The sequence below is a fragment of the Vibrio sp. 1402 genome, assembly GCF_033340275.1.
In genome coordinates this window covers 1-50,402 of the sequence record NZ_JAWOWE010000019.1, presented here as the reverse complement: position 1 = coordinate 50,402, position 50,402 = coordinate 1, and the positions used below count along the sequence as shown (strand labels likewise).

The window sequence follows — 50,402 nt, the reverse complement described above, 5'->3', positions numbered from 1 at the left end:
TGGTGATTTCTCCAATTGATTTTCCGGTGTAGCGGTTTCCGACGTCTCGGAAAACCAAGTAGTTCTCTCAAAGTTACCTCTATTAACGACACCAAATTCAGAAGCTTTAGAAAAAAGTTTAAAAAAATAACATTGCGAGATTTAGCTAATAAAATTGAAGAAAAGTAAGAAAAAGTGCTCAAGTTTCCACAAATCGAGCCGAGAGGGATAAATTGTATAGAAAACCAGCAAAAGGAAACAATTGAAGATAAGTTCGCAGACGATAGACGTGAAAATTAGAAAAGAAAAAGCCCCTTTTCCTTTGAGAGAACTGGGGCTAGGTTGGTCGCCAGAGCCTATGTGGAGATCAAGAGAAATGAACACATTTCCGGCATACCGAGTGCAACTTTACATTGAAAATGATTGGCAGGTGAGAGATGAGAGAGCCGCTCATTCTATTGTAAAGTTGCTTGCCAAAAGCCTGCATTCCCATCCACGTCTGAATGTATTGAGTACAGGCTAAGTAAACTACTGCAATAGTGACATTGCAGAGTTTGGCAACTGTTTCGCTTGAGCAAGAATCGATGTACCTGCCTGTTGCAAAATTTGTGCTTTGGTCATTTGCGTGGTTTCTTTCGCAAAATCTGTATCTTTAATTCGGCTGTTCGAGGCGTCAACGTTTTCTTGGATATTCGCCAAGTTGTTGATGCTGTGACTCAAACGGTTTTGCTTCGCACCTAAGTCTGCACGTTGCGAGTCTACGTATTTCAGTGCCGAATCCAGCACAGAAATCGCGTTTTGAGAACCTTGTACCGTGGTCATATCAATATCTTGTACTGACGTTCTGATAGGTTCATCATTCAGGCCAAGCTCAGATGCTAATCCACCAGAAATAGAAATCTCACCCTGAACGTTTGGATGCGCGACAAAAACTTGCAACTTGCCATCTTCACTTACAGACGCATTAATCATATCAGACTGACCATTAATGTAAGTGGCAAGCTCTTCGATGTCGTCGCCCGCTTTGGCATTAATGTTGATTTCTAGATCATCAACATTGCCGTCTTCGTCTTCACCCATACCTGGTAGCGTGATCTTCAAGTCAGATTTAGCTGGGTCAACGCTCCAGTTTTTATCTTTACCGTTCTCAGATAAGAAGGTCACACCGCCCATGCGAGTATCGTCCGCACGAATGCTGGTGAGTCCCATGATCATGGCTTCACCTGAGCTCGCACCAATCTGGAATGCTGCTTCACCGAATGAGCCATTCAATAGACGACGACCACCAAATGAAGTGGTTTCTGCAATACGGTTTAGCTCGTCAATCAATGCCATTGACTCTTCGTTGATCGCCTGACGCTCAGCTGGAGAGTTAGTACCGTTCGATGATTGAATCGCAAGGTCACGCATTCGTTGCATGACAGAGGTTGCCTCATTCATCGCACCTTCAGCGGTTTGTGCAATCGAGATACCATCGTTCGCGTTACGCATTGCGACATCTAGGCCACGAGACTGTGCAGTTAAGCGGTTAGAGATCTGTAGACCTGCCGCATCATCTTTTGCACTGTTAATCTTATGTCCTGAAGATAAGCGCTCCATCGACGTGTTTAATTCATCAGTCGCTTTGTTTAGGTAACGCTGCGCGGTCATCGCGGAGACGTTAGTACTAACTGTTACAGCCATTTTGCTCTCCTGTTGAGTTCGCAAGCTTTTGCGAAGCGGCCAGCTTTACTCTCATTTGGATAAGCACTGACCGTAAAAGTTACTTGCTAAATCTGCCTTAAACGCAGGGTTTAGAATCTCTAAATCTGTTCTGATATTTTCAATACAATTTGTGTGCCAACTTGCGTAAATTATTTAACTACTTTTAAAAGAATCAAATAAACAATAAGTTAGCTTTATCATTAAGCTATTTCCGGTTTGTCAGACTCACCTTAGCCCAAGGGTATTGAACGCTGCCCTGTTGCCGCCCGACTTGCCTCCCGCATCATTGCCGCTTTGGGTAAAATCGTGCCGCATGACATCTCAGACTCTCAGGTTACGTCGACTTATCGCGCTTAAGGCTTTGCACATAAGGCATCAAAATCAGACAATGTGTATGAGTGTCATACTAGATGTAGTTAAACAACGTTAGATCTTTGGTCTTACCGAATGCTTGTTGCGATGCCTGTAACGCTCGCGAGTTTTCACTGAACTCGATCACGGCTTTAGAGTAATCCAAGTCCTCAAAGTTGCTCTTCGCTTTTGCCAGAGACAAATTAAAGTCTTCATGATTTTGCTCTTGGATATCCAGCGTACTCAATCGAGCACCGGCATCTGTACGCGCTTTATTCAAATGGATAAAAGCAGCGTGGAATTCTTCTGTCATTTGGTGCAATTTGGCGGTCGCCGACGTATCCGAAACCGATTTGTCTGACCATGCCATTGCATCCTTGAAGGTATCGAAAATGCTGAACTCTGCCCGCTTTTCGATCTCAATGCTGTCACCAGGCGTAATTTGGCCTTTTACGTGCACTTTCAGGCCTTTGTATTCAATCCCTTTCTCTGGAGAAAACTCATCGGCATCCACTACTTTGCCGTTACGCTCTAATTGGTAACCAAATTTGCCGTTATTCATATCGACAAATGTCACGCGATACGCCGCATCATCATTCGCGTCAACGTTAGTGGCTTTGTTTAGCAACAGCTCAGAGCCGTTTTGTAGATCGTAATTCGGCTGATAATCGCCAAATGGGTTTGGTATCTCCATAAACAGCTTGCTGCCAGGATCGTTCATTGGCATCTCAAGCATGCTAGAGACTTTCATTTTGCGCTGATAATCGTCTCCAGCGTACTGAACACTACCGTCTTTATCGCGATAGAATGGTTGACTTTTTGGCTTAGTGCCTGCAAACACGTAGTTACCAGATTCATCTTGCGAGTTCACTAAGTTAAGGAAGTTGTTCGCAATCTCTTCTAACTCACGCTTCTTTGCTTGTCGGTCTTCAGCAGAAAAGGCACCGTTAATCATCTCCATCGTTAAGCGCTTCGACTCGTCGGCAAAATTCTCCGCATTGGCGATATTAACTTCGTGGTTTTCTAGACGATTACGCACCAACACTATCGAGCTAAGATATTGTTGTAGCTGTTCTTGTTGCTGACTAATGTTTTGGATGTAATGCGCAGCGAGGGGGTCGTCACTAGGTTTCAGTAACTTTTTCCCTGAAGCAAGCTGCTCTTGGTTGTGGTGAACCTTATTCTCTTGACGACGCAGATCATTTTGTACGGACTGATAGTTATGGAAACTAGAAATTCGGGTTAGCACTTATCTCTTCTCCTTACCTCAGTTGTAAAATGGTATTGAAGGTATCATTCGCCGCTTGCATCACGCGTGATGAAGCCATGTACGCTTGTTGAAACTTCATCATGTTGGCCGCTTCTTCATCGAGGTTAACACCAGAAATAGAAGCAACGCGCTCTTGCGCCGCTTCATGCTCTAAACGAGCGACGGAGGCTAAACGGTTTGCTGTAGAAGACTTCAGTCCAACTTCGGTATTGAGGTTATGATAAACATCGATCAAGGTACTGGATTTTCCATCCATCATCTTGTCTGTTTGGATCTTCTGCATTTTTCTCAAGTTGCCGTTACCACCTTCAGAAGGCACCAAGTTTGCGGTGAATTTATCATTCATCAGTGCGCCTTCGCTCAACTCAAACACGGTTGCATCGCCGTTTTTATACAGCGGATGGCTTTTCGGCACTGAGATTTCAATCATCGGGTTATCTTTATCTAACGGGTATGAGTATTTGTCCGATAGTAAATTACCCTTGTTATCCGTGATCTTTAACCACGGCTTATCATGCTTCTCGTCGGCTGGGTGTACGGTAACCTCAAACTCTTTAACATCCCCCGCCTCACGAATTTTAAACTTGGCGTTACCTTGGGCAAAAGTGGTTGAGGCTTCATAACTTTGTGCGGCAATAGCTTTTGCATCATTGGTTTCCATCTTTATGATGGCTGCACCACTTCTCGTTGGGCGTAGCAATACGCGCTCACCGGCGGCAAGGCCTTCACCAATTTGCACTTTCATACCATCCAGAACAAACGACGAATCCGAACGGTCGATGTTCAACGACATTTGCTCACCTTTCGGTGTTGTCACGCTGTATTGGTCGCCATCATAACGCAGCGAATATTCACCACCTTTGATCGCGGAAATATCCTCGATGTAAACCGCAACATCAGCTTGAGAGTCAGGCGCAGCAAAAACTCGAGATTTTGCCACCAGCTCAGAGTTCACATCGGTAAATACGTCTTTACCTATCTTACCGTTGAGATCCAGACCTTGAGATTGCAGCTGATTAATTTTGTAGGAGAAGCCCGTTGCTAAACGGCCCATTTCATCTTGCAGTTGTGGGATGTGTTTGTCGCGCATTTCAAGTAAAGCGCCGATTTTGCCATCCATATCATCAGACTTGATCGCTTTAATGCCATTCCCTTCCACCATTGCTAATCGTCTTTGATGAACATCCGGATAGCCATCGATCATTTTGAGCTGGCTTGCTTCCGTGCCAGAAACAAGAGTGTGTCCATTGCCGATATGAACATTAAACCCTTCCGCATTTTTGCGTGGGGTTACGGTAACTTTGGTGTACTCTGACAGCTCAGTAACCAGCTTTTCATGCTGATCCATCAGGTCATTATGTGGGCCGGGGGTGCGCATCATCAGTCGATGAATATCGCGAATTTCCAACGCAAGTTGGTTAACGCGCTCAATGCCCATATCCAATTTTTTATTGGTGACATCAGATTGCAGTCGAACGGTTTCGTGGAAATCATTTAATGTATCAGAGAAGATTTTCGCCTTTTCCAATACCACTTTTCGTGCCCCTAAATCGTTCGGGGTATCTGCCATGGTTTTTACCGCATCGAACCACTCATTCAGGTTCTCGGGAATTTTCTTCGATGCTACGGAGCTCAACATGCTAGAGAGCATATCAAGATTGTCTTGGGTATCCGTTTTGTTGGCATTGTTGGTCGACGACAGGTTCAGTTCATTCACGGCAAACTGATCCCACGAGCGGCGAACATTTTCCACATGCACACCCATGCCGTAGGTAGAACCACCAAACATGCGCGGATCATTCGTGCCTTGGATAACAGACTGACGGCTATAACCCTCTGTATTAACATTAGAAATGTTATGACCAGTGGTGTTTAATTGTCTCTGAGCAGTAAGCACACTTTGAGTACCTACATTCAGAAGATCTGACGCCATACATGCCCCCGAAAACGAAATATAAATCGGCAAAACCGATCACCTAGACACATCAAAAGCAAAAGATGTGCCAAGTGATAGAAAGGCGTAGATATTCAGATAAAGTGAAGGCTTGCACTATGGCAAGCCTTCGAGAACGTCATAAATTGGCGCAGAGACATTACATACTTTCGATTTTATCCTTCACCTGCAGGACTTTATCTGCGTAGTTCGGATCGGTCGCGTAACCCGCACTGTGGATACCGCGAATAAACGACTCTGAATTCCCGCGTTGCTGCAATGCTGTCTCGTAACGTGGGTTGTCATTCAAAAATCGTACAAAGTCATTAAAGCTGTCTTCGTAACTTGAGTAGGAGCGAAACGCCGCCGTCTCTTTCACTGGCGTGTTATCGTGGAACTCTAAAGTTTGCGTCGTCACTTTGTCACCCTGCCAGCTTCGATCTGCTTTGATATTAAATAAGTTGTTGCTGCTGCCACGCGCGTTCTTCACGACCTTTTGTCCCCACCCCGTTTCCAAAGCGGCTTGCGCAAGTAGCAAAGATGGCTCGACACCTAGGGCTTTCGCAGCTTTCTCCGCGTATGGCTTCATCGAGTTAACAAAGGATTCTGGTGAATCGAATCGAGTGGGTTCATTGCTTGGTCGAGATAGTTGACCAGATTCAATCAAGCGCTGTTCAATCTCGCGCGCTTTTTTCGGGTCAACACGACGATATTCCGCAGCATTGTTTGCCGCATCACGCATAGCCGTTTCTTTTTTGTCGTTCCCTTGCCCAGCCGTTAATTGCTTAACAATCATATCGGCCAGTCCCATTGAACCAGACGAACTCAATTCACTCGCCATCTGTTCATCCAACATTTGTCGGTAGAACTTCTCGTTTTGGCTGTTCATCATGTTGGACTCAAAGCCCTCATTGGCTTCACGCATGGATTTCAACATCATGGAGGTGAAGATCGATTCGAACTGACGAGCAGCCGCATGCAATGCTTCTTGCTCGCCATCTTTTCCCTCTTTCACTGCTTTTTGACGCAGAGTGTCCAGAGAACTGATGTCATGGATAAAACCAATGTCGTTAGGATTGTTCATTATACCTACCTCCTAACCATTAAATGATGATCAACTGGCCTTCAATGGCACCAGCTTGCTTCAATGCTTGTAAAATTGCCATCAAGTCCGAAGGCGCAGCCCCGACTTGGTTCACGGCACGGACCAAATCATCCAACGTTAAGCCTGGTTCGAACTTAAACATTTTTCCTTGCTCTTCGCTGACTTCGATATCCGAGTCTGGTACGACTACGGTTTGCCCACCAGAAAAGCCGTTAGGTTGGCTAACATTCAGGTTTTCTTTGATCGCAACCGTCATGCCGCCATGCGTTACTGCTGCTGGTTTAAGACGTACATGCTTACCAACTACAATAGTGCCCGTTCGTGAGTTAACGATGATTTTGGCTGCACCATCTGCCGGGTCGAATTCTAGGTTTTCGATTGCCGATAAGAACGCAACACGCTGACTGACGTCACGAGGAGCACGCACGCGCACTGATGTCGCGTCAACAGCGCTCGCCATTTGTGGGCCAAGGAAGTTGTTTACAGCATCCGCCATACGTTGAGCCGTTGTGAAGTCTGACTCAAGCAAGTTGAACGTGATGTAATCACCACGACCAAATGGGTTTGGAATTTCTCGCTCTACTGTCGCACCACTAGAGATAAGACCAACGGTTGGATTGTTACCTACGATTTTAGAACCGTCAGCGCCTTCAGCACTGAAGCCGCTCACCACTAAGTTACCTTGAGCAACCGCGTAAACTTGACCGTCGAGACCTTTGAGGAACGTTTGTAGTAGCGTACCACCACGCAAACTTTTAGCACTTCCGATGGAAGAGACAGTCACGTCCACTTGCTGACCCGGTTTAGAGAAAGGCGGCAACTCTGCCGTAACCATGACTGCGGCAACGTTTTTAATTTTTGGCTTTGTGCCCGGCGGCATCTGAATGCCGAAGTTTTGCAGCATGGCGGCGAAACTTTGCTCTGTAAACGGGTTCGCTTCACCCGTACCAGGTAAGCCTGAAACCAAACCATAACCCACGAGTTGGTTGCTTCGTACACCTGCCACTTGCGCGACGTCTTTGATACGTGCGGCTTGGGCTACGGTAGAAAACAGAGCAACGCTCATCAGTACTAAAAGGAGTTTTTTCATGCTTACTTATCTCTTGCAGTCAAATTGCCGTCAGAACGGCGTGTTATAGCGCTACATTAAAGAATCGTGCCAAGAAGCCTGGCTCTTGCATATCTTGTTGAAAACCAGTCCCTGAGTATTGAATTCTTGCGTTAGAAACACGATTTGATGCAATGGTGTTGTCGAAATTAATATCATCCGGACGAATAGTGCCACTTAAACGTATGTACTCATCACCTGTATTTAGCGTCATCCACTTCTCACCGCGGATCACGAGGTTCCCGTTTGCCAGTACTTCAATCACCTCAACAGTGATGTAACCACTGATGCTGTTGCTCTGCTTTGCAGAAGAGTCACCTGCAAATGAGTTGGAATTGTTTAAGTCATAAGAGAAATTATATTTTCCGCCAATTTGCAGCTCTTCTCCGCCCACTTGAAGCGGGTCCATTTGCGCTTCATTGGTTTTCGATAAATCGGCATTTGCGCTTTTCGTCGCACTGGTTGTCTCATCCAGTGTTACGGTAATAATGTCGCCAATACCACGTGGTTTAGAATCGTCATAGAGATCGGTAATGTGCTCGGCGCTAAACAACGAACCTGTTGCAGCAGCATAATGCTCAGGTTTGTTTTTCGGATGAATTGGAGCCCAAGCAGGGTCGCCAGCAACCGGATCGCTTCTACCACGTAAAGTATCTACAATACCGCTGCTCTCTTCTTTCGATTTATCGCCTTCTACTGCGTCGACCACAGTGGTTGCTTGTGTCACTTCATCCGTTTCAATCGGTTCCAACATGGCACAGCCCGACATCGTAGCAATCAAAGCGAGTAGGCAAATACGTTTCATCGTGAGCTCCTCAAATCTTGCTCTTAATCGTTACAATTGCTGGTTAACGAAGCTCATCATTTTATCGACTGACGAGATCACTTTTGAGTTCATTTCGTAAACGCGCTGGGCTTCGATCATGTTGACCAACTCTTCCGTTACATTCACGTTGGACGCTTCCAGCATGGATTGACGAATTTCACCCAAACCGTCCAAACCAGGAACACCCTCTTGTGGATCGCCACTGGCACCCGTTGGTAAGTAAAGGTTCTGACCAATTGGCTCTAGGCCGCCCGGGTTAACAAAATCTGTAATGGTTAGCTGACCAACGACTTGGTTGTCTTGCTGACCTCGGACGCGAACCGACACTTCACCATCCGTACCGACAGTAATAGAAATCGCATCTTCTGGAATCACAATTTCAGGCTCTACAGGGTAGCCAGAACCCGACGTGACTAACGTGCCTTCACCATTTAGCGTGAACTGACCGTTACGGGTATAACCGATGTTGCCGTCCGGCAATGTCACTTGAAAAAAGCCGTCGCCTTCCACCATCATGTCCAGTGCGTTGGTCGTTGTCTGTGCATTGCCGTGCGTGTGCACTTTTTGCGTCGCAACCACTTTAGAACCCGCACCTAGCATCAAGCCACTTGGCAGTTCCGTGTTCTGAGATGACTGGCCGCCAGGCTGGTTGATGTTCTGATAGAACAGATCTTCGAATACTGCACGGCTCTTTTTGTAGCCGACAGTAGAGGCGTTCGCCAAGTTGTTCGAAATCGTGGCAATGTTGGTTTGTTGGGCGTCTAGACCTGTTTTACTTACCCATAGTGCTGGATGCATAGTGAACCTCTAACTCTGTTAACTCATACGAAGCAGTGAATCTGAAGATTTATCCATTTCTTCAGCTGTGCTCATCATCTTGACTTGCATTTCAAACTGACGTTGTAAGTCAATCAATGCGGTCATTTCACCTACGGCATTCACGTTACTGCCTTCTATCGCTCCCGTCTGGAGGCTAACAGTCGCGTCTGCTTCGTAAGGTTGGTTTGGAGTTTTATGGCGAAATAAGCCATTGGTGTCTTTAAACAAGCTTTGATCATTAGGCTTAACAAGCTTAATGCGATCAACCGCTTGGAATTCTTCTGCCGGGGCACCTTGAGGAAGTACAGAGATGGTGCCATCCCGACCGATTTCAATTTTGGAGAGAGGAATAGGCAAAGTAATCGGCGCGTCGTTTTCACCCAGCACCAAATGACCACTTGCGTTGGTAAGCATGCCATTTTGATCGACTTTTAGGTTGCCGTTACGGGTCAACCCTTCTTTCCCTGTGTGATCGAGTACCGATATCCAACCGCTGCCTTCAATCGTCACATCCAGATCACGCCCTGTTGTAATCACGCTACCTTGAGCAAAGTTATGCCCTGGACGCTCTGTCATGCTGAACACACGTGAAGGATGGCCTTCACCATAAGCCTGCATTGAGCGAGCCTGTGCTAAATCAGCCCGAAATCCGGTCGTGCTTACGTTAGCCAAGTTATTAGCGCGCAATTGTAGTGCCTGCATATTTTGCTTGGCGCCACTCATTGCGAGAAACAGTGCGCGATCCATAAATTACTCCAAAAAATCTCTCTGTACACGGAGTAAAAGCAATAGTTATGCCAAAACAAAAATAGGCTTATCAATCAATACTTTGAATTAACAATCAACAATTAAAAGAGGTCAATAGGGGCAGAAAACTGTAACGAGAGGCAAGGTTTTGATCCATACGGCGGCAACAGCGGCAAATCGTAGATCAAAGCATGCTTAGCCTGAGTGAGGTGTATTCAGGCTAAGCATCAGATGAATGTCATGATGAAAGTGAACAAAGCGGTAATTACTAAGAAGCAATCACACGCCATTGCTTACTCAAGCAGAGTATCGAATGACCCAGCTAGTGCTCTAGCGGATCTGTAAGATATTCTGTTGTAGTTGGTTGTGTACTTCGAGCGAACGTGAGTTTGCTTGGAAGTTACGCTGAGCAGAGATCAGGTCCACCAACTCCTGCGTCATATCAATGTTTGACTGTTCCAGCATACCGTTATTGATGGTGCCGAAAGAGCCTTTATTTGATTCACCCCAGATCTTGTCACCAGAGAACTGCGTTGAATCCCATTGAGTGCCGCCTTTCTTATCCAGACCTTGCTCGTTTGGAACACGTACGAGAGCAACACGACCCAATGTAACGTTTTCACCGTTTGAGTAAGTTCCCAATACGCTGCCGTTTTCATCGAAGTCAACTTTGGTTAGGAAGCCCGTTGTTGCACCGTCTTCGTCAAACTTAGTCAGTTCGAACGGAGCCGCAAACTGTGTTGCTGAGCCTAAGCCGAAGTTAAGCGTCTGCGCAGGATCGGCACCATTCATATCGACTGGTGTCGTGTTCGTCGCCGGATCACCCAGAGCCACAGAAGTGATTGGCTGACCATTGTTCAAGCTCGCCAACGTACCATCGTTGTTGAACTTCATGGTATGCCCCACATGACCTGTTGGCGTTTGCGCATCACCAGCCGCAACATTTAAAGGCTTTTCACCTTCTTTATCTGTCACGGTGTAGTAAGTGTTCCATGTATTTGGCTGAGTCTGATCTTTCAAGTAATACGTCGTTAGCTTGTAAGACTGACCCATCGAGTCATAAATTGTCGAAGAGGTTGAACGGTTGTATGTATCTGGGTCTGAAAAATCAAACTGCGTTGGATCTTTCAAATCGCCGTTCGCTGGCAAGTTCACACCCACTTCAATGTTTGCTGTTTGTTTTGGCTTACCAAATTCAGCAGGAATATTGATGGGTTGTGGCTCGTATGAAGAAACCTCACCAGAGCTTGGGTCCACTTGGTAACCTAACAAGAACTCGTCGTTCGCGGTCACCATGTAGTTTTCTTTATTTAAGTGAAATGCACCATTACGTGTCAGTTCATTCTGTTGTGGAGTTAGACGCTCTTTCGCTACAGCGAAAAAACCTGTCCCCGAAACACGCAAATCCATTGGGTTGTTGGTGTAAATGCTAGAGCCTTCATGGAACTGCTGTGCCACTTGGCTTGCTTGCGCACCACCACCCGGTGTGGTTTTTGCGTTAGTAAATAAAGAGTTAGAGTAAACATCAGCAAACTCAGCACGGGACTCTTTAAAGCCGTACGTGTTGGCGTTCGCAATGTTGTTACTGGTGGTGTTCAAATCCAGTTGGGCGGCGGACAAACCGCTTAAAGATACATATGACATTCCAAAATCTCCTAATCTAGCGAGCTATGACTACGCTTTGCCGACTTCCAATACTTCTGCAAGTCGAACTGGCGATTCAAAACCAGCCAGATTGAGTAATACGTTTCCGTCACCTTTGCCAAGCAATACGCTGTTTACGTTGGCATACGTCGATACTGGGAACTCTTGCGACTCCCCCTCAACTAAGCCAGACGCTTTCACTTTGTATTTGCCAGCTGGCAGTGGATTTCCGCTTTCATCTTTACCGTCCCAAAGCACACGCGTGTCGCCGGCTGGTTTCGCCCCTACCTCAAAGGTACGAACCAGTTGGCCAGCTTCATCCTCTACACGAACAAACAGATTATCGATAGATTGTGAAAGCTTAACCATTGCCGCCATTGGTGCGTCGTCCTGCTTCACACCTGCTGCTCCTGGGACCAATACGTCACGCCCTACCAAAGAGGAAGCTTGTAACGCTTGATTTGATGTCATTGACGAATTCAAACTCTCAAACTGAGTGTTCATCTTGCCAATGCCATCAACGGTCGCAAATGAAGCCATTTGCGCAATCATCTGGTCATTACTTACCGGCTTAAAAGGGTCTTGCTGAGACAGTTGCTTCGTGAGCAATGATAAGAAGTCTTCCTGTTTTAGGTCCTGCTTACCCGTGCTCTCTTCCGCTTTCTTGTTACTCTCTTGTAGACTTTTAAGCTGGTCGATATAGGACAAGCCGCTTTGACCAACGTTGTTAATTCCGGCCATACGCTACCCCCTTATCCTTATTGACCCATCTGCAGCGTACGCAGCAGCATTTGTTTACTAGAATCAGCGACCTGTACATTAGTTTGGTATGCACGAGAAGCTGAAATCATGTTTGCCATTTCTTCCATTACATTGACGTTAGGCTTGTAAATGTAGCCTTCTTCGTTTGCAAGGGGATGGTCTGGGTTGTACTCCGCACTCAGCGGTTTATCACTTTCTACAATACCCATCACTTTCACTGGCACCGTATCACCGCCACGCATGGCGTTACTTAACTCTGCACCAAACACTGCATGACGCGCTTTGTAAGTGTCTTTCGCAGAGCTGCTGACACTGTCGGCGTTCGCCAAGTTGCTTGAGGTAGTATTCAGACGAACGGATTCAGCGCTCATTGCGGAACCTGTCACATTGAAAACGTTAAATAAGCTCATCTAAATTATTCCCCTTTGATTGCTTTGGTTAAGTTCTTGAATTTGCTGCCTAGAAAGTCGAGTGATGCTTGGTGTCTGATTTGGTTTTGCATAAACAAGTTACGCTCTAAATCCAAGTCTACCGTGTTGCCATCTCCCGTATCTGGTTGCGTAGGAAGACGATATAACTTGTCCCCAACCAACGTCGTAGTGGCAGGAATATGCCGACCATCTGTGCGACTAAGACCAATGCTTGCCCCAGATGTTGCCGCTTGCAATTCCTTCGCAAAGTCTAAACCTCTTGCTTTGTAACCAGGCGTGTTTGCTTGTGCGATGTTGGTGGAAATCACCTCTGCATTGCGCTCACGTACGCCCACCGTGTGCTGGTGGATGCCTAGTGCATTGTCAAAAGATATAGCCATGTTTGCCTCTACAATTAAGAACTGACCGTGATTGATAACCAAAAAGCAATTAGCATGCCAAAACCTAAAGCATTACACCAACCTAGTGGTTACCGTGAATTGAAATAGCAATAAGTGAGCCAAAGTAACTGGAATGTCATGTCGTATCACTTTGCTCACTTAATAAAGATACACCGTGTTGAGGGCACAAGGCAAAAACGCGCTTCAACTAATTGAGTGATACATGAAGCGCTCGGCGCAGAAAGGTAACAAACAAAAAAGCCTGACACGAAGTCAGGCTTTTCTATCAATGAAGAGATACCGCTATTTAAGCTTGTAAATGATGCCCGGATTACAGCGCACCATTTCAAATTTATCAGTCAGACCAGTTAGCGACTCTGATGCCCCTAACAGCAAGTAGCCACCAGGGTTTAAACTGCTCGCCATTTGGTTAAGCACTTTAGATTTCATTTCTGGAGAAAAGTAAATCAATACGTTACGACAGAAAATGATGTCGAACTTACCCATCAGTGCGTAACTGTCCATCAAGTTTTGTGGACGAAAGTTCACCAAACGCTTGACGTTATCTTTGACTTTCATGCGACCACCGTCCGCATTTTCAAAGAAGGTGCGACGACGTTCTGGTGAAAGCCCGCGACCCAAAGCCAAGTTGTCGTACACCCCTGCACGACACATCTCGAGCATACTTGCCGAAATATCTGTGGCTGTAATGGACACGTTTGGTAACAAGCCCGGCTTGCGCTGTTGCGTTTCCAGGATCGTCATTGCAATAGAATACGGTTCTTGGCCCGATGAACTGGCAGCAGACCAGATCTTAATTGGGCGCTTGCTTGCCGCTACTTCTGGCAATAATTTGTCAGCTAAAACCGTGAACGGATAAGTATCTCGAAACCACAAGGTTTCGTTAGTCGTCATCGCATCCACAGCGGCGACTCGTAATTCTCGATTACGCCCTGTAACAACATCACGTAGCAAATCTGATAACGATGCGAGCTTAAACTTCGTCACTAAAGGACTCAGTCGGCTACGCACGAGGTATTGCTTGCTATCACCTAACACGATGCCACATTGCGATTCTAGAAAACGGCTAAAGTCACGATACTCTTGATCACTGATTGTAATAGCAGTCATTAATGTCTCTTTTATTGTGTTAATGCAGATTTAACCGCGTTACCCAACTCATCTGGGTTAAATTTCGCAATGAAGGTGTTGGCACCTACACGCTCAACCATAGCTTGGTTGAATACACCACTTAATGAAGAATGGAGGATAACATAAAGGTCTTTCAAATCGGCATGTCTGCGAATTTCAGCCGTTAAGGTATAGCCGTCCATTTCTGGCATTTCAATATCGGAAATAACCAACGAAATTTGATCGTAGATATTGCCTTCTTGAGCCATTTCAATCAACTTATTGTACGCTTCTTTGCCGTCTTTGACAGATACGACCTCAAAACCGATGGATGTAATCGCACGCTCTACCTGTTTACGCGCGACCGTCGAGTCATCAGCAATCAGTATACGGCGTACAATAGGCTTTTCTTGTTCTGCTTGTGCGATTTCTTCGCCAATAGCGGAATCCATCGTTTCATCAACTGGCGCAATTTCTGCCAGGATTTTTTCAACGTCAAGGATTTCAACCAGCTCATTGTCAATGTTTGTCACGGCAGTCAAGTAGTGCGCTTTACCTGCACCGTCTGGCGGTGGCAAAATCGCTTCCCAATGCATATTGATAATACGCTCAACCGATGATACCAAAAATGCTTGGATCGTACGGTTAAATTCTGCAATAACAACAAAACATTTATCTAAATCAGTGGTTGGGCGGCCACCAATTGCCAGGCTCAAATCAATAACGGACACGGTATGGCCGCGGATATGAGCGATACCTTTAACCAGAGGGTGTAGATTTGGCATTGAAGTCAGCTTAGGGCACTGTAGTACTTCTTTCACTTTGAATACGTTAATGCCGTAGCGCTGTCGGCCCATCAGTCGAAAGGTCAATAATTCCAATCGGTTCTGACCGACGAGTTGCGTACGCTGATTCACCGAGTCAAGAATCCCCGTCATATGCTCATCTCCATCTCAAACTTTTTGTTTTTAAATGATACTCTACCACTGGCAAGCACGATACCAGGGAGACAGTATGGCGTATTTCACTTTCACTTCGACACCATTGACTATGACAATATGTAGAGCGCTAATTACAAAGTACGCTAAGTCTATCGGCATTTTGCTCAGTATGTTTAGCTTTTTTGTTCATTCAGCTTCAGATAATCAGATCGAGCAAATAAAAACAGCAGCAGAACAACATATTCTTGCTACGGTTGATCAGCCTGATGGTGGCGAGCTATCTGTTAATGCGGCAGAGATCGACTCGAGAATAAAAGCAACGGATTGCCCTGTTCCGTTAGATACATCTGCCTCTTCCACCAGCAGCACGAGAAGTAACATCAATGTGTTAGTGGAATGCCAACCGGATGACTGGAAAGTCTATGTCCCTGTGAGGATCTCGGTATCAGTACCAATGATCGTCGCGACACGAACATTAGGGAGAGGAGAAATCGTCAGCGCATCGGATGTTACCACTTCCATGATCGAGCTACAGCGCTTTCGTAAAGATGGATTTTCTAGCTACGATCAAGTGGTTGGGGCAAAGCTAAAGCGTAATGTTCGTTTAGGCGATGTCGTAGAGAGAAATGATGTTTGTGTGGTATGCCGAAATGAAAAGGTCATTATCAAAGCGGTGAATTCTGGCATGACGATCACAACGCAAGGAACAGCATTGCAGGATGGTTCAGCTGGCGATCAAGTAAGAGTGAAAAATGATAAGTCACAACGTATAATAGAAGGCATAGTGACTGACATTGCGGAAATCACTGTTAATTTTTAATACCCACTGGTAGCGTGTTTAAACTGATCAATAAAAATGCAAAAAATGACTAAAGTTATTTTTGCGCTGGTCGATAGTCTGGATACCAGTATTACGATACAAGGCAAAGGTTAAACATGGCAGGTATAGATAATATACGTTCAGGGCAAATGATGACGACAACAAGTCGCGCACCTGCACGTAACGATTCCAATGCTACCAGCACGACAGAATCAAAAAAGGCGCCAGCGCAACAAGACGCAGTATCACTCAGCCAGCAAAGTAAAGCCGTCAGTAAACTCCAGAAGGATATGGCAGCTTCTCCGGCATATGACAGCGCCAAAGTTGCAGCAATCAAAGAAGCTATCACAAACGGTTCATACAAAGTCGATCCTGAAAAATTGGCTGACAACATGATTAAGTTTGAAAACGAATTGCAAGGCAAAAGCTAACTGACTTAGGCCGAAGGTAAGTATTTTATGGCAGCATTAGTCGATCTCGTTAATTTCCAGCTAGAAAATGCTAAGGCACTTTCCGCTGTTTTACGCCAAGAAACACAAGCAATCACGGCGCGTGTCTCTACCGAGATTGAGAACATTGCCAAACAGAAGATGACGCTCATTGATCAGCTCAGAACAACTGATCAGCGAATCGCCTCTCACCCGCACGTCAATCAACTTACTGAAGATGAGCACCTAAGTCAGGTTGTTGCTCAGATCCAATCGATCGTCCTCGACTGTCAACAAGTTAACCAAGTAAATGGCGAATCGCTTAGTCGTGCACAGCTGAGCTTCAATAAACTCAACAACATGCTTCAGCGAACTCATGGCAAAGTTGGCATGACCTACAATGCGGGCGGAAAAACCCACACCATCTCGACGCTTGGCACCAATATAAAAGCTTAAACGTCACTCTTACCCTCAATTCCCGCGCTCACGTAGATATAAAAAAGCGACTCATTGTTACCAATCAGCCGCTCAAAAAGATTATCTGTCTAGTGAAATGGTTTAAAACAAGGTTTGCTGACGCTTCTCAGGCACCTGCTGAACTTCTCCATAATCACGTAGCTTATCCATCTTACGGATATCCAGGCGCAGCTCAGTCACATAACTGTCTTCAACAAGATAACTACGCACAACTTCTGCACCACGAATTACACCATCGACGGCACCAGTGGTGCTTTCAATACCCAAACGCTGGTCTTGCAGCTCTGCACGTCCACTAACACGCATGCCATAAACTTGCTCTGCTAGCTCACGATAAGCATCAATTTTTGATGCGCGCATTGCTCGTACACGCTTTTCTTCAACTGTGCGGCCTGTTTGCTCACTGACGCTGGCATAACCCACCGCCACTAAGATTTCATCTTGACGCATCTGTTGTAATGGCTGACACCCAACCAATATCAGTGTGGCAACAATAAATAATAACTTCTTCATGCTTCTATCCTATGGACGGAGAATCACAGTGTACGGCTGACGAATAGTAGGGTCAGAACGAATCAACACACCATCTTGTGTGCGGATGCTATTTAACGTATCTAAGTCACGCCCAATACGGTCAGCCGGAAGGAAACCTTGCGCTGTCGCTACAACTACACGGCTTTGCATGCCAACCACGCGTGCATTGACAAGCACTCCGCCCTCTTGGCGCAGCATTGTTCCGGTCAGTACATACTGAATTTGCTGCTCTTGAGCTAAATCTTGCCAATCACGACTTAAAGCAAAATCGCCCTGCTGCGTCACTTGAATAGAGCCCGTAGTTTTGAAATCAACCACTTTAAACCCTCGGCGCTGAAACTGATGGATAAAACCTTCAGAGACCGAGTTACCTAACCAGTTTGTTGCATCCATATTTTGTAGATCAACAAACGAGGTAATCGCAATCGGTGTCCGCGCTGATACTGCCACATTAGAAACCATCAGGTCTTCTGTCATGCTCTCAATGAAAAAGTCCATCGTATGACGCGGACTATCCATCAGCATGAACTGGCTTCCCGAGTACGGTTCTTTACCATTGTAAATCGGTGAGTACGCGCACGATGTCAGAAGCGTCATCATCGATGCGGCGACAAGCCACTTTTTCATGGTTTGATTCTCCAGATAATCTTAGGTGATACCGTTCTTTATTAATTCCTTTCCAAGAAAGTGAATATTGGAACAGTCTTTGCTTTTCTTTGTTTGCCTAACGAAGAAAAACCCACCAAACTTCACTGAATTTGTTAAAGCAATATTTATACCCGAACGGTTGTAACCAATGAAAAAAATATTAAACAGTCTGTTTTCAATCACTTTAGTGATGCTTGTGCCTTTTAAGGTAATGGCATCTTGGTATGAAGTCACAGGCGTTGCCACCATCGTTTCTTCAGAAGAGACGGCAAGGCTCCATGCGTTGGAAGACGCGCTGTTCAAAGCCGTCAATTTTTCGGGCGCAGATATTGGCAGTATTAGCAACTTGATGCCGCTATTAGAAGAAAGCCGCAACGAATACCAGTTTACCAATCATGAAGTCCGTTACATTTTGGTCGAGTCTGAACGCAAACGTCGCGGTAAAGTCGAGGTAAAAATCCGCGTTGATATTTATCCATCGGCAACGGGTTGCCACACCGATCAATACAAAAAGACAATGCTGGTCGGCAATATTGAGGTCGCATCACCACAACAAGCAGTGATGGGACAAATTTATCAAGTTGGTGACGATTTTAGCCACGTAGTGAACCGTCAACTTGATCAAACCTCACGCAGCTTTGTGTCTGTTGGTACAACGGACTACTCAATAAGCAGCAACTATCCTGCTCGCACTCAAATGATCGCGCAAGACAATGGCGCACAATACATCATTGGAGGGGTCATCACCGATCTCACTGCAACGGTCGAATCTCAACTATTGCAAGATGACATCATCAATCGTCAGTTTGCGTTAGAAATGAAAGTATTTGATGGTAAAACTGGCCATGAAATCTTCAACAAAGCCTACCGTGAGGTCGCGCGTTGGCCATTTGCTAAGACGAGTCAAGTGGACACTCGTAGTGCACGTTTTTGGGCATCGACCTATGGCGAGATGATGCTTCGCGTTAGTCGCAATATTATGTTGGATCTGGAGTCGGAGCTATCTTGCAAAATTACATTGCCAGAGGTTGTGGCAGTCTTCGGTAATACCGTAACGATGGATCTCGGCCGTATGCACGGCGTAAAAGAGGGAGACAAATTGCAGCTTTGGCACACCGCGTCGTTTATCGACCAAAATGGATTGCCAAGAAACAAAGTCTCGCAAAGCGAAATTACATTAACGGTATCACGCATATACGAACACGAAGCCGAGCTGACGATTGATCAGCCAAATTTAGCATCTAGCGTTCAAATTGGCGACGTAATGAACAAGATCCTATAAAAGCAAACATTAAGTCTTGAGATATGCTCACTTTTGAATATCATAGGCAGCGCATCTTATTTGATTATACCAATGACCGTAGCGAATCGTTCAACGTGATGCTGATACAGATCTGGTAGATTGCTAGATTTGAACTCAGTAAAACAGTGCAATGAACTGCAACTATTGGTATTACGCCCCCATGGCACAGCTGGATAGCGCAGTCCCCTCCTAAGGGACAGGTCGTAGGTTCGAATCCTACTGGGGGCGCCATATCATAGCCTTAGCTCCCACTTGAGCTAAGGCTTTTTTGTATCTTCAATTTCAAGCCTCGCACTGCTCCCCCTAGTACATCGTGTTAGGTAATCTTCCCAGTAATCAATATGATCGGATCAGGTGTTTCGGTTACGGGATAAAGTCTTCTACTGATCTGACTTCTTCCCCTTGAAATCATTTCAACAAGCCCTATTTACAGTTTTGTATTTTATTACTTTAATTATCTATGAGTTTTGCTTACCCTTTTGGCTATTAATAAAATTATTAGTTAGCACTATGTCTAAGAGCAATTTAATAACTAACACTGGACACCGCTTTATTTCTAAAGGCAAGACAGCCTTTAAGATACATATCCATACCCCCGAGGATACGGTACTACACCGCTCGGTAGGATTTGTTCGTATTGGAGAAAAGAAAGGCTTACAAAAAGCCATTAAGCTGAGAAACGAGTTAGGCCGGCAAATGTGGGGCAAATTCTGGCGACGTCTTTTGAAAGACCCTTACTTAATGACCAGGCTTCCACATAGCGTTGAGCCTAAAATCGTTCACAAGCCTAACCCTACTCTTGAAAACCCTGACAACCGAGATACGTGTTACATCGCCAAGTGGCGAGAGTTCAATGATGACGGTGAGTATAAATATAAAACGGTGGTTCGCTCTATTAGTAAGTACGGCAAACTTGCCGCCTACATGCAAACCAAAAAAGCGTTGTTAGAAGCACATAAAGATAACTTGGAGATCCTGACATTTATGGGGCGTTTAAACAGCATTGATCTTAAGTAATACCTAGCCACTTTGAACATTTCAGTTAGTTTTTAAAGAGAAATAAAAAGCCCCAAAGAGCGAACTCTTTGGGGCTTTCAGCTTCAGTCTTCTATACTACGGTCGAATAGGAGCTTATTGCTGAACTTGGTATTCAAATTCTGGAACAACGATTTCTACGCGACGGTTTTGTTGACGACCTTCACGAGTGTCGTTTGAAGCGATTGGGTTGTTTTCACCTTCGCCACGAGCTTGGATACGTGATGAATCAATACCTTTTTCAACGAGCGCGTTAGCAACAGACTCAGCACGTTTTTCAGAAACCTTTAGGTTGTAAGCTGCTGGACCAGACGTATCTGTGTAACCTACAACTTCAACGTTCGCTTGTGGGTGCTCGTTTAGGAAAGCAACTAGGTTATCAAGTTTTGCAGCGCTCTCTGGTTTTAGAGTTGTGCTGTTTAGATCGAAGCTACCTGTGCCAATTGTTTGAGTTTCGAATGTTTTCGTAACTACAACTGGCTCTTCTACCACTTCTTCTACAACCACTTCTTCAACAACAACTGGCTCTTCTACGATTACTGGCTCATCGTTGCCGCCGAATTTGAAAGAAACACCTAGTGTTGCAGTGTTACCTGTCGCACGAGTTACATCGTTGCTGATGTCAGTCAGTGTTTGGTATTCCGCACGAGCTGTTACGTTTTGGCTTAGGTTGAATTCAAGACCAGCTGCGCCTAGGTAAGAGTAATCATCTTTGCCATCAAACATTACGTAAGCGCCACCCACTTTACCGTAAAGTGCGATGTCTTCAGTGATTGGTAGGCTAAATTTAGGAGCAAGAGTGATTGCTTCTACGTGGCCACCGAAAGAAGTTTGGTTAAAATCACCGATGTTGTCGAAACCCGCTTCTACTGCGAAGTATTTATTCATTTCGTAACCAACAAAAGCGCCAAGAGTAGAATCGTCTTTGTCACAAGCCTGGCCCGCTACACACGCGTCTTCCATCCATGACTTACCCATCTTACCACCAACGTATACTTCTGCTTGTGCTGCTGAAGCCATAAGTAGAGACGCTGAAATTACCGCTGCTAATTTTTTCATTATTGATTCCTCTAAAGAAGTTCTTTTGTTAGATGCCGAAATGCGCCGTCTGACTGACGTTGTATTTCAATTCTTTTTATTCATTCCTTGAGTGAGATACTTAGTCAGCTTCTTTTTATGCACATGCATTTTTTTTATGGAAGCAACTTACGTACATTTCCTGTTCAGTGATACATATCGCCATCTCGGTATCGCTGACGGGATGAACTATAACGCTAAGAAATCGCGAGAAAAATCCCAATTCTGTCAATTTATTGTCATCAAAAATCTCGACAACATGTGATCTTAAGCAAAAAAATCCCCACGCAATCACGACGCAAACGTTTGCTTTAATTTTTGGAACAACATAGCTAAAGCAAAGATTTTTCTTAAAAATGAGACAAATAAAATGGAACTTTAAGGAACATGGATAAAAATCAATCAGATATTTGATATATAATCGCTCATTTTTTATTCACGCCAACGATATTTGGATTAAAAAATCTTATCCATATTGAGGTAAATTACAGGTGAAACCATCTCTTCATTCACCAATATGAGAGAAAGTTTCTCGTTATCTAAATTGAAGATACAAAAAAGCCGCGGTTGCTCACCGCGGCTTTGTGACTATTTATTCAAAAGAACGTTCAGTTCAAAGCAATTATGCGTTTGCTTCACGCTCAGCAATGAACTCAAGCGCCATCTTAATGCGAGCAATACAACGCTCTCTTCCAACCAGCTCCATTACTGCATCGACAGAAGGAGACTGACCGCCGCCTGTTACAGCAACACGTAATGGCATACCGATTTTGCCCATGCCGATTTCCAACTCTTCACATACTGCTGCGATAACGCCATCTTTGATGTTCGCTGTCGTCCACTCAGTTAGTGCTTCCACTTTCGCTAATGCAAGTTCTAGAGGCTCTTTAGCCACGCCACGTAGGTGTTTCTTCGCTGCGCCCGCTTCAAACTCAGAGAAATCTTCATAGAAGTAGCGGATTTGCTCAGCTAGCTCAACTAGTGTGTTGCAACGCTCACCCACTAGCTTGATCACGTCAGTGATAGCAGGACCATTCGTTACGTCTAGTTTTTGTTGATCTAGATGCCATTGTAGATGCTCAGCAACGTACGCAGGATCTGAGTTCTTGATGTAGTGGTTGTTCAACCATTGCAGTTTGTCAGTGTTAAAAGCTGACGCTGACTTAGATACTGCGTTTAGGCTAAATAGATTGATCATCTCTTCTTGAGAGAAGATTTCTTGGTCACCATGAGACCAACCAAGGCGCACTAGGTAGTTGTTTAGTGCCGCAGGCAGGTAGCCCATATCGCGGTATTGCATGACTGATACAGCGCCGTGACGTTTAGACAGTTTCGCGCCGTCATCACCCAGGATCATTGCACAGTGTGCAAATGTAGGTACTGGCGCACCTAGTGCTTCGTAGATGTTGATTTGACGAGGCGTGTTGTTGATGTGGTCTTCGCCACGAACAACGTGAGTGATACCCATGTCCCAGTCATCCACTACTACACAGAAGTTGTAAGTAGGTGAACCGTCTGTACGACGAATGATTAGGTCATCCATTTGATCGTTGCGGATTTCAATGCGACCACGGATTTGATCATCAAATACTACGCTGCCTTCTTTCGGGTTACGGAAACGGATAACACATGGATCGCCATCTTTTGCCGCTTCGTTTGCTGCTTTGATTTTTGGATGGTTAGCATCGTAGCGAGGCATTTCTTTATTTGCTTCTTGCTCTGCACGGATTTCATCTAGCAGCTCTTTAGACGCGTAACATTTGTAAGCTTTGTCTTCTGCAAGAAGCTTATCAACCATTTCGTTGTAACGGTCAAAACGTTGAGTTTGGTAGTAAGGACCTTCATCCCACTCCAAGCCTAGCCATTCCATGCCTTCAAGAATTGCATCAACCGCTTCCTGAGAGTTACGCTCAAGGTCTGTATCTTCGATACGTAGAACGAATTCACCACCTTGGTTTTTAGCGTATAGCCAAGAGTAAAGTGCAGTACGCGCACCACCAACGTGTAGATAGCCAGTTGGGCTAGGAGCAAAACGAGTTTTAACCGTCATTTGAGTTCCTTAGGGGTAATGAGCAACGAGAGATCTCTCGTTGTAATGTCAAGGATAAAAGTGGCGACATTTTACCACCGTAAGTCAATTCTACAATCGGTTTGACAACAGAAATAAAAACAGGGCAGAACCAAAAAGGCACAGCCCTGCTATTTACTGTTAAAGCACGAGACGAAATTACTTCAGGTTACGCATTGCCCATTGCATAAATTCTTGCTGCTCTTCACGGCTCAATTCATTAAACGATGCTTTGATTGTTTTGGTTTCCGCTGGAGAAGACGCAATGCTTGCCTTAGTCGATTCTTTATTCATTGCGTTATTATAGTCGGCAACTTCTCGTTCATAATCACGAAAACCTTGCAAACCACCTTTACGAAGTTGAACCATAGAGAATGCCACTTCTTTTCCGTTTTTGTCTTTCAATACCACTTTAGGATCGAGTTCGAAGGCTCTCGCCTCTTCAATAGTACGGAATGTTTGATAAGTCAGAGAAAGCTCGGTGTCTTTTTCTGCATCAAACTCTAATACCAGCGGCTGCGAATCGAATTTACGGCGCTTTCCATCTTCAAATACGATTTGTCCAACCGTTACCGCCAATTGGTTTTCCCCATCCTTTAACTCGATGCTGTTGTTCTTGGATATCCACTCAGGGTAGACGAACTCGCCGTTGAGAACGCGAGGAATTAATTCAGATTGCAGAGTGAGTTGAGCAGCAAAAGCTGGCGCCGAAAGCATTGCGCAAAGTCCGAGAAGTGTCGTTGTTTTTTTCATCATGGTTTCTCACTTTATACCAATTTAGATAAGCCTCTAAAATTTACAGGCCAGTCATTTCAAAGGCTTATTTGAATAAGTATCAAGATAAAAAGGGCGTTTCCGCCCTTTTAGCTGCTTCTTTAGTTAGAAGTAGTATTCAACACCTACAGAGAACTCGTCGTAGTCAGCAGACTTCCAACGTGCTTCTGTTGGTTTATCTAATTGAGACGCACCGTCGCCAAAGTCTAGAGTACGAGCACGTACGTACAGCACTGCCGATGGATCTACGAAATACATAACTTGTGCTGATAACACATCGTCCGCTGTATCGTTAATTTTCTTACCATCACGCTCGAGATCAAAGTTAGCGGCGTAAGCCAATTTGTATTGCCAATCACCCGTGGTGTACATGATAGCGGCAGACATTGCATCTTGCTTTTCACTCACACCATTGCTTGCGTCCGCTTCCATATATTTGTATTGCGCGAAGAAAGAAATACCGTTATCAAACCAGCCTTGTGCCCCTACCAAGTACGTGTTGTTTTCCCACGTTTGGCTTTCCATCTTGATATTACGGTTACCTTCATATGCCGCATCTAACTGGATAGGACCAATTTTGTAGTGTGCTGCGATACCACCCCAGTAGTCATCCCCTTCACCTAGACCTGCTTTATCACCTGCACCAGCTGCGATATCTAGGGAGAATTTGTCAGCAAACATTGGAGAGTCCCAGCGGATAGTGTTTGATTGACGGTCTTGGTACTTGGCGCCACCAATAGCACCACCCCAGTCGTATACATCGCCCAGGCCAGGGTTAGATGCTGGCCAGTCAACCAATTCGTACATAGGTGTCAAAACGCGACCCAGGCGAATTTGCCCCCAAGATGCACTTTCAAAACCGACGAATGTGTCACGTTCACCAAGACCTGCGCCCTCGCCACCAAAGCTAGGGTCTACATAACCGCCTTCGATTTGCCAAATAAAAGTAGGGTCGAAGTTAGCAAATTGTTTTTTACCACGGAAACCGATACGAGATTCGTTGTTTAGCTGCATGCCACCCAAGTCATCGTCCGTTGCTTTGCTGCCAGAATCGTAATCGCGGTACGCGGCCTGCATCGCGATGATTCCGTAAACTTCATAAGAAAATGAATCTTTGGTTAGAAACTCTTTTGCTGCGTCACTGTTTGCACCATCAGCAAATGCAGCACCACTGAACATCATGCCGGTAATTGCCGTGGCAAGTAGGCTTTTCTTTAGGTAAGACATTATAAACCCCTATATTTTTAGTTTTTTCCATTTTCAAATTCACTAACTAGGACATGGCAGGAACTTGAAACAGTGTTTGGACGGGGCAAATATGACAAACTTTTTTCGCACTAAAAAACTTTCCCTACAGCAATCTGAGCGACTTCAAAATGAGAAGATCAAAAATAAAATAAAATATTTAAAAACAGTTACTTAACATCAACTATAAAAAATAAAAAACGTTAAAAGTACGTTTTGACACTGAACTGACATTGAGAGTATCTAAAAAACGTGAGCGACTTCATTCATCTTTTAGGTGTTTTAACGGAACTTTATATTCAAAGAGAAAAAACCTTGAGATCACTCGCAAGTAAAATGACCATGCACTTGTGGGATTCGAGAGATTTTGACGAAATTGTTGTGAGTAGCAAATGGGTATTGACCTTACCCTTGCAGGAAGGTTTAAGCTCATAGCATCACTACTATTGAGGTGCAGATTATGTATCAGTTAGTTATACCTTTATCAGGGCTCAACTGCATGGGCTGTGCGAGAAAAGTTGAGAAGGCTTTACATGCAAATCACGATGTGGAGATCCTCAATTTGTCCCCGACGCAAGTAGAGGTCAAAACCGAGTCTTCTCTTAAAGAGCTCGTCTCGTCGATTGAATCTCTTGGTTACCAAGCAGGAAATCACTACGAACTAAACCTTTCAGGCTTAAGCTGTGGCGGCTGCGTCAAAAAACTTTCATCTTTATTAGAATCTAATCAAGACGTTATTTCTTTTGAGGCTTCAACAACGCACTTAGAGATTCGTACCCTCCTCTCCGAGCAACAAGTGATCGACTTAATAGCAACACTCGGCTATACCGCCAATCTTGATTCTGTTGAAGTAGAGAACGAAAGCTCACCAGAGACCGAACAGGTAGAAAAGCAAAGCAATATTAAAGATACGCAGGTGCCACCAGCGAGTATTCAATTGCAAATGCTGATTCAAGGCATGACGTGTGCGAGTTGCGTCTCTTCAGTAGAGAAAGCACTTACTAACGTAGAAGGCGTTGAGAAAGCACAGGTCAACCTCGCAGAACAAAGCGCACTAGTATTCGCAAGCCAAGACTCTGATGACCTCCTTAACGCAATTGTTGAATCGGTAAAACAAGCCGGTTACCAAGCAGAGATCCTACAAGACGCCGCCACCCAGCAAGAAAAGCAAGCACAGCAACAACGTCAGCAACAAAAACGCTTTAAACTGGATGCTATTGCTGGCCTTGTCGTCGGTGCCCCTTTAATGATTTGGGGCGTTGCTGGCGGCAATATGATGATTCGCAACACCAACGACCAATTAGCTTGGGGCGCGATCGGTATCGTATGTTTACTCCTTCTTGCCACAGCAGGGAAACACTTCTTCAGTAACGCTTGGTTAGCAGCTACTCACAAGCGCGCCACCATGGACACGTTAGTCGCGCTCGGTACTGGCGCAGCGTGGTTCTATTCGATGCTTGTGGTGATTTTCCCAGACTGGTTCCCTCTTGCTTCACGCCACGTGTACTTTGAAGCGAGTGCAATGATCATCGGCTTAATTTCTCTTGGTCACTATATAGAAGCAAAAGCCAAAGCAAACACAACACGTTCCTTACAAGCGTTGATTAACCTGCAACCTCAGCAAGCTACGGTAATTACGGAACAAGGCGACCAAAAAATCGCGGTTGAGCAAATCACGTTAGGCATGAAACTGCGTATCAAACCAGGCGAGAAAGTGCCTGTTGATGGCGTTGTGATTCAAGGTGAATCATACATTGATGAGTCGATGCTCACTGGTGAACCAGTACCAGTATTAAAAGCACAAGAGGCTCAAGTGTCTGCCGGGACATTAAATACCGATGGTGGATTAGTCATTGAAGCAACGGGCATTGGCGCAAATACCATGCTGGCTCGTATCATCCGCATGGTGCGCACAGCGCAAAGCAGTAAGCCTGCCATCGCGAAACTGGCAGACCAGATTTCATCGGTGTTTGTCCCTGTCGTTGTTGGCATAGCAATACTGGCCGCGCTCGTTTGGTTTGCCGTTGGCCCAGAGCCAAAAGCGAGTTATATGCTGGTGGTCACCACAACCGTCCTGATCATCGCCTGTCCTTGCGCTCTAGGCTTAGCAACCCCGCTTTCTGTCACGGTGGGAGTGGGTAAAGCCGCAGAGCTCGGCATTCTGATCAAAGACGCCGACGCCCTGCAATTGGCAAGCAAAGTCGACACGGTTGTGTTCGACAAAACTGGCACGCTTACCCAAGGTAAACCTAGCGTTCAGAAAGTGTTTACTCACGCCACCAGCCAAGAAGATCTATTGGCTTTAGCGTATGCGGCAGAGCGTCAGTCTGAGCACCCACTGGCAAAAGCGGTATGTGATTACGCCAAACGACACGACGCAAAGGATGTCTCATTAGACAAGTTTGAGAACGTTCGCGGGCGCGGCATTTGGGCGACGTATCAAGATAAACCGCTACTCATTGGTTCGCTTCAATTTATGCAAGCAGAGAACGTCGAGACCAGCGCACTAAAACCTGCCATCGATGAATGCGCAAAAAATGCGTGGACTCCGGTAGCTGTGGCATTGAACGGCGAACTGATCGGTCTGATCGCCATTGCCGACCCGATCAAATCAGATGCGAAGCAAGCGCTCTCTGCATTAAAATCGCAAGGCATCAAAACGGTAATGCTGACGGGCGATAACCAACACGTTGCCAATGCTATCGGCCAAGAACTTGGTATTGATGAAGTGATTGCCCAAGTAATGCCAGATGAGAAAGCTCAGCACATTGAGCAACTTCAATCTCAAGGACATGTCGTGGCAATGGTGGGGGATGGCATTAACGACGCCCCTGCTCTCGCGTTATCCAACCTAGGTATTGCCATGGGTAGCGGCAGTGATGTCGCCATTGAAAGTTCGCAAATGACCATCCTGAACACGTCACCAATGGCGGTAGTACATGCGATTGAACTCTCTCGCGCTACACTTAAAAACATGAAGCAAAACCTATTTGGTGCCTTTGTTTACAACTCGTTGGGTATTCCAGTTGCCGCTGGCGTGCTTTACCCAGCGTTTGGATTTTTGCTCAGTCCTGTTGTCGCAGGAGCGGCAATGGCACTGTCTTCAATTACTGTCGTTAGTAATGCAAATCGACTACGACTGTTTTCAGTAAAATAACCACTTCTTTTTGAGGGTATTATGAAGTTGAAACTATTGACCTTTGCAATGCTTGCGACCGTGTCCGCCAACGTATTGGCAGCCGATGTCATTAACCATAAATCACCATACTGTGGCTGTTGTGGAGAATGGACAAAACACATGGAAGAGAACGGCTTTACGGTCGAAGAAAAATTGCACGATGACATGAACGCCATCAAACGCGATCTAGGCATCAAGAATGAACAGCTTTACTCTTGCCACACGGCAGAGATCAACGGCTATCTGTTTGAAGGTCACATTCCAGCCGAAGACATTAAAGCGTTTTTGAAAAATCCACCACGTAACGCAAAAGGCCTATCAGTACCGGGCATGCCAATGGGCTCCCCTGGTATGGAATATGGCGACAAAAAAGACAGCTACACCGTTTACGCCTTTAACGAAAAAGGCCAAGTGTTCGAATATAGCCACCACGAAGGCAACGACCAATAAAAACAAAGCCCAGCGAGATAAACCGCTGGGCTTTTTCTAAATGGACAGTTAAGACAAATATAAAATTAGAAGCCGTAAGAGGCACCAAATACAAAAGCGTTATTCACTAGGCTGTCACCACTCGCGTTTTCTGCACCGTGTGCTTGACTGCGGAACTCAAAGTAAGGTTGAACACCTTTACGAGTCCACGTTGCACGAAGCTCGTGGTCCATGGTTTCCGCTTCAATCATGTAGACGTTGTTGTAGCTTAGCGTCACATCCTCATTCATCACGTAACCGATGCGGTTGTCCATGCGGTAATCTGTATCCGCATCTGCGTCTGTCGCATCAATGTGCGCACGAGTACGGTTACTTAAGGAGATGCCGTTATCGAAGTTGTAACCGATCTTAACCAATGGACGGTACTGTACATTCTCGCCAGCAGAGAACAGGTGTTGGTAACCCGCGGCAACCCATAAATGATCGGTAATATTAAATGACTGCTCACCACCCACAGTGATTGCTGGTGTTGTGTTACCTGCGCCACCGTTTTCTGTTTCCAGTTTACCCAACTGAATACCATCAAATTCGGTGTAAACCGTAAAGCCGCCGAATTGGTTATCAAAAGTATGACCAGCTTCCAGTGTAGACGTAACGTCCGAACCATGAATTCGACCATCATCGTGGAATTGAACATTACCTGTTACGTAAGAAGAACCAGCAAAAGCGCTAGAAGCGAAAGCGAGAGAAAGAGCACTCAGTGCAAAAATGTTTTTCATAATTACTGCCTTTATTTATTCACGTTATGCGATAGTTTTAGAGGGCATCTCTTCCCTTTTATCGCAAACTTTGGAATGTGCCTCCTTGGCGTTCGCAATATTGTTTTAATTAATTCGCGATGAAAAATAAAACATTTTAAAAAGTGATCTTGTTCAAACCGAAGCTCAACAACCCTGATAAAAACATGGGAAATACAGGCACTTATCGTATTTTTATAAAATTATTCAAAAAATAGAAGTGTGATCGTAAACAGATAATTTATTGATATTTAGCAGATTAAGTCGATCCAGTTCACAATAACCTTGACCATTACAACCAAAAACTTATTTATCAATGAAAAATAATTAGACATCGATCACGCTTAATTTCCTCAAAAAATAAAGAAAGCCCCAACATGAGGTTGAGGCTTTGCCAAAAAATTAACTTACAAGAATTGAGTTATTTCACGCTGGTCACTCGACTTGCTTTCTCACCGGTTGCTGACACAGAACGGATAAACACTTCACCTTTCACATTTGGACGAGCATTATCTGCGTAAGTTAGCCAGTTCTTGCCGTCTAGAGAGTATTGAAGCTTCACACCCGGGAACTGAACGTTCATTGCCAGTTTACCCTCTTCAACTTTCGCGCCTGGTACAGGTAGGCGGTAGTCGATACCCGCTTTTTCTAGCTTAGCCAGTTCGCGTTGGCCAAGTACGTTCGCAAAGCGGTTGTAGTCTTGGTTTAGCGCAACTTTGTTTACTAGGTTAGAGTTTTGCGAGTATTCAACACCCACTTTGTAGTCGTTTTCCCAATCAGCACGGTGCCATGCACGTTCAGCGGCTGCCAGTACGCGAGGGAATACCATGTACTCGTATTGCTCGTCGTTACGTACTGTCTCAGACCACAGCTGTGCTGATAGACCATAGAAAGGTTTCGCTTTGATTTCACCTTTACCAGTGAAGCCGTTACCATCGCGGTCTACAGAGGTTTCTGCGTTCTGAGGCATGTTCTCTGGTGCAAAACCAAACATCTTACGAGTATCTGTTGCACGCGTCGCCCAGTAATAACCACGCTCTTTCGGGTCAACTTCGTACGGCATGTCCATGTATACGTAGTCTGGGTTAGAAACGATAACGTCGTAACCTTTCTTAGACCATTCGTACACTGATGATGTGCCACCCCAGTAAAGAACGTCCCAGAAGTTAACACTCGTGTTTTCTGTTGCGAACGCTTTCTCACCTTCACTGTACTTAAGGCCATCTTGCCAAGCTTGGAAGTTTGGAATGCCTTTCTCTGCCACCATCTTCGACACTTCTTCTGCAAAGTGGCTTGGTAGATGAGCAAAATCGCTTACCGTACCGTCTGCAATTAGCGTCTGACATTGTGGTGATTGTGCAAATGGCTTGTCTTGCTTAGACAAATCAATGTTACCCTTCCAGCTTACTTTGTCTTCTGCGTTAATGTCTTGCAGACCAGCGCCTAACTTGATGTTCTTCGCTTCATCACCACCGAAGTGCCATGTTGTTAGCGGCGTACCCGCTTCTTGGTGCATTGCTGCTACTTCTGAAATCACTTTATCAACAAAGCGAGTTGAAGATTCCATACATGGGTTGATGAAGCTTTGCTTGTTGTAGAACTGAACCGTCGTTACGTTCGATGTATCTTGAGGATCCATCAGGCGGTACTCGTTCGCTTCTGCTTCTTTACCTTCTTCCATTAGACGGTCGTAACGTGCTTCCATTGATACCACTGCTGCACGAGCGTGTGCTGGCATATCGATTTCAGGAATCACTTCGATGTTACGCGCTTTCGCGTACTTCAAGATGTCCACGTAGTCTGCTTTGCTGAAGAAGCCAGAACCAAAGTTGTCTGTCGTTGCACCTGAGCCAAGCTGAGGCAGTAAACAGCTTTTCTCTTCCAAATCGAAACAACGGTTAGCGCCAACTTCAGTCAGCTCAGGCAGACCCGGGATTTCTAAACGCCAGCCTTCATCATCCGTTAGGTGAAGGTGTAGTTTGTTCATCTTGTACGCGGCCATTTGGTCAAGCGTTGCAAGAATCGCGTCTTTAGAGTGGAAGTTACGAGCCACGTCCACCATCACACCACGGTAATCAAAACGCGGCGCATCTTTAATAGACAGTTGTGGTAGAGAATCAGCATTTTGGCTATCTACCAGGCCAAAGATAGATTGTACTGCGTAGAAAGCACCTGCTTGGTCAAACGCTTTAATCGCAATACCGTCGCCTTTGATGCTCATTTCGTAAGCACCAGATTTTGCCAATTCACCGGTGAAGTCTGCAGGAACAACAGTGATGCTTACAGGAAGATCACCACGAACATCCACACCTACCACTTCTGCACGACCTTGAATTGCTGCGTATTGAGCCGCATCGAATGCGTCTTTAGGCAGCGCAATACCCGCCGCGATATCTACCGTACCTTTACCTGCTTCAACAGACATTGGCGTTGGTAGTAACGTGGTTGATACGTCTTGTTTTGCTAGATCTTCGTTCTTCTCGAAACGAGACACAGCGCTCGCAAATACGTTGTTGTCATCTGGCGTACGTTTTAGGTTGTTACCCTCAAGGCCAGTCACGAAAGATGCAACGTCTTCTGTGTTAAGAGAAGCGATCATCTTAGGCTCTGCATTTGGTGCAGCAACGAAAGCGCCTGGCATGAAGTCAGTTTCAAATAACTGCCAGTATTCAGCAACAAGAGGAAGCACAACCTCTTCACCCGCAGCAAAACCATCAAACTTATCTGTTGGTTCTAGTTTGTGTAGATCACCCGTTACGCGAGAGATTTTAAACTGTTCGTTTTCAACATCCAGAATCAGACGAATGCTATGGAAGTAAATAGCCCAATCTTTTGAGTCAACCGCTTCACCTTGGTTAACCAGCGTCATGTTTACCTTGTTACAAGACGCCCACTCAGCCCCTAAGTCCTGACAAGCAAGACCTTCGTTTGCACCGTGGTTAGTCAACACTTGGTATTGAATATCAAGATTATTAGCCAACGAATTTACAACTTGTTGTTCAGAGCTTTGCAGCGCAGAGCAACCTGCTAATGTAGTGATAACAGAAACAGCAATCAGACTAGGTTTAAACATCTTACTTCCCCAAAAAAGTCAGTGGTTCAAAACGACAATGATAAAAATCTCGGCCCCTCAAATGCGAGGTACCTAACCGTTACATTCAACATACAACCTGTTATTTCTAAGCGTAAAATAAATAGAAATAGGAAGTGATCCAGCTCAAAAAATGACACTCAGCAAAAACAATAAAAACCTAATTTTCATGGAGTTACAATACACGTCAAAATCGAACAACTTGTTTTGACGAGTTTGCTGCGATCTAGGTCACTTATATTCATGAGTTACGACTGATTTTGTAAGATTTGGATCACGCCTAATTATTTTGTGAACCATTAGTAAGCGAATTACCTATTTACCTTTCGTGAAGTGACTCTCATTTATTCGTCGTCAAAACTCGTCAATATTTTTAGAAATGACGATTTTGTCGAATACCCCACTGGAGAAATTGCACTTAACCTCACGCTATTTTGCGTATAAAGTTTAAAGGTATCTTATCTGAGGACCATTCTATGTTTCGTCTCTTGACGCTCATATCATCTCTACTTGTTACTTTGACTCCTTTTTCCTCTTATGCAGAGCCACAGCATTGGTTAGCGAAAAAAGGGGAAACCGAACTTATGATTATTGGCTCGGTACATGTGGGGGATAAAACGATGTACCCACTCCCTAGAACGGTCATCCAGCATTTAAGCCAAAGCGCAGGGTTGATTATTGAAGCAGACGTCAGGAATTCTGAAGGCTTGGTTTACCCACAAACAACCATTCTTTCTAAAGATGTTTTAGACAGAGCTCAACGTCGCCACTTAATTGAAATTGCCCAAGATTTAGGTTTGCCAGAAACTCAACTCCTAAATTCCCCACCTTGGATGGCAGCATTCACCATCCAACTCGCTTTAGTCAACAAACTGGGGTATGTCTCTGATAAAGGGGTCGACATGCACTTAATAGGACTCGCTGATAAAAAGCAAATCCCGGTCATTCCACTGGAGTCCGTGCAATTCCAAATCGATTTAATCGCAGGTCAATCAGAAGGCGGTAAAGAGATACTTCTCTCATCAATTGAAGAATATGATGGCGGAGAAGAGTTGGTTCAATGCTTGATAGAGAGTTGGAAGAGTGGTGATGGTAGCATGTTGGTCGAAGCCTCTTTGACCGATCATACAACAGAAGAGTTTAACCAAGCCTTTTTATACGAGCGTAATCGAGATTGGGCTAAAAAACTCGACACTGGCAGTGTTCTACCTCAGCAATCGGGTCGTTACACCGTTGTTGTTGGTGGCTTGCATTTAGTAGGTAAAGATAACCTGATTGAACTGCTTAAAAATCGGGGATTTAACATCAAACCACTGGGTAAGACGCGCCAAGCAAATTGTGATATCTAGTGATTGTTTGAAAAATGCCATTTAAATACAATTATTTAAATACAACCATTTAAAATTCATTCAAACTTTCTTATAAAACGCCGTTAAGCTAAGTGGATACAAAACAACTCATATGAAATTTAAATATTTATTCCTATACACGATTGGAATTATGCTCACTTCTTCGCTGTCTTATGCTAAACCGCCATGCAACGTAGAAGCTTTTCAAGCTATTGATATAACTCCGGAAGTAAAAGGCGGTGTTTTAGATAAAGAGAGTGGTCAATTTCTTATTACCGAAAAACCAATGATGCGTTGCGCGAACATCACGTTTTCAACAGCCCACACTAGAAATCGCGTTGCACATATGATGAACCAAGGCTTTGAAGCGGTTTACTATGATGGAAATACAAGCAAATCTCACTCAGTAACGTTTGATGAAGACGATTTAAAAGCGGGTTACGTCAAGATTGGGCCAAATCACCCAAAGACCGCTTATGTCTGTTTCACTACTTCTGAAACTCCTATCAATACTATCTCGTGTGACATCAAGTAATAAATTTACTCGCTCTAAAAAATGAAAAGGCCCTACATTTCTGTAGAGCCTTCCTCTCAATATGTGTCGATGAAGAGCCATATTCTAACTTCAGGCGAACCCCATTTGGTTCGATACTATTGAAGTCTAAAATTACTAGCACTAAAAACGACGAAAGCCTGCTCATTGAGCAGGCTTTCTAAAAGTGGTCGGTGAAGAGGGATTCGAACCCCCGACCCTCTGGTCCCAAACCAGATGCGCTACCAAGCTGCGCTATTCACCGAGATGTTTAACTGAGGAATTGTCCCCGTCAACGAGTGCGTATATTACGGATTCTGAACTGTGGCGCAAGTGCTTTTTACAAAAAAACCTTAGGTCTTAATTCGTTTGATGAATAACTGAACACTAGCACGTAAAATGTGACTGATAACTCACAACAAAATACAGTTTATTAACCTTAGCAACATAATTGATCCAGATCAGTGTGCAACAAGACACCGCCATTTAGTTTAATCCTGTCGGGAACATCTTGGAGGAAACGTATGGACTTTTGGCTTGATCTCCTATTTGGTAATGCAGTGGGTCTATCGTCAATGATAGTAATTTTTGGGGCAATTGGTCTGATGTTATTTTACGGCGGTTTCTTCATATACAAGATCATGAACGACAAATCTCCTCACTAGATCTCGCTTAGCTCTAGAAACGCTTTGCACCGGAGTCGGTTACTTGCCTACTCCGGTTTTTTATTTGATCTCAATGCACCACTCATTGATATAATCCTATTATTCTTCCCTGTTCTTAATGAGATTACTGCTATGTCTCACGACGACGATTTTGATCTATTTCAACAGATGATGGGCGATGTAAAGCCAATCACTCAAGACACCACCGAACACAAAAAAGTACACCAAGTAACAGAAGCACAGCTCGCAAAACGAGAAGCAGCAATCTGGTTAACGGAAGATGACCCAGAATACCTATCACTTGATCACGCTGAAATGCTCAAGCCAGAGGACTTCGTTGAGTTCAAACGTGATGGTGTACAGGACGGGGTTTACCGCAAACTTCGCCTTGGTAAGTATCCAATCCAAGCTCGCTTGGATTTGCACCGTAAAACATTGAAAGAAGCACGTGATGAAGTCGTGACGTTTTTAAAGCAATGCCTATCAATGGACATTAGAACGGTCGTTATCGTCCATGGTCGAGGAGAACGCTCAAATCCACCTGCAATGATGAAAAGCTTTGTTAGCAGTTGGCTACGACAAATAAAGGAAGTCCAATGCGTCCATAGTGCGCAACGCTTTCACGGTGGAACTGGAGCCGTTTACGTCCTACTTAGAAAAAGTGCGGAAAAGAAATTAGAAACCCGCGAACGTCACCAAAAACGGTTAGGCTAAATTTCACCCTAATGCTAGAATGCCCGCCCTTATTCTTCCTTCCCCTTAAAGGAAGGGAGCTTCATTCGCCGTTGTGAAACGTTAGGAGACAAAAATGTCACAAGACAACGCTAAACGATTAAATAAATTCATCAGTGAAACGGGGTTTTGCTCACGCCGTGAAGCAGACAGACTAATTGAGCAAGGCCGTGTCACCATTAATGGCAACAAACCTGAAATGGGGACAAAAGTGCTACCTGGTGATGATGTTTGTGTGGATGGTAAGCCAGTGGCAGCAAAAGAGAAGCCGATTTATATCGCTCTCAATAAACCAACAGGCATCACCTGTACAACTGAGAGAGACGTCCCTGGAAACATCGTTGATTTCATCGGCCACCAAAAACGTATCTTTCCGATCGGCCGCTTAGACAAACCCTCTGATGGTCTGATCTTTTTGACCAACGATGGCGACATCGTGAACAAAATCCTTCGCGCAGGCAACAGCCACGAAAAAGAGTACGTCGTACGCGTGGACAAGCCAATTACAGGCGAGTTTCTCAAACAGATGTCGAGTGGCGTTAAGATTCTCGACACAGTCACCCTACCTTGTAAGGTAACGAAAGAAACTAAATTCTCTTTCCGTATTGTGCTCACTCAAGGACTTAACCGTCAGATCCGTCGCATGTGTGAAGCGCTGGGCTATGAAGTATTCAAGCTGCGTCGCGTACGCATCATGAATATCTCTCTTGATGGTATTCCCAATGGGAAATGGCGTTATCTAAGTGACGAAGAAGTGGCAGAGATCCTAGCAATGTGTGAAGGCTCGGTAGGTACAGAAGAAGCATCAAAAACAGACTCTAGAGGTCGCAACATTCGTAAAGCGACCGACGCGAAGCTGTTTGATAGCCGTGAAGAAAACCAAGATTCTACTGCTCGTCGTAACCAGAAGACACGAACTTTCCGTGGTAACAATGCTGATCAATTCCGTCATGCACCAAACTCGAAAAAAGGTCAACAAAAGCGTCGTCAGTGTGATGATGAAGGCGGACGTCCAGCTAAAGAACATTACAAAGCGAAACCACAAGGTGAACGCAGCAGACCGCAAGGCGAGCATGGTAAATCACACCGTAAACCAGATGCATCGAGCAATACGCATTCAGTAAACAAGCCTCAATCACCGAGTAAGCCCAAGCAGCATTACATGAACCCAAATGCCGCGAAACCAAGTAAACCAGCTAAACGCACTGGTGGTACATTGAGTCTGAAGAAGTAACGCTTCACTGACAGGCAAGATCAAAAAAGGACGCTCATGAGCGTCCTTTTTATTTGTCATGAGTTTACAAACAAAGAGGTGCAAACTGACCGCGAGTTAAGCTCAGCAAATCTCTCGGGGCTAACTCAATTTCTAAACCACGTTTACCAGCACTCACACAGATTGTGTCTTGCTCTGCTGCGCTTTCGTGCAAAAAAGTAGGTAAGGCTTTCTTCTGCCCTAGTGGGCTAATTCCACCAACGACATAACCTGTGGTCTTTTGGGCGATTTCCGGATCAGCCATATCGGCCTTTTTGCCCTTCGCTGCTTTCGCCGCCAGTTTTAGGTTCAGCTTTTGATCAACAGGGATAATCGCAACCGCAAGGTTCTTTGGCTCCCCGTTCAAGCAGAACAACAAGGTTTTAAATACTGTTTTCGGATCCTGCCCCAGTACTTCAGCAGCCTCCAAGCCATAACTATCGGCTCTAGGGTCATGCTCATACTGATGAATCGTGTGTGGAATTTTTTTCTTTTTCGCAAGATTAATGGCCGGAGTCATCAAGATTCTCCTCATAAAAACAAAAAGCGCAGATTGAATTGGATCTGCGCTTTTAGTTAATGATATCAGCGAGTTTGAGTCAATCGCTTTTTCTCTGTTGGGTTACTGATCAATCGCCGTATCAACTAAATACGTGATTTCACCTGAAGGGGCATACTCATTAACATCAATAGGGCTGTGTGTTTCTAAATAATCCTTCAAAACCTCAGCATCGGTAAAACCTGTATTTACATACCCTGGATGATCGTCGATTTTAGGGTAACCATCACCACCAGCAGCATTATAGCTTGGTACGGTAAAGCGGTAATTACCATCTAAGCGAAGTTGCTTATTACCAATGAACACATTGGTTACCTCACCATTATTGATACTCATCGCAATGCCGGCAAACTGTGCATAAGCCCCAGAGTCAACAGGCTTAGTTGCAACGACATTTAGATAATCTAATACCTCTTTACCCGTCATATCAACGTAAGAAACCATATTGCCAAATGGCTGAACAGTGAGCACGTCTTTATAAGTAATATCACCCGCAGCAATCGAATCTCGAACACCACCAGAATTCATTACAGCGAAATCTGCTTTCGCACGTTCCATGTGAGCCGTTGCAATTAATCGACCTAAGTTTGTTTGCTGGTAACGAACCACATTGCGGTCACCCTCAAGCTTACCGTTAGATTCTGCAATCTTCACGTTTAGCTTGCCCTGACCTTTTTCTTGATAAGGACGAAGAAACTCAAGCATCATTTCGTCTTGTTTAATCTCTTCTTGGATAAAGACTCGTTGCGACTGACCATCAACTTTAACTTTCTTTTTCAAGTTTACAGGGATTAGATCGTAGCTCACCATCGAGAGTTCGCCATTACGAAACTCGTAATCGGCGCGTCCCACATATTTCCCCCACTCATGTGCCTGAACAATAAAGGTACCATTTTGTTTATCGGGCTGACATTCATCACCTGGTTTAAAGTTCTTTTTGATAACGTTTGGACCTTCCATGCACACAGGTTCTTGTGAGTGTCCTCCAACGATCATGTCGAGATCGCCGTCATTCAAATAACGAGCTAACGCCACATCGCCAGGAGCATTGATGCCTCTATTACCATTTTCATAGTGTCCCATATGCGTGACAGCAAAAATCAGATCTGGATACTCTGTCTCTTTCAGTTCTGCAATCAACTTCTTGGCTTCTTCTTTTGGGTCACGGAAGTCAATTTGTTCAATGAATTCAGGGTTGCCAAGTTTCGCTGTGTCTTCGGTTGTAAGGCCAATGACCGCAATTTTAATGCCCTGCTTTTTAAACATCGCGTATGGTTGGAATAAACGCTTGCCAGTATTTTTATCGTAAATATTGGCAGACAACATCGGAAAGTTTGCCCACTCTTGCTGCTTGAATAGCACATCCAATGGATTATCAAACTCATGATTACCTAGAGCCATCGCATCGTAACCAATTTTGCTCATGCCTTTAAAATCCGGCTCGGCATCTTGTAAATCAGACTCAGGTACTCCTGTGTTGATGTCACCACCAGAAAGCAATAACACGCTCCCCCCCTCAGCCTGTATTTCTTCGCGCAAATCATCGATTAACGTTTTACGCGCCGCCATGCCATATTCACCGTATCGATTTTGCCAAAAGCGACCATGATGATCGTTAGTGTGCAATACGGTCAATTTATAGGTTGTATCGGCATTCCATTCTGGTACAGGTTGCGTAGCACACCCAGCTAACGAGGCCAAGATAGCGGCACTCAAAACAGTTTTGATCATCAGACGCTGATTCATTTATTTACCTTTTTCTTATTGGGATTACTGACGCACATTTTAAGCATTGGATCTATTTGAAAACCACGTGCACCCTAACACATTGATTTAATAATTATGATGCATTGTTTAGCAATAACAAATTCATCAGTAACAAGTTTGAGAATTTACAGTTTTTCAGATAAAAAAATAGCCAACATCGGTTGGCTATAGTATTTGTTACCACCAGTCATCTGGCGTTTACTTGATATCTATATCTGCAAAGCTCTTGATCAGATCATCAAGCGATTTCATTTGTGCTAAGAATGGCTCTAACTTGTCTAGAGGCAGTGCAGATGGGCCATCACAACGCGCTTGGTCTGGGTTTGGGTGCGCTTCGATAAATAGACCTGCGATGCCTGTCGCTAGACCCGCTTTAGCAAGCTCAACTGTCTGCTCACGACGGCCGCCAGATGCTGCGCCTGATGGGTCACGCATTTGTAGTGAGTGCGTTACGTCAAAGATGATTGGGCTACCTTTCGAAGCATTTTTCATCACACCAAAACCAAGCATGTCTACAACTAGGTTATCGTAACCGTGGCAAGAACCGCGCTCACATAGGATGATCTTGTCGTTACCGCATTCTGCGAACTTCTCAACGATGTTACCCACTTGACCAGGGCTCATAAATTGAGGTTTCTTCACGTTGATAACCGCACCTGTTTTAGCCATAGCTTCAACAAGGTCAGTTTGACGAGCTAGGAATGCAGGAAGCTGAATAACGTCTACCACGTCAGCGACAGGTTGAGCTTGTGCTTCAGTGTGAACGTCCGTGATGATCTTTACACCAAAAGTGTCTTTCAGCTCCTGAAAGATTTTCATACCTTCTTCCAGACCTGGACCACGGTATGAATGAACAGAACTGCGGTTTGCTTTGTCAAACGACGCCTTAAATACGTAAGGAATACCAAGTTTTTCCGTTACTTTTACGTAGTGCTCACAGATCTGCATCGCAAGATCACGAGACTCAAGAACGTTCATACCTGCAAATAGGGTGAATGGCTTGTCGTTAGCAACCTGAATGTCGCCGATATTAACGATTTTCTGTTCCATTTTGATTCTCTTTTTCTGTCCACGATACGCCACAGTTCGGCACATCGATAAAATTAGTGAAGTGTGACGTGCGTTTCACTCATCACATTAACTTGTGATTTTAGTAGCTCAGAAGCCGGATCGTCAGGGCATTGGTCAATAAAGTACTGAAAATCTGATACCGCTACTTGAGGGCACTCTAGCTGTTGGAAAATAAAACCACGGTCACGAATTTCGTATGGATCATCTGGCACAAACGTTAGAGCAAGATTCGTACAACGTAATGCCAGCGTATAATGCTCTTCGCGCAACATCGCACTTTTAATCAATGCCAACCAGCGACCAATAATTGTTGGGTTGTCAGCTTCCTCAAAATGTTCAGGCTTTAGCTGAGCTAGCGGTCCTTCCTGGCCAATAAGCCAAGCTTGAAGAATCCTTTCACCTACATACTCACCATTAAATGGATTGATGTAGTCTGGCTTCTTATGCATCCAGTCGACTTTTAACAGGAACTGAGTAGGGAAAGTAACTCCCTTCAACGGGAACCCCAGCTTTTTGCCTAGGTATAACAAAATCGAACCTAAGCTCACAGGAATACCTTTTCTGCGCTCCAACACTTTATCGATGAAGCTGTTGTCCGAAATAAAGTATTCCTGCTCGTCGCCTTTGAATCCCCACTCGTGGAAAAACAGTCGTAGGAATGCATCAAATCGTTGCTCTTCATCGGTTTCATGAACAAGCGTGGCTTCTGCATCTTTGTAAAGACGCTCTAACTCTTGTTTCGCCCAATGTACTTTGGTTTCTGGGTTAATCGCTTTGTTGAGCTCAAGCGCACCTTCCACCAACGGTATATTGTCAAAATCTTCGTCAAAAAACTCTAACATGACGTCTTATCCAAATAACGTAGGGCTCTTAGACACAGCAATGTTTGCAGCCATGACCAACCAACCTAATGCGCCGAAAAAGCCAAATATCTTCAGTAGGTTGTTTTTCGCAAGTTTCAATGAGAAGAATCCAAGCGCAATGTACGCCAGTACGCAGGTGATTTTGTTTGTTAACCACGGTGCGGCATCGGTAAACGGGATGAAACCAGTAATGAAAATAAGCGCGATACCTGACACTAGCAATGCAGTATCAACGATGTGGGGAAACACTTTCAAAAAGCGATTATTTCGCTTCGGTGAGTTCATCATCATTAACACGAATCGGATCGATAGTAGCGTCGCGCTGAGAGCGATCGTCACTAAGTGTATGTGTTTTAGAGCTACGTACATTTTTCTTCTCTTTTTAGTTAGTGTTTGCTGACTTCCATGATTAACTGGCCAGACAACCAAGTGTTACTCGATCGTTACCGCCATAATCTTTTTCCGTAGCGACCTGTTGGTAACCAAAGCCACGCATTATCTCACGCACCGCCTCACCTTGATCATAACCATGTTCAAATGCCAGCCAACCGCCCACTTCAAGATACTGACGAGCAAGATCCGAGATATGACGAATATCAGCTAAGCCATTCTCTTTAGCAACTAATGCAGATTTTGGCTCAAAGCGCACATCGCCTTGGGATAAATGTGGATCTTTTTCATCAATATATGGCGGGTTGGAGACAATTAAAGCAAACTTCGTACCTTCTGTAATAGGCTCAAACCAACTGCCTTGAGCAAAGGTCACATTTTTGATGTTTAGCTGCTCAGCATTGTACTCTGCAAGTGCTTTCGCTTCTTGCTTAAGGTCTACGCCCATCACTTGACGCTTTGGCATTTCAGATGCAAGCGCGATGGCGATAGCTCCCGTCCCCGTTCCAAGATCTAAAATAGGCCCAGTTTGCTCGTAGGTCTTATCGAGTGCAACTTCGACCAAACGTTCTGTATCCGGTCTAGGTATCAGGGTAGAAGGAGAAACTTTAAACGGTAAAGACCAAAACTCTCGCTCACCAATAATATAAGCGACGGGTTCACCAGTTAAACGTCGTTCAAGTAGAGCATCAAACTGAGATTTTTGCTCTGCTTCTAACGCTTTTTCTGGCCAGGTCAGCAGGTAAGTTCGTGGTTTGCCAAGGACATGGCAAAGGAGTACAGCTGCATCGAGAGAAGGCGACTCTTTGCCGCCTTCTGCCAGTTTCGCCGTCGCACTTTTCAGTGCTTGCTCAATCGATTGAACTTGGCTCATCGATTAGCCGTTCTCTGCGAGCGCCGCAAGTTGGTCTGCTTGGTGCTCTTGAATCACAGGATCAATCAAGCTCTGCAGGTCACCTTCCATCACTTCGTTCAAACGATAGATGGTCAGGTTGATACGGTGATCAGACACACGACCTTGTGGGTAGTTGTATGTACGAATACGGTCACTACGGTCACCAGAACCTAGAAGGTTACGACGTGTATCAGACACTTCTGCGGCACGACGCTCTTCTTCCGCTTGAACGATACGAGCAGCAAGAACCGCCATTGCTTTCGCTTTGTTCTTGTGCTGTGAACGCTCATCCTGACACTCTACTACCGTACCCGTTGGTAAGTGGGTAATACGAATTGCAGAATCCGTGGTGTTAACGTGCTGACCACCCGCGCCAGATGCACGGAACGTATCGATTTTCAGGTCTGCTGCTTTGATTTCAGGCAGATCCGCTTCAGGGATTTCCGCCATTACTGCTACTGTACAAGCAGAAGTATGCACACGGCCTTGAGATTCAGTTGCAGGAACACGCTGTACACGGTGACCGCCTGACTCAAATTTCAACACGCCGTATGCACCGTCGCCGCTTACTTTCGCGATCATCTCTTTGTAACCACCGTGCTCTGCCTCGTTTGAAGACATGACTTCGATGCGCCAGCCACGCTTTTCTGCGTACTTGCTGTACATACGGAATAGATCACCCGCGAAGATACCCGCTTCGTCGCCACCCGCACCTGCACGAATTTCTAGGAAACAGTTACGATCATCGTTCGGATCTTTTGGCAGAAGAAGAATCTGTAACTCATCAGTAAGACGCTCAATCGTCGCTTTCGCTTCTTTGATTTCTTCTTGCGCCATTTCACGCATTTCTTCGTCGTCTTCGTTTGCCATCTCTTCAGCGGCGACAAGATCTTCTTGTGCTTGTTGATAAGCTTGGAAGCACTTGGTTACTTCTTCTAGCTGAGAGTACTCTCTTGATAGAGCACGGAATTTGTCCTGATTTCCAATTACATCAGGATCACCAAGAAGATGTTGAACTTCTTCGTAACGTTCTACTAGCGTTTCTAGCTTAGTCAGAATAGAGGCTTTCATAGTGTCGTTTTCTTAATAAAAAGCGTGAGTTATAGATCATCCAAGCCAAGTGTTTGGCGGATAATCGTTAATTTTGCTGGTTCGCCTTGCTCTGCTGCACTTTGCAATGCGCGAGTTGGAGCGTGAATCAGTTTGTTGGTGAGTTTATTACTCAGCTCGCGCAGCACTTTCTCCGGATCTGCGCCTGCCGCTAAAGATTGCAAACTTTTGCTCAGTAACTCTTCACGAATTTCGTTGGCTGATTTGCGATAGTCGCGAATACTATCGACGGCTTGCAGTGAACGCAACCATGTCATAAATGCAGCGCTTTCTTCACTAACAATCGCTTCAGCTTGAATCGCTTCGACTTTACGCTGCTCAATGTTGCTGTCGATGATAGATTGCAAGTCATCAACAGAATACAGATATGCGTCGTTCAGTTCACCGACTTCCGACTCCACATCTCGCGGCACCGCAATATCGACTAACAAGATAGGTTGATGTCGGCGCTGCTTTAGAGCCGTTTCGACCATACCTTTGCCAATAATAGGCAATGGGCTCGCCGTTGAGCTAATCACAATATCCGCTTTCGCCAAATGTTCAGGAATTTCGTTCAAACTGATCACTTCTGCGCCAAATTGGTCCGCTAAGCCTTGCGCGCGCTCTTTAGTGCGGTTCGCGACAATCATTTTTGTGCAACCGTTGGACGCTAAATGCTTCGCGACCAATTCAATCGTCTCGCCCGCACCAACTAAAAGCACGGTTGAATCTGATAACGACTCAAAAATATGTTTTGCCAGTGTACATGCCGCATAAGCCACGGACACGGCATTACCACCAATATCTGTCTCTGTTCTTACCCGTTTGGCGACTGAGAACGTCTTTTGAAACAGTTTATCAATCGAGGCATCGACAGCTTGATGATCTCGCGAGTCAGAAAATGCTTGCTTTACCTGCCCCAAAATTTGAGGCTCACCCAACACCAGAGAGTCAAGACCGCACGATACGCGCATCAAATGCTTTATTGCAGCTTGTTCTTCATGAACATACAAACTCGGCATTAAATCTTCGCGGCTCACTTGATGAAATTGAGCAAGCCAATCGATCAACTTGTTTCGCGCTCCTTGCTTAACATCGCAGTACAACTCAGTTCGGTTACAGGTTGAAACAATCACACTGCCGTTAACCGCTTCGTGCTCTCTAAGTTGCTCGAGTGCAGGGCCGAGTTTATCCGGACCAAACGCCACCTTCTCTCGCAAGTCGACAGACGCTGTATTGTGATTAATTCCAATAGCAAGCAAGGACATCTAACGTGGTATCTCTGGGATAGGTTATAAAATAGGTCCAGAATTTTACTGTAAGCACGCATTTATTGAAAGGGTAAGCCGGATTTGTTTTCCTAAGTGCGACTTTTCAATGCTATAGTTGTGAGCGATTCCCGATGAAACTGATTAATAAGCCATCAAACATGACGTTACGCTCCTTTATTCTTTTTTTCTTGTCGAGCTTACTGCTCGCTGGTTGTTCGTCCGTTCCTGAAAGTGTTACCAGCGTTGAATGGCAAGCTCATGAGCAGCGACTCGAAACCATCCAAGATTTTCAAGCAACGGGGAAACTTGGTTATATTGGCCCAGACCAAAGACAAAATTTAAACTTCTACTGGAAACATTCTTCAGCACTAAGCCAGTTGCGTTTAACAACGATTCTCGGACAAACGGCATTAAAGCTCACCATCACCCCACAAGGCGCCACAGTAGAAACTTACGATGATCAGGTCCTTTCTTCTCGCAGTGCTAATCAGCTGATTTACCGTCTTACAGGGTTGATGATGCCCGTCGATCACATGCCTGACTGGCTATTAGGTCTACCGACCGATGCCGACAAATTCCAACTGTCTCCAACCAATACACTGCAAGCGTTAAACAAACAAATTGGTTTAAATGATTGGAGTATCGCTTATCAACGATATGGCGACGTTCAATGGCATGAACAGTCTCTCCCTCTGCCAAATAAGCTGAAACTCACCACAGCTGATGTCAAAATAAATCTAGTGATCACAAAATGGAACATCACCCAATGATTGAACTTTCAACACGCTGGCCATCACCAGCGAAATTGAATCTCTTTCTATATATCAACGGCCGTACAGAGAATGGCTACCACGAGTTACAAACCTTATTCCAATTCGTCGATCACGGCGATGAGCTCACCATTCAAGCGAACCATTCTGGTGATATTACGATTTCTCCAGAGATAGAAGGTGTGCCTCTTCAAGACAATTTAATTTGGAAAGCAGCAACCGCGCTTCAAGCTTACTCAAACTGCCCTTTTGGCGCGCATATTGAGCTACAGAAAGTGCTGCCTATGGGTGGAGGCATTGGTGGGGGCTCATCGAATGCAGCTACAGCATTAGTGGCACTGAATTACTTATGGCAACTGAATCTAACTGACGACGAACTGGCTGAAATAGGTTTAAAACTAGGCGCAGACGTGCCCGTATTTGTGCGCGGATTTGCAGCTTTTGCTGAAGGTGTTGGTGAAAAACTCTCTCCTGCTTATCCCGAAGAAAAGTGGTATTTAGTCGTCAGACCGAATGTATCTATCGCAACCGTCGACGTTTTTTGTCATCCAGATCTAACGCGAAACACCCCAAAACGAGATCTAGAAACACTTTTAAATACGCCAAGCGTAAACGATTGCGAAAAAATTGTACGAATGCTCTACCCAGAGGTTGATAAGCAACTTTCTTGGCTGCTACAATACGCGCCGTCAAGATTGACGGGGACAGGATCTTGCGTTTTTGCTGAATTTTCGAGCAAATCTGAAGCAGAAACTATCCTTGCACAACTCTCTGATAAAGTCTCGGCATTTGTCGCTCAAGGGCGCAATATTTCGCCATTAAAAGAGACTTTGGCTGAATACCAATCAGCCTCACACCGACCTATTTAAACTGGACGCAAACCCGAGGTTTCCACCGTGCCTGATATGAAGCTATTTGCTGGTAACGCAACACCTGAACTAGCCCAACGTATTGCTGATCGTCTTTACATCTCTCTTGGTGATGCATCTGTTTCTCGCTTTTCTGATGGCGAAGTTGCAGTTCAAATCAATGAGAATGTTCGTGGTAGCGATGTTTTCATCATTCAATCCACTTGTGCACCGACTAACGACAACCTAATGGAATTGGTTGTTATGATTGATGCAATGCGCCGTGCTTCAGCAGGCCGTATCACTGCAGTTATCCCTTACTTCGGCTACGCTCGCCAAGACCGTCGTGTACGTTCTGCGCGTGTGCCAATTACTGCAAAAGTTGTTGCTGATTTCCTATCTAACGTTGGTGTTGACCGCGTTCTAACTATCGACCTACATGCAGAGCAAATTCAAGGCTTCTTCGATGTACCTGTAGACAACATCTTCGGCACGCCAGTGCTACTTGAAGATATGCAGGCTCGCGGTCTAGATAACCCTGTAGTGGTATCTCCTGACCTAGGTGGCGTTGTTCGTGCTCGTGCAACAGCAAAAGCACTAGGCGACATCGACATCGCAATCGTAGATAAGCGTCGTCCACGTGCAAACGTTTCTGAAGTAATGAACCTAATCGGTGATGTTGAAGGTCGTGACTGTGTGATCGTTGATGACATGATCGACACAGGTGGCACACTATGTAAAGCAGCTGAAGCACTAAAAGAGCGCGGTGCTAAGCGTGTATTCGCTTACGCTACTCACGCAGTATTCTCAGGCAACGCTGCGGATAACATCAAGAACTCAGTTCTTGACCAAGTTATCGTAACTGACTCTATCTCTCTGTCTAAAGAGATGGCTGCAACAGGTAAAGTGACAACACTAAGCCTATCTCGCATGCTAGCTGAAGCGATTCGTCGTATCAGCAACGAAGAGTCAATCTCTGCAATGTTCAACTAATACGAACATTTCAGTTACACTGATTTCAAAAGCACCCCTCTTTGGGGTGTTTTTTTATTTGTACTGATAACTAGAAAATCCCTTGGTCGCCCACCGCGAGTTTTCTGTGCTATCATACTGCGCTTTTTGAGATTCCAGAGAGATCCTAACCTTGAGTCAACAAATCAAACTTCTTGTTGGTCTTGCTAATCCAGGACCAGAATACGCCAGAACTCGTCACAATGCGGGCGCTTGGGTTGTAGAAGAATTAGCACGCGTTCACAACGTTACACTGAAGAACGAACCAAAGTTTTTTGGTCTAACAGGACGCATTATGGTCAATGGCCAGGATCTCCGTTTGCTTATCCCAACCACCTTCATGAATCTATCAGGTAAATCGATCGCAGCGCTTGCGAAATTTTATCAAATTAAACCTGAAGAGATCATGGTTGCTCATGACGAGCTAGACTTACCGCCAGGTGTCGCTAAGTTTAAAAAAGGTGGGGGGCACGGTGGACACAACGGTCTGCGTGACACCATTAGCAAACTGGGCAATAACAAAGATTTTTATCGTCTTCGTATTGGCATTGGTCATCCGGGACACAAAGATAAAGTGGCGGGTTTTGTATTAGGTAAAGCGCCAGCTAAAGAGCAAGAGCTTTTAGATGCAGCAGCTGATGAGGCTGTTCGTTGTCTAGATATCCTGATTAAGGATGGCCTATCTAAAGCACAAAATCGCCTCCACACGTTCAAAGCTGAATAAGGTTACTATCATGGGTTTTAAATGTGGCATCGTTGGTCTACCTAACGTAGGTAAATCAACTCTGTTCAACGCACTAACTAAAGCGGGTATCGAAGCAGCAAACTTCCCGTTCTGTACCATTGAACCAAACACTGGTGTGGTTCCTGTGCCAGATCTACGTCTAGACGCACTAGCTAAGATCGTTAACCCACAGAGAGTTCTTCCAACGACGATGGAGTTCGTGGACATCGCTGGTCTTGTTGCTGGTGCATCACGTGGTGAAGGTTTAGGTAACAAATTCCTAGCTAACATCCGTGAAACAGACGCGATTGGCCACGTTGTACGTTGTTTTGAAAACGAAAACATTGTTCATGTTTCAGGTAAAGTTTCACCTATCGAAGATATCGAAGTGATCAACCTCGAACTTGCAATGGCTGATCTAGATTCTTGTGAGCGAGCGATTCAACGTAACGCGAAGAAGGCAAAAGGCGGCGATAAAGACGCAAAATTTGAACTAACCGTACTAGAAAAACTGTTACCAGTACTAACTGAAGGCGGCATGGCACGCACAGTTGAGCTATCTAAAGAAGAGTTAGCAGCAATCGGCTATCTAAACTTCCTAACACTGAAGCCAACTATGTACATTGCAAACGTAAACGAAGATGGCTTCGAAAATAACCCATATCTAGATGCGGTTCGTGAGTTCGCAGAAAAAGAAAACAATGTCGTTGTACCTGTATGTGCAGCTATCGAATCTGAACTATCTGAACTAGAAGATGAAGATCGCGAAGAATTCCTAGCAGATATGGGGATCGAAGAGCCGGGCCTGAACCGTGTAATTCGCTCTGGTTACGAACTACTGACTCTACACACCTACTTCACAGCAGGTGTTAAAGAAGTACGTGCTTGGACAATCCCTGTTGGTGCAACTGCGCCTCAGGCGGCAGGTAAGATCCACACTGACTTCGAGAAAGGCTTTATTCGTGCAGAAGTAGTTGGTTACGACGATTTCATCCAATTCAATGGTGAAAATGGCGCAAAAGACGCAGGTAAATGGCGTCTAGAAGGTAAAGACTACATCGTAAAAGATGGCGATGTTGTACACTTCCGCTTCAATGTTTAATTAAATGAATGAATTCTAAACACTTCATTTACACTAAAAGCCAGCTGTTAAGCTGGCTTTTTTAATACCTTAAGTAAATGAACAAAAATAAATTACGCAACTGCAAGCTAATTTATTTCCAGTTTTAGATCATAAACACGCCTCTTTGTTTAAAAAGGAAGCGAACGAGGTTTTTTCCGAAATTTATTAAAAAAAACTGTTGACGGATCTCACTCAACTTCGCATAATGCGCGCCGTTCCCAACGACAAGGCAACAAAGCGTTGAGAACAAAAAATATGGTTTTGGCTACGTAGCTCAGCTGGTTAGAGCACATCACTCATAATGATGGGGTCACAGGTTCGAATCCCGTCGTAGCCACCATTCCTAAATGTTCTTTTTATCAGAGCAGTTAGGAATAGATGCGGAAGTGGCGGAATTGGTAGACGCACCAGATTTAGGTTCTGGCGCCGCAAGGTGTGAGAGTTCAAGTCTCTCCT

At 44.9% G+C, this 50,402-nt stretch carries 47 protein-coding genes and 3 tRNA genes; 19 read left to right on the top strand and 31 right to left on the bottom strand.

What is annotated here, in order from left to right; genetic code table 11:
* Positions 1–507: 507 nt before the first annotated feature.
* The 14 genes from R7044_RS22240 to R7044_RS22175 form a co-directional block, all read right to left on the bottom strand.
* Entirely contained in the window at positions 508–1,662 is a 1,155-nt protein-coding gene (locus R7044_RS22240; protein WP_085570130.1) for a flagellin, read from the bottom strand.
* A 427-nt stretch (positions 1,663–2,089) separates the two neighbouring features.
* Positions 2,090–3,283 (bottom strand): flagellar hook-associated protein FlgL, encoded by a 1,194-nt coding sequence (gene flgL, locus R7044_RS22235; protein WP_206958476.1) that lies wholly within the window; start codon positions 3,281–3,283, stop codon positions 2,090–2,092.
* A gap of 13 nt (positions 3,284–3,296) precedes the next feature.
* Complete coding sequence (flgK, locus tag R7044_RS22230) at positions 3,297–5,237, bottom strand: flagellar hook-associated protein FlgK (protein WP_206958478.1); 1,941 nt, start codon at positions 5,235–5,237, stop codon at positions 3,297–3,299.
* 160 nt (positions 5,238–5,397) lie between these two features.
* Positions 5,398–6,324, bottom strand: coding sequence for a flagellar assembly peptidoglycan hydrolase FlgJ (gene flgJ / locus R7044_RS22225; RefSeq protein WP_031779079.1), 927 nt, complete (start codon positions 6,322–6,324; stop codon positions 5,398–5,400).
* Between the two features lie 16 nt (positions 6,325–6,340).
* Positions 6,341–7,432, bottom strand: coding sequence for a flagellar basal body P-ring protein FlgI (locus R7044_RS22220; RefSeq protein WP_005393118.1), 1,092 nt, complete (start codon positions 7,430–7,432; stop codon positions 6,341–6,343).
* A 43-nt stretch (positions 7,433–7,475) separates the two neighbouring features.
* Positions 7,476–8,255, bottom strand: a complete 780-nt coding sequence (flgH, locus tag R7044_RS22215; protein WP_225455810.1) for a flagellar basal body L-ring protein FlgH — start codon at positions 8,253–8,255, stop codon at positions 7,476–7,478.
* 30 nt (positions 8,256–8,285) lie between these two features.
* Positions 8,286–9,074 carry a flagellar basal-body rod protein FlgG gene (gene flgG, locus R7044_RS22210; RefSeq protein ID WP_005382032.1) on the bottom strand — a complete coding sequence of 263 codons (789 nt, stop codon included), beginning with the start codon at positions 9,072–9,074 and terminating at the stop codon, positions 8,286–8,288.
* An 18-nt stretch (positions 9,075–9,092) separates the two neighbouring features.
* Positions 9,093–9,842, bottom strand: a complete 750-nt coding sequence (flgF, locus tag R7044_RS22205) for a flagellar basal-body rod protein FlgF (protein WP_005382031.1) — start codon at positions 9,840–9,842, stop codon at positions 9,093–9,095.
* A 330-nt stretch (positions 9,843–10,172) separates the two neighbouring features.
* On the bottom strand, positions 10,173–11,486 hold the full coding sequence (gene flgE / locus R7044_RS22200) for a flagellar hook protein FlgE (protein WP_005382030.1): 1,314 nt from the start codon (positions 11,484–11,486) through the stop codon (positions 10,173–10,175).
* Between the two features lie 30 nt (positions 11,487–11,516).
* Positions 11,517–12,227 carry a flagellar hook assembly protein FlgD gene (gene flgD, locus R7044_RS22195; RefSeq protein ID WP_005382029.1) on the bottom strand — a complete coding sequence of 237 codons (711 nt, stop codon included), beginning with the start codon at positions 12,225–12,227 and terminating at the stop codon, positions 11,517–11,519.
* A gap of 17 nt (positions 12,228–12,244) precedes the next feature.
* Positions 12,245–12,658 carry a flagellar basal body rod protein FlgC gene (gene flgC, locus R7044_RS22190; RefSeq protein ID WP_005393132.1) on the bottom strand — a complete coding sequence of 138 codons (414 nt, stop codon included), beginning with the start codon at positions 12,656–12,658 and terminating at the stop codon, positions 12,245–12,247.
* Between the two features lie 5 nt (positions 12,659–12,663).
* Complete coding sequence (gene flgB / locus R7044_RS22185) at positions 12,664–13,059, bottom strand: flagellar basal body rod protein FlgB (RefSeq protein WP_005382026.1); 396 nt, start codon at positions 13,057–13,059, stop codon at positions 12,664–12,666.
* 303 nt (positions 13,060–13,362) lie between these two features.
* Complete coding sequence (locus R7044_RS22180; RefSeq protein ID WP_005382024.1) at positions 13,363–14,190, bottom strand: CheR family methyltransferase; 828 nt, start codon at positions 14,188–14,190, stop codon at positions 13,363–13,365.
* A gap of 11 nt (positions 14,191–14,201) precedes the next feature.
* Positions 14,202–15,128: a chemotaxis protein CheV gene (locus tag R7044_RS22175; RefSeq protein ID WP_005382022.1), complete on the bottom strand. Its 927-nt coding sequence runs from the start codon at positions 15,126–15,128 to the stop codon at positions 14,202–14,204.
* A gap of 76 nt (positions 15,129–15,204) precedes the next feature.
* Here R7044_RS22175 and flgA point away from each other — a divergent pair, with 76 nt between their 5' ends.
* From flgA to R7044_RS22160, 3 genes are all read left to right on the top strand, one after another.
* Positions 15,205–15,951, top strand: a complete 747-nt coding sequence (flgA, locus tag R7044_RS22170; RefSeq protein WP_005382020.1) for a flagellar basal body P-ring formation chaperone FlgA — start codon at positions 15,205–15,207, stop codon at positions 15,949–15,951.
* 116 nt (positions 15,952–16,067) lie between these two features.
* Positions 16,068–16,382: a flagellar biosynthesis anti-sigma factor FlgM gene (gene flgM, locus R7044_RS22165; protein ID WP_005382018.1), complete on the top strand. Its 315-nt coding sequence runs from the start codon at positions 16,068–16,070 to the stop codon at positions 16,380–16,382.
* Positions 16,383–16,409: 27 nt separating this feature from the next.
* A complete protein-coding gene (locus tag R7044_RS22160; RefSeq protein WP_005382015.1) occupies positions 16,410–16,835 on the top strand; it encodes a flagella synthesis protein FlgN in 426 nt (141 codons plus the stop codon).
* Between the two features lie 102 nt (positions 16,836–16,937).
* Here the strand turns inward: R7044_RS22160 and flgP are convergent, their stop codons facing one another.
* Together flgP and R7044_RS22150 are read right to left on the bottom strand one after the other, a co-directional pair.
* Positions 16,938–17,369 (bottom strand): flagellar assembly lipoprotein FlgP, encoded by a 432-nt coding sequence (flgP, locus tag R7044_RS22155; protein ID WP_005382014.1) that lies wholly within the window; start codon positions 17,367–17,369, stop codon positions 16,938–16,940.
* Between the two features lie 9 nt (positions 17,370–17,378).
* On the bottom strand, positions 17,379–18,017 hold the full coding sequence (locus R7044_RS22150; RefSeq protein ID WP_005382013.1) for a FlgO family outer membrane protein: 639 nt from the start codon (positions 18,015–18,017) through the stop codon (positions 17,379–17,381).
* 169 nt (positions 18,018–18,186) lie between these two features.
* On the opposite strand from R7044_RS22150, the gene R7044_RS22145 reads away from it, so the two are divergent.
* The 3 genes from R7044_RS22145 to R7044_RS22135 all read left to right on the top strand — a co-directional run bounded on the left by R7044_RS22145 (position 18,187) and on the right by R7044_RS22135 (position 20,358).
* On the top strand, positions 18,187–19,320 hold the full coding sequence (locus tag R7044_RS22145) for a flagellar assembly protein FlgT (protein ID WP_005382012.1): 1,134 nt from the start codon (positions 18,187–18,189) through the stop codon (positions 19,318–19,320).
* Positions 19,321–19,495: 175 nt separating this feature from the next.
* A tRNA-Arg gene (locus R7044_RS22140) sits at positions 19,496–19,572 on the top strand.
* Between the two features lie 279 nt (positions 19,573–19,851).
* Positions 19,852–20,358, top strand: coding sequence for a hypothetical protein (locus tag R7044_RS22135; RefSeq protein ID WP_005382011.1), 507 nt, complete (start codon positions 19,852–19,854; stop codon positions 20,356–20,358).
* 114 nt (positions 20,359–20,472) lie between these two features.
* Here R7044_RS22135 and R7044_RS22130 read toward each other — a convergent pair whose 3' ends face one another.
* From R7044_RS22130 to chiP, 4 genes are all read right to left on the bottom strand, one after another.
* The gene (locus tag R7044_RS22130) at positions 20,473–21,435 is read right to left on the bottom strand and encodes an OmpA family protein (protein ID WP_006743033.1); all 963 of its coding nucleotides are present in this window, start codon (positions 21,433–21,435) and stop codon (positions 20,473–20,475) included.
* Between the two features lie 640 nt (positions 21,436–22,075).
* Positions 22,076–23,503: a glutamate--tRNA ligase gene (gltX, locus tag R7044_RS22125; RefSeq protein WP_213971127.1), complete on the bottom strand. Its 1,428-nt coding sequence runs from the start codon at positions 23,501–23,503 to the stop codon at positions 22,076–22,078.
* Between the two features lie 177 nt (positions 23,504–23,680).
* On the bottom strand, positions 23,681–24,277 hold the full coding sequence (locus R7044_RS22120; protein ID WP_064369044.1) for a DUF2057 domain-containing protein: 597 nt from the start codon (positions 24,275–24,277) through the stop codon (positions 23,681–23,683).
* Between the two features lie 123 nt (positions 24,278–24,400).
* Positions 24,401–25,522 carry a chitoporin gene (gene chiP, locus R7044_RS22115; RefSeq protein WP_005382007.1) on the bottom strand — a complete coding sequence of 374 codons (1,122 nt, stop codon included), beginning with the start codon at positions 25,520–25,522 and terminating at the stop codon, positions 24,401–24,403.
* Positions 25,523–26,000: 478 nt separating this feature from the next.
* Here chiP and R7044_RS22110 point away from each other — a divergent pair, with 478 nt between their 5' ends.
* Positions 26,001–28,697: a heavy metal translocating P-type ATPase gene (locus tag R7044_RS22110; RefSeq protein ID WP_225455809.1), complete on the top strand. Its 2,697-nt coding sequence runs from the start codon at positions 26,001–26,003 to the stop codon at positions 28,695–28,697.
* Between the two features lie 21 nt (positions 28,698–28,718).
* Positions 28,719–29,168, top strand: coding sequence for a DUF411 domain-containing protein (locus R7044_RS22105; RefSeq protein ID WP_005382005.1), 450 nt, complete (start codon positions 28,719–28,721; stop codon positions 29,166–29,168).
* Between the two features lie 65 nt (positions 29,169–29,233).
* Here the strand turns inward: R7044_RS22105 and R7044_RS22100 are convergent, their stop codons facing one another.
* Positions 29,234–29,926, bottom strand: a complete 693-nt coding sequence (locus tag R7044_RS22100) for an oligogalacturonate-specific porin KdgM family protein (RefSeq protein WP_005382004.1) — start codon at positions 29,924–29,926, stop codon at positions 29,234–29,236.
* Between the two features lie 439 nt (positions 29,927–30,365).
* Positions 30,366–33,017 carry a beta-N-acetylhexosaminidase gene (locus R7044_RS22095; protein WP_225455808.1) on the bottom strand — a complete coding sequence of 884 codons (2,652 nt, stop codon included), beginning with the start codon at positions 33,015–33,017 and terminating at the stop codon, positions 30,366–30,368.
* A gap of 494 nt (positions 33,018–33,511) precedes the next feature.
* Between R7044_RS22095 and R7044_RS22090 the strand changes: the two genes are divergently transcribed.
* Both R7044_RS22090 and R7044_RS22085 read left to right on the top strand, forming a co-directional pair.
* Complete coding sequence (locus R7044_RS22090) at positions 33,512–34,384, top strand: TraB/GumN family protein (RefSeq protein WP_005382001.1); 873 nt, start codon at positions 33,512–33,514, stop codon at positions 34,382–34,384.
* Between the two features lie 151 nt (positions 34,385–34,535).
* A complete protein-coding gene (locus R7044_RS22085; RefSeq protein WP_005384085.1) occupies positions 34,536–34,919 on the top strand; it encodes a hypothetical protein in 384 nt (127 codons plus the stop codon).
* Positions 34,920–35,104: 185 nt separating this feature from the next.
* Here R7044_RS22085 and R7044_RS22080 read toward each other — a convergent pair.
* Positions 35,105–35,181: transfer RNA gene (locus R7044_RS22080), tRNA-Pro, on the bottom strand.
* Between the two features lie 259 nt (positions 35,182–35,440).
* Here R7044_RS22080 and R7044_RS22075 point away from each other — a divergent pair.
* From R7044_RS22075 to rluF, 3 genes are all read left to right on the top strand, one after another.
* On the top strand, positions 35,441–35,581 hold the full coding sequence (locus R7044_RS22075; RefSeq protein ID WP_005382236.1) for a DUF3149 domain-containing protein: 141 nt from the start codon (positions 35,441–35,443) through the stop codon (positions 35,579–35,581).
* 132 nt (positions 35,582–35,713) lie between these two features.
* Positions 35,714–36,295 (top strand): DNA endonuclease SmrA, encoded by a 582-nt coding sequence (gene smrA, locus R7044_RS22070; RefSeq protein WP_005382233.1) that lies wholly within the window; start codon positions 35,714–35,716, stop codon positions 36,293–36,295.
* Between the two features lie 94 nt (positions 36,296–36,389).
* Positions 36,390–37,547: a 23S rRNA pseudouridine(2604) synthase RluF gene (gene rluF / locus R7044_RS22065; RefSeq protein WP_054729763.1), complete on the top strand. Its 1,158-nt coding sequence runs from the start codon at positions 36,390–36,392 to the stop codon at positions 37,545–37,547.
* A gap of 64 nt (positions 37,548–37,611) precedes the next feature.
* Here the strand turns inward: rluF and ybaK are convergent, their stop codons facing one another.
* The 8 genes from ybaK to hemA all read right to left on the bottom strand — a co-directional run bounded on the left by ybaK (position 37,612) and on the right by hemA (position 45,467).
* Positions 37,612–38,085 (bottom strand): Cys-tRNA(Pro) deacylase, encoded by a 474-nt coding sequence (ybaK, locus tag R7044_RS22060; RefSeq protein WP_005382231.1) that lies wholly within the window; start codon positions 38,083–38,085, stop codon positions 37,612–37,614.
* Positions 38,086–38,187: 102 nt separating this feature from the next.
* Positions 38,188–39,870: a bifunctional UDP-sugar hydrolase/5'-nucleotidase UshA gene (gene ushA, locus R7044_RS22055; protein ID WP_213896185.1), complete on the bottom strand. Its 1,683-nt coding sequence runs from the start codon at positions 39,868–39,870 to the stop codon at positions 38,188–38,190.
* 219 nt (positions 39,871–40,089) lie between these two features.
* Entirely contained in the window at positions 40,090–40,941 is an 852-nt protein-coding gene (gene kdsA / locus R7044_RS22050) for a 3-deoxy-8-phosphooctulonate synthase (protein ID WP_005384095.1), read from the bottom strand.
* A 53-nt stretch (positions 40,942–40,994) separates the two neighbouring features.
* Entirely contained in the window at positions 40,995–41,804 is an 810-nt protein-coding gene (locus R7044_RS22045) for a SirB1 family protein (RefSeq protein WP_005384098.1), read from the bottom strand.
* A 6-nt stretch (positions 41,805–41,810) separates the two neighbouring features.
* Complete coding sequence (locus tag R7044_RS22040; protein ID WP_005382225.1) at positions 41,811–42,194, bottom strand: SirB2 family protein; 384 nt, start codon at positions 42,192–42,194, stop codon at positions 41,811–41,813.
* A 40-nt stretch (positions 42,195–42,234) separates the two neighbouring features.
* Positions 42,235–43,089, bottom strand: a complete 855-nt coding sequence (prmC, locus tag R7044_RS22035; RefSeq protein WP_017634841.1) for a peptide chain release factor N(5)-glutamine methyltransferase — start codon at positions 43,087–43,089, stop codon at positions 42,235–42,237.
* Between the two features lie 3 nt (positions 43,090–43,092).
* Positions 43,093–44,181 carry a peptide chain release factor 1 gene (prfA, locus tag R7044_RS22030; protein ID WP_005382222.1) on the bottom strand — a complete coding sequence of 363 codons (1,089 nt, stop codon included), beginning with the start codon at positions 44,179–44,181 and terminating at the stop codon, positions 43,093–43,095.
* Positions 44,182–44,210: 29 nt separating this feature from the next.
* Positions 44,211–45,467 (bottom strand): glutamyl-tRNA reductase, encoded by a 1,257-nt coding sequence (hemA, locus tag R7044_RS22025; RefSeq protein ID WP_005384104.1) that lies wholly within the window; start codon positions 45,465–45,467, stop codon positions 44,211–44,213.
* A 134-nt stretch (positions 45,468–45,601) separates the two neighbouring features.
* Here hemA and lolB point away from each other — a divergent pair, with 134 nt between their 5' ends.
* The 6 genes from lolB (at position 45,602) to R7044_RS21995 (ending at position 50,286) form a co-directional block, all read left to right on the top strand.
* Positions 45,602–46,240, top strand: coding sequence for a lipoprotein insertase outer membrane protein LolB (gene lolB / locus R7044_RS22020; RefSeq protein ID WP_017634843.1), 639 nt, complete (start codon positions 45,602–45,604; stop codon positions 46,238–46,240).
* Complete coding sequence (gene ispE / locus R7044_RS22015; RefSeq protein WP_005384108.1) at positions 46,237–47,109, top strand: 4-(cytidine 5'-diphospho)-2-C-methyl-D-erythritol kinase; 873 nt, start codon at positions 46,237–46,239, stop codon at positions 47,107–47,109. Before lolB ends, ispE begins: the two co-directional genes overlap by 4 nt.
* 27 nt (positions 47,110–47,136) lie before the next feature.
* Positions 47,137–48,081 (top strand): ribose-phosphate pyrophosphokinase, encoded by a 945-nt coding sequence (locus tag R7044_RS22010; RefSeq protein ID WP_005393176.1) that lies wholly within the window; start codon positions 47,137–47,139, stop codon positions 48,079–48,081.
* 151 nt (positions 48,082–48,232) lie between these two features.
* Positions 48,233–48,823 (top strand): aminoacyl-tRNA hydrolase, encoded by a 591-nt coding sequence (pth, locus tag R7044_RS22005; RefSeq protein ID WP_005384112.1) that lies wholly within the window; start codon positions 48,233–48,235, stop codon positions 48,821–48,823.
* Positions 48,824–48,833: 10 nt separating this feature from the next.
* Positions 48,834–49,925, top strand: a complete 1,092-nt coding sequence (gene ychF / locus R7044_RS22000; RefSeq protein WP_005393178.1) for a redox-regulated ATPase YchF — start codon at positions 48,834–48,836, stop codon at positions 49,923–49,925.
* Positions 49,926–50,209: 284 nt separating this feature from the next.
* Positions 50,210–50,286: transfer RNA gene (locus R7044_RS21995), tRNA-Met, on the top strand.
* Positions 50,287–50,402 lie beyond the last annotated feature (116 nt).

Excerpts from the sequence above, each read along its gene's own strand:
- R7044_RS22240 (WP_085570130.1), bottom strand. The coding sequence starts at position 1,662 with ATGGCTGTAACAGTTAGTACTAACGTCTCCGCGATGACCGCGCAGCGT.
- flgK (WP_206958478.1), bottom strand. The coding sequence starts at position 5,237 with ATGGCGTCAGATCTTCTGAATGTAGGTACTCAAAGTGTGCTTACTGCT.
- R7044_RS22220 (WP_005393118.1), bottom strand. The coding sequence starts at position 7,432 with ATGAAAAAACTCCTTTTAGTACTGATGAGCGTTGCTCTGTTTTCTACC.
- flgH (WP_225455810.1), bottom strand. The coding sequence starts at position 8,255 with ATGAAACGTATTTGCCTACTCGCTTTGATTGCTACGATGTCGGGCTGT.
- flgG (WP_005382032.1), bottom strand. The coding sequence starts at position 9,074 with ATGCATCCAGCACTATGGGTAAGTAAAACAGGTCTAGACGCCCAACAA.
- flgF (WP_005382031.1), bottom strand. The coding sequence starts at position 9,842 with ATGGATCGCGCACTGTTTCTCGCAATGAGTGGCGCCAAGCAAAATATG.
- flgE (WP_005382030.1), bottom strand. The coding sequence starts at position 11,486 with ATGTCATATGTATCTTTAAGCGGTTTGTCCGCCGCCCAACTGGATTTG.
- flgD (WP_005382029.1), bottom strand. The coding sequence starts at position 12,227 with ATGGCCGGAATTAACAACGTTGGTCAAAGCGGCTTGTCCTATATCGAC.
- flgC (WP_005393132.1), bottom strand. The coding sequence starts at position 12,658 with ATGAGCTTATTTAACGTTTTCAATGTGACAGGTTCCGCAATGAGCGCT.
- flgB (WP_005382026.1), bottom strand. The coding sequence starts at position 13,059 with ATGGCTATATCTTTTGACAATGCACTAGGCATCCACCAGCACACGGTG.
- R7044_RS22180 (WP_005382024.1), bottom strand. The coding sequence starts at position 14,190 with ATGACTGCTATTACAATCAGTGATCAAGAGTATCGTGACTTTAGCCGT.
- R7044_RS22175 (WP_005382022.1), bottom strand. The coding sequence starts at position 15,128 with ATGACGGGGATTCTTGACTCGGTGAATCAGCGTACGCAACTCGTCGGT.
- flgA (WP_005382020.1), top strand. The coding sequence starts at position 15,205 with ATGGCGTATTTCACTTTCACTTCGACACCATTGACTATGACAATATGT.
- flgM (WP_005382018.1), top strand. The coding sequence starts at position 16,068 with ATGGCAGGTATAGATAATATACGTTCAGGGCAAATGATGACGACAACA.
- R7044_RS22160 (WP_005382015.1), top strand. The coding sequence starts at position 16,410 with ATGGCAGCATTAGTCGATCTCGTTAATTTCCAGCTAGAAAATGCTAAG.
- flgP (WP_005382014.1), bottom strand. The coding sequence starts at position 17,369 with ATGAAGAAGTTATTATTTATTGTTGCCACACTGATATTGGTTGGGTGT.
- R7044_RS22150 (WP_005382013.1), bottom strand. The coding sequence starts at position 18,017 with ATGAAAAAGTGGCTTGTCGCCGCATCGATGATGACGCTTCTGACATCG.
- R7044_RS22145 (WP_005382012.1), top strand. The coding sequence starts at position 18,187 with ATGAAAAAAATATTAAACAGTCTGTTTTCAATCACTTTAGTGATGCTT.
- R7044_RS22135 (WP_005382011.1), top strand. The coding sequence starts at position 19,852 with ATGTCTAAGAGCAATTTAATAACTAACACTGGACACCGCTTTATTTCT.
- R7044_RS22130 (WP_006743033.1), bottom strand. The coding sequence starts at position 21,435 with ATGAAAAAATTAGCAGCGGTAATTTCAGCGTCTCTACTTATGGCTTCA.
- gltX (WP_213971127.1), bottom strand. The coding sequence starts at position 23,503 with ATGACGGTTAAAACTCGTTTTGCTCCTAGCCCAACTGGCTATCTACAC.
- R7044_RS22120 (WP_064369044.1), bottom strand. The coding sequence starts at position 24,277 with ATGATGAAAAAAACAACGACACTTCTCGGACTTTGCGCAATGCTTTCG.
- chiP (WP_005382007.1), bottom strand. The coding sequence starts at position 25,522 with ATGTCTTACCTAAAGAAAAGCCTACTTGCCACGGCAATTACCGGCATG.
- R7044_RS22110 (WP_225455809.1), top strand. The coding sequence starts at position 26,001 with ATGTATCAGTTAGTTATACCTTTATCAGGGCTCAACTGCATGGGCTGT.
- R7044_RS22105 (WP_005382005.1), top strand. The coding sequence starts at position 28,719 with ATGAAGTTGAAACTATTGACCTTTGCAATGCTTGCGACCGTGTCCGCC.
- R7044_RS22100 (WP_005382004.1), bottom strand. The coding sequence starts at position 29,926 with ATGAAAAACATTTTTGCACTGAGTGCTCTTTCTCTCGCTTTCGCTTCT.
- R7044_RS22095 (WP_225455808.1), bottom strand. The coding sequence starts at position 33,017 with ATGTTTAAACCTAGTCTGATTGCTGTTTCTGTTATCACTACATTAGCA.
- R7044_RS22090 (WP_005382001.1), top strand. The coding sequence starts at position 33,512 with ATGTTTCGTCTCTTGACGCTCATATCATCTCTACTTGTTACTTTGACT.
- R7044_RS22085 (WP_005384085.1), top strand. The coding sequence starts at position 34,536 with ATGCTCACTTCTTCGCTGTCTTATGCTAAACCGCCATGCAACGTAGAA.
- R7044_RS22075 (WP_005382236.1), top strand. The coding sequence starts at position 35,441 with ATGGACTTTTGGCTTGATCTCCTATTTGGTAATGCAGTGGGTCTATCG.
- smrA (WP_005382233.1), top strand. The coding sequence starts at position 35,714 with ATGTCTCACGACGACGATTTTGATCTATTTCAACAGATGATGGGCGAT.
- rluF (WP_054729763.1), top strand. The coding sequence starts at position 36,390 with ATGTCACAAGACAACGCTAAACGATTAAATAAATTCATCAGTGAAACG.
- ybaK (WP_005382231.1), bottom strand. The coding sequence starts at position 38,085 with ATGACTCCGGCCATTAATCTTGCGAAAAAGAAAAAAATTCCACACACG.
- ushA (WP_213896185.1), bottom strand. The coding sequence starts at position 39,870 with ATGAATCAGCGTCTGATGATCAAAACTGTTTTGAGTGCCGCTATCTTG.
- kdsA (WP_005384095.1), bottom strand. The coding sequence starts at position 40,941 with ATGGAACAGAAAATCGTTAATATCGGCGACATTCAGGTTGCTAACGAC.
- R7044_RS22045 (WP_005384098.1), bottom strand. The coding sequence starts at position 41,804 with ATGTTAGAGTTTTTTGACGAAGATTTTGACAATATACCGTTGGTGGAA.
- R7044_RS22040 (WP_005382225.1), bottom strand. The coding sequence starts at position 42,194 with ATGTACGTAGCTCTAAAACACATACACTTAGTGACGATCGCTCTCAGC.
- prmC (WP_017634841.1), bottom strand. The coding sequence starts at position 43,089 with ATGAGCCAAGTTCAATCGATTGAGCAAGCACTGAAAAGTGCGACGGCG.
- prfA (WP_005382222.1), bottom strand. The coding sequence starts at position 44,181 with ATGAAAGCCTCTATTCTGACTAAGCTAGAAACGCTAGTAGAACGTTAC.
- hemA (WP_005384104.1), bottom strand. The coding sequence starts at position 45,467 with ATGTCCTTGCTTGCTATTGGAATTAATCACAATACAGCGTCTGTCGAC.
- lolB (WP_017634843.1), top strand. The coding sequence starts at position 45,602 with ATGAAACTGATTAATAAGCCATCAAACATGACGTTACGCTCCTTTATT.
- ispE (WP_005384108.1), top strand. The coding sequence starts at position 46,237 with ATGATTGAACTTTCAACACGCTGGCCATCACCAGCGAAATTGAATCTC.
- ychF (WP_005393178.1), top strand. The coding sequence starts at position 48,834 with ATGGGTTTTAAATGTGGCATCGTTGGTCTACCTAACGTAGGTAAATCA.